This window comes from Nonomuraea sp. NPDC001831, assembly GCF_042892035.1.
Taxonomy (GTDB): Bacteria; Actinomycetota; Actinomycetes; order Streptosporangiales; family Streptosporangiaceae; genus Nonomuraea.
Map to the genome: position 1 here is coordinate 228449 of NZ_JBIATU010000002.1, position 54028 is coordinate 282476.

A 54028-nucleotide genomic window follows, 5' to 3' on the forward strand; every position below is an offset into this window, starting at 1 on the left:
GTGTGGGACTCCAACGGGATCTGGGTCGGTCACGTCGTCGACATCCGCGCCCACAAGCACAGGGGCGGGCTCCAGCAGAGCCAGACGGTCTACGGGCTGGTCGTCTCGGGACGGCGGGCGCCCGTCCTGCTCGGGCTCACCCGTGACCGCCAGGGCCGCTCCCCCTGGCTGTCCAAGACGCTGGCACGCACGGTGTACGCCGGGTGCACGTTCGTTCCCTGGGCCTGCGTGACGGACTGGACAGGCGGCGAAGTCCACCTCGATGTGCTGAAAAAAGAGCTGAACCGGGCCTAATCCCGACTTCAGCACATTGCAAGCGGCCATCTAGCAACATCAGCTACCTTCTCTGTGGTCAAAAGTCCACATTGTGAGTTGAGTGATGTCTGCGAATAATCCCCCACCTGGCCAGGATCCTGAGCGCACCACGGCGTACCGAGGAGGCTGGGACCAGCCGCAGGAGCAGCCGTACCAGCCGCAGCAGCCGTACCAGCAGCCCTATGGTCAGCAGGCCCCCCAGCCGGGGCAGGGGGCTTCGTACGGGCAGCCGGCTTACAGCCCTCAATCCGCCTACGGCCAGCAGCCCGCCTACGGCGCCCCGTACGGCGGCCAGGCCCAGCAGGGCTGGCAACAGCAACCACAGCAGCAGCAGCAGACCTGGCCGCCGCAGGACCCCTACGCCCAGCAGCACCAGCAGGGCTGGCAGCAGCAGGACCAGTACGCGCAGCAAGGTTGGCAGCAGCAGGGCCCCGAGGGATTCGGCCCGCCCCAACCGGCGAAGAAGGGCAGCCGCAAGGGCTGGCTGATCGCCGGCGCGGCGGCGCTCGCGGTGGTGCTGCTCGGCGGCGGCGCGGTGTGGGCCGTGGGCGCGATCGGCGGCGGCGGCACGCAGCCGAACGAGGTCCTGCCCGCCAACGCGATCGCCTACGCCCGCCTCGACCTCGACCCGGCCGCGAACCAGAAGCTGGCGCTGTTCCAGCTCGCCAGGAAGTTCACGGTCACCAAGGGCTCCTTCACCGGTGAGGACCCGCGCCAGGCCCTGTTCAACCTGGTCAACGAAACCGGCGAGAAGAAGGTCGACTTCGCCAAGGACGTGGACCCGTGGCTGGGCAGCAGGGTCGGCTTCGCCGCCGTGCCCTCCGGCCGGTCCGAGCCCGACTTCGCGGTCGCCGTGCAGGTCAAGGACGAGGCCCAGGCCAAGGCGGGCATCGCCAAGCTCATGAACGGCGACAAGTACGGCATCGCCTTCCGCGACGACTACGCGCTGCTGTCCTCGACCCAGGCGCTGGCCGACAAGTTCGCGAAGGGCGAGGCCACCCTCGCCGACAACAGCGAGTTCAACGACGACATGGGCGACGTCGGCGAGCAGGGCGTGTTGTCGTTCTGGGCGGACATGGGCGCGCTGGCCAAGCTCACCCCCATCCCCGCCGAGCAGGCCGCGAGCATCGAGCCCATCAAGGACGCCCGGTTCGCCGGCGCGCTGCGCTTCGACAGCGCCTACGTCGAGCTGGCCGGCCTGGTCAGGGGCGCCAAGGGCGTCACCGCGGACGACCTCCAGCCCGCCGCCCTGGGCACGCTGCCCGCCGGCACCGCCGGGGCCCTGTCGGTCTCCGGCCTGGACCAGATGATCACCAAGCAGTGGGCCCAGATCCAGAAGTCGGCCGCGGCCAGTGGCGGCGCCGAGGTCCAGCAGCTGCTCGACCAGGCCAAGACCAAGTTCGGCCTCGACCTGCCCGGCGACCTCGCCACGGTGCTCGGCAAGAACTTCACGGTCGCGGTGGACAGCCAGGGCCTGGACGGCGACCAGATCAAGGCGGGCGTGCGCGTGGTCACCGACCCGGCCAAGGCCCAGGCGGTCCTCGGCAAGATCGAGAAGGCGCTGGCGGACAGCGGGCAGCCCGCTCCGCAGCTCGCCAAGGTGCCCGGTGACGGCGTCTTCACGGCGGCGACGAGCGAGGAGTACGCCAAGAAGCTGGCCGAGGATGGCACGCTGGGCGACTCCGAGACGTTCCAGACCGCGATCCCCGACGCCGGCGAGGCCACCTTCGCGCTCTTCGTGGACCTCGACAAGGTCGAGCACCTGTACCTGCAGAGCATGGAGGGCGACGAGAAGGCCAACGTGCAGGTTCTGCGGGCCGTCGGGCTGAGCGGCAAGCAGAGCGCCACCGAGGCGGACTTCTCGCTGCGGGTGCTGTTCAACTGACCGTGAAAGAAGGGGGCGGCCGTTCCGGCCGCCCCCTTCGTCATGTCCTCAGGCCCAGAGCTGGCCTTCGAGGCGCTCTTCCGCCTCCTCCAGGGTGCCGTCGTAGGCGCCCGTGGACAGGTACTTCCAGCCGCCGTCGGCCACCACGAAGACGACGTCGGCCCGCTCGCCCGCCTTGACGGCCTTCGCGGCCACGCCCAGCGCGGCGTGCAGCGCGGCGCCGGTCGAGACGCCCGCGAAGATGCCCTCGGCGGCCAGCAGCTCGCGGGTGCGCCGCAGCGCGTCGGCCGAGCCGACGGAGAAGCGGGTGGTCAGCACCGACTCGTCGTACAGCTCGGGGATGAAGCCCTCGTCGACGTTGCGCAGGCCGTAGACCAGCTCGCCGTAGCGCGGCTCGGCGGCGACGATCTGCACGCCGGGCACCCGTTCCCGCAGGAACCGGCCGACGCCCATGAGCGTGCCCGTCGTGCCGAGCCCGGCCACGAAGTGGGTGACCGTGGGCAGGTCGGCCAGGATCTCCGGGCCGGTGGTCTCGTAGTGGGAGCGCCAGTTGGCCGGGTTTCCGTACTGGTAGAGCATCACCCAGGACGGGTTCTCCGCGGCCAGGCCCTTGGCCACGCGCACGGCCTCGTTGGAGCCGCCCGCGGCGGGCGAGGAGATGATCTCCGCGCCCCACATGCGCAGGAGCTGACGGCGTTCCTCGGAGGTGTTCTCCGGCATCACGCAGACCAGCCGGTAGCCCTTGAGCCTGGCCGACATCGCCAGCGAGATGCCGGTGTTGCCGCTGGTGGGCTCCAGGATCGTGCAGCCGGGCGTGAGCAGGCCGTCCTTCTCGGCCTGCTCGATCATCCACAGCGCGGGCCGGTCCTTGATCGACCCGGTCGGGTTGCGGTCTTCAAGCTTGGCCCAGACGCGCACCTCGGGCGAGGGCGACAGCCGGGGCAGCCCGACGAGCGGCGTGCGCCCGACCGAGTCGATCAGCGAGTCGAACCGCATGTCACCCGCCGGCGACGGCGGGCAGCACGGTCACGGTGTCGCCGTCGGACACCGGGGTGCCGAGGCCGCCGAGGAAGCGCACGTCTTCGTCGTTGAGGTAGACGTTGACGAAGCGGCGCAGGCTGCCCTGGTCGACCAGGCGGTCCTTGATGCCGGGGTGGCGCGACTCAAGGTTGCTGATCAGCTCGTCGAGGGTGGCGCCCTCGGCGTCGACGGCCTTGGCGCCGTCGGTGTAGTTGCGCAGGATGGTGGGAATGCGAACCTCGATGGCCATCGCGGTCATTCTCCTCTTATCTGGTCGTCGTCCCATCGGCGGCAACACCGATGGCTTGGTACGGATTCCAGATCAGCGACAGTCGTAGACGACGACGGCCGGGGTGTGCGCGAAGAGGTAGCTCTGCACCGGCCGGACCATCATGGGAGGAATCTTACCTCTTCCTCCTCGATCACTCCGTCGAGGATCCGGTAGGAGCGGAACTCGACCTCGTTCTCGTCCCTGGTCGAGACCAGGACGTAGTGGGCCTGCGGCTCGGAGGCGTAGGACACGTCGGTGCGCGACGGGTACGCCTCGGTGGCGGTGTGGGAGTGGTAGATCACGACGGGCTCCTCGTCGCGGTCGTCCATCTCCCGCCAGACGCGCAGTTGCTCCATGGAGTCGAACCGGTAGAAGGTGGGCGAACGCTCCGCGTTCTCCATCGGGACGAACCGCTCGGGCACGCCGTTGCGGCCGGCGATCACCCCGCACGCCTCGTCGGGATGGTCCGCCCGGGCGTGCGCGACGATCTTGTCCACCAGTTCCTGCGAGATCGTGAGCATGCCCGGAAGCTACCAGAGGGCGCGGACCAGGCTGTCTTGGAGGTAGGTCAGCCAGTCGTAGGTGACGTAGGCCGGATAGCGGGGGTCGTCCTCGGACATCATGGCGATCTCGTCGTGGATCTCCTCGGTCACGTCGAGCTTGGTGCCGAGCGTCAGACGCACGTCGTTGAGCGAGCGCAGCCACGCCTGGGCCTGCTCGGGCGTCAGCTCGGCGCCGCCCGGCCGGGCGGTGTCCAGGACGGTCTGGGCGTCGGCGCGCTTGCCGTCGCGCAGCGTGGCCTCGGTGTAGCGGCGGAACTCCGAGGCCTCCTGCTCGTCCTCGTAGGCCGAGGGGAACAGCCGGGCCAGCACCGGATCGGTGGGCGCCTGGGCCGCCCCGATGCCGAGCGCCCGCTCCAGCGGATCGTCGCTGGTCTCCCCCGGCGCGACCAGGCCGAGCAGCATCGAGACGAGCGAGCGCAGCAGCGAGACCTCCGCGGACTCGAACTGCGCGATGACCGAGCCGTCGCGCCCGGCCGAGAACCCCGAACTCACCGCCGCCGCCTCACTTGACCGAATCCGGCTGGACCGTCGCCCACAGGCCGTAGGAGTGAAGAATCTGCACATCGCGTTCCATCTCTTCGCGCGTGCCACTGGACACGACCGCCTTGCCCTTTTGGTGGACGTCCAGCATCAGTCTCTCCGCCTTCTCCTTGGTGTAGCCGAAGACGGTTTGGAAGACATAGGTCACGTAGGACATGAGGTTGACCGGGTCGTTCCAGACGATGGTCACCCATGGCAGATCGGGCCGGACGTCCGATGACGGACGCTCGACGGTGATTGGAGCGGTGCTACCCACATCCCCGAGTCTGCCCTATCTGGGTCGTAGTCTTCGAGTCGTGAGAATGACCATGAGCACTGCGTTGCTCACAGATCACTATGAGCTGACGATGCTCCAGGCGGCGCTGCGCAGCGGCGCGGCGCACCGGCGCGCGGTCTTCGAGGTGTTCGCCAGGCACCTGCCGGGCGGCCGCCGGTACGGGGTCGTGGCCGGCACCGGACGCGTCCTGGACGAGCTCGAACGCTTCCGTTTCGGTGACGAAGAACTCACCTTTCTCCGCGAGCAGGAGGTGGTCGACGAATCGACTCTGGCGTTTCTCGCCGATTACCGGTTTTCCGGGAACGTCTACGGCTACCGCGAGGGCGACCTGTACTTCCCCGCCTCCCCGATCATGATCGTCGAGGGCACCTTCGCCGAGGCCGTGCTGCTGGAGACGCTGACGCTGTCGATACTCAACCACGACTGCGCCATCGCCTCGGCCGCCTCCCGCATGACCAACGCCGCCGGCAACCGCCCGCTCATCGAGATGGGCTCGCGCCGCACGCACGAGTACGCCGCCGTCGCCGCCGCCCGCGCCGCCTACATCGCCGGGTTCGCCTCCACCTCCAACCTCATGGCCGGCCACGTGTACGGCGTCCCCACGGCGGGCACGGCCGCGCACGCCTTCACCCTGCTGCACGACTCCGAGCGGGACGCGTTCGAGGCCCAGATCGCCTCCCTCGGCGTGGGCACGACGCTGCTGGTGGACACCTACGACGTGGCGCAGGCGGTGCGCACGGCGGTCGAGCTGGCCGGCAACAAGCTGGGCGCGGTCCGCATCGACTCCGGCGACCTGGCCGCCGCCGCGCAGGAGGTGCGCGAGCTGCTCGACTCGCTCGGCGCCTTCGACACCCGCATCGTGGTCACCTCCGACCTCGACGAGTACGCCATCGCCGCGCTCGCCGCCGCCCCGGTGGACGGCTACGGCGTGGGCACCTCCCTGGTGACCGGGTCCGGCGTGCCCACGGCGGCCCTGGTGTACAAGCTGGTGGCGCGGGAGACGGGGGCGGGCCGCCTGGAGGCCGTGGCCAAGCGGTCGGTGGGCAAGCCGTCGCGCGGGGGGCGCAAGGAGGCGTACCGGCTGCTGGACGACGCCGGGCACGTCGAGACCGAGCTCATCACGACCGGCGGCGTCGTCCCCGACGGCGGCATCCCCCTGCTGCACGAGCTGGTGCGCGACGGCGAGGTCGTCGGCCGGGAGCCCCTGTCGGCCGCCCGTGACCGCCACGCCGCGGCCGTCGCGCTGCTCCCCCAGGAGGCGCTGCACCTCGGGAGGGGGTACGCGGCGATCCCCACGGAGTTCGTCTGACGTATCGTGCTCTTATGGGCACCGCGTTGATCATCGTCGATGTGCAGAACGACTTCTGCGAGGGTGGCAGCCTGGCCGTGGCAGGCGGCTCGGAGGTGGCCGCCGCGATCACCCGCCATCTCGGCGAGCACGGCTACGACCACGTCGTGGCCACCCGTGACCACCACGTCGACCCCGGCACCCACTTCTCGGACACCCCCGACTACGTCACGTCCTGGCCCGCCCACTGCGTGGCCGGCACCCCCGGCGCCGACTTCCACCCCTCCTTCGACGTGTCGGAGGTGGAGGAGGTCTTCAGCAAGGGCGCCCACGCGGCGGCCTACAGCGGCTTCGAGGGCGCCTCGGGCGACGGCGCGCCGCTGGCCGACTGGCTGCGCGAGCGCGGGGTGACCGAGGTCGACGTGGTGGGCATCGCCACCGACCACTGCGTGCGCGCGACGGCGCTCGACGCGGCGGCCAACGGCCTGGCCGTGCGGGTGCTGCTCGACCTCACCGCGGGCGTCTCCCCGGCCACCACGCAGTCGGCCATGGCCCAGATGGAGGCCGCGGGCGTCACGCTGGAGGGCACGCCCAAGGCGGGCTGACCGGCCCCGCCCGGGACGACCCGGGGATGCGCACGACCGGACCTGATCACGGATGGTACACAGTGCGCAACCCTGCGGTCATGTGATATTCAAGGATGACCTAACCTCTCCGCAGTCGAAGTAGTACGTAGAGTCATATCTCTTCATCCTGTGCGAGGTTCCTCATGCTTGCCATCTCCCTGGGCGTGGCCTGGCTGCTGCTCGCCCCTCTCGCCTTCTGGGTGCTCGTCAAGGGCCGTCCGGGGGCGCGGGTGGGGGCGGTCGTGACGCTGGCGTTGCTGGAGGTCGCGACGGTCGCGATGGGCGACGTGCCCTCCGGTCGCGGCCCCGCCGTCGTGGCCCACGACATGCCGCCGGTGCCCGCGCTGCCCGCCTGCGACGAGCGCACCCCGATCCCCCAGTGGGCCAGGGTGGGCCGGCAGCTCGTGCTGTCGTGGTCGGCGGCGCCGCGCGAGTGCGCGACGGCCAAGGTGATCGCCCGTCCCGAGGGCCGCCGGCTGCTGGTGTGGGTGCACGAGGGTCCGCTGAGCGGCGACCATCAGGGCGTGCGCACCCTTCCCGTCCGCGTCAAGGACGGCCAGGCCGCGCTGACCGTCCCGCTGCCGGGCAAGGAGCGCTACATCCCGGTGGACGGCCGCTCCGGCAGGAGGATCCCGGCCCCCGCCGGCCTCTAGAGCGCCCTAGAGGGTCGCCACGGCCAGCCGCAGGGCGTCGTCGAACCGGGCGAACACCTCGAACGCGTGCCGCAGCCCCGTGATCGACAACACCCGCGCCATCACCCCGTGCACCCCCGCGAGCAGCAGCCTGGTGCCCCTCGACTCGCACCGCTGCATGACCTCGACGAGCTCGTTCATGCCCATCGAGTCGCAGAAGGCGACCGCGCCGAGGTCGAGGATCAGGAACGGCTCGGCCGGAAGCTCCCACACGCGCCGCAGGTGCTCGCGCAGGATCGGGATCGCGTGGACGTCGAGCTCGCCTTCGAGCCGGATGATGACGGCGTTTCGGGAGAGGCCGGAAGCGACGGTGAGGGTCGGCCTGCCGGGGGCCTCAGACGACATGGGCGAGATCCTTCTTGTGTCCCAAGACGGCCAAGAGGGTTGTTGCCGTTCTGGCCGGCCTTCTAACGGAAGGTCACTGCTCTGTGTCCAAATGTGCAGGGTCCCCTGCCTGACCCGCGCCGGGCCCCTTCGCCGGTTCGCGGGGAACCGGCGAAGGGGGCGCGGCTAGCGCCGCTGGGTGGCCCAGCGGCGGATGGCGTCGATGCGCTCCTGGATCTGCTCGGCCGTGGCCTGCGCGATCGGCGGGCCGCCGCACGTGCGGCGCAGCTCGGCGTGGATGACGCCGTGGGGCTGGCCCGTGCGGTGGTTCCAGGCGCCGACCAGGCCGTTGAGCTCGCGCCTGAGCTCGGCGATCTGCTCGTGCGGGGCGAGCGTCTCCTTGGGCTGCTCGGCCGGCCCCTGCTTGCGCCTGGCGGCCTGCTGGTCGGACTGGCGCTTGCGGAGCAGGGTGGCCACCTGGTCGGGCTCCAGGAGGCCGGGCAGGCCGAGGAAGTCCTCCTCCTCGGCCGAGCCGATCTCCGCGCCGGTGCCGAACTCGCCGCCGTCGAAGAGCACGCGGTCGAAGGTGGCCGAGGTCTCCATCGTCTCGAACGGCAGCTCGTCGCCCAGGACGTCGGGGTTGTCCTTCTGCCGGTTGGCCTGCTCCAGCAGGCTGTCGTCGAGGCCGTCCTCCGGGGGCTTCTTGTTGAGCACGTGGTCGCGCTCGACCTCCATCTCGTTGGCCAGCCCCATGAGGGTGGGCACCGAGGGGAGGAAGACCGAGGCGGTCTCGCCGCGCTTGCGGGCGCGCACGAACCGGCCCACGGCCTGGGCGAAGAAGAGCGGGGTGGAGGTCGAGGTGGCGTAGACGCCCACGCACAGGCGCGGGATGTCGACCCCCTCGGAGACCATGCGGACGGCCACCAGCCACCGGTCGTGGGAGGCGGCGAACTGCTTGATCTTCTTGGACGCCCCCGGGTCGTCGGACAGGACCACCGTCGCGCCCTCGCCGGTGATGTTGCGCAGGTGGCGGGCGTAGGCGCGGGCGGTCTCGTGGTCGGTGGCGATCACCAGGCCGCCCGCGTCGGGCACGCCCCGGCGGACCTCGGTCAGGCGGCGGTCGGCGGCCTGCATGACCTGGCGGATCCAGTCGCCCTTGGGGTCGAGCGCGGCCCGCCACGCCTGGGACAGCTGATCCTTGGTGAGCGGGGTGCCGAGCGTCGCGGCGATCTCGTCGCCCGCGCGGGTGCGCCACTTCATCTCGCCCGAGTAGGCCAGGAAGATCACCGGACGGACGACGCCGTCGTCGAGCGCGGGGCCGTAGCCGTAGGAGAAGTCGGAGACGCTGCGCTTGACGCCCTCGGCGTCCTCCTCGTAGCCGACGAACGGGATCGGGTTGTCGTCGGACCTGAACGGCGTGCCGGTGAGCTGGAGCCGGCGGGTGGCGGGCTCGAACGCCTCGCGCACGCCGTCGCCCCACGACTTGGCGTCGCCCGCGTGGTGGATCTCGTCGAAGATGACCAGCGTCTTGCGGGCCTCGGTGCGCGCGCGGTGGAGCGCGGGGTGCATCGCGACCTGCGCGTAGGTCACCGCCACCCCGGTGTAGTCGCGCGAGGTGGTGCCCTGGCTGTTCTTGAACTCCGGGTCGATGCCGATGCCGACCCGGGCGGCGGCGTCGGCCCACTGGCGCTTGAGGTGCTCGGTGGGCGTGACGATGGTGACGGCCCTGATCACCCCGTTGGCCAGCAGCTCGCTGGCGATGCGCAGGGCGTAGGTCGTCTTGCCCGCGCCGGGGGTGGCCACGGTGAGGAAGTCACGCGGCTCGCGCCTGAAGTACAGGTCGAACGCCTGCTGCTGCCAGGCGCGCAGCTTGGGCGCGGTGCCCCACGCGGCGCGGTCTGGATAGGAAGGCGAAAGGTGGGACGCGGCGAAGGTGCTCACCGCATCACCTCTGGGGTTCGTGTGCTTCGCTCTCTCACAGTGACCCAAGAGTAATCGGGCTCACCGACAAGACGTGCCGTGCACCGAGGATTCTGGCCAAGGTCTTCCCTACGTGCTATGTGGCTTATCTGAAGCTCGTCATCACCGCGTCGAGCGCCTGTCTGCCGGTGGCCGCCTCGGGCTGGAGCAGGCCGACGAGCAGCACGGCGCGGCCCGCGCGAGTGAGAAGCATCACGCGCAGGAACGCGGGCCGGTTGACGACGTCCTGGTACTCGGCGCGCAGGGCACGGGTGTGTCCCTGCGGGATGTCGCGGTCGTCGACGACCGTGACCTTGTCGCCCTTGAGCAGCAGCCTGGAGTACAGCTCGGCGGCCTCCCCCGCGGCCTTCCTGGCGTTCGGCACGGGCTCGGCGACCCGCCTGGCCATGACCAGAGCGCCGTTGCCGTCCCTGGCGACCGAGGTGAAGCCGGTGACGGGCGGGACCGCCCCGGCGCTCCAGCCGGGCGGCAGCCGCAGCGTCACGCCGGCCACGGCGTCGCTCAGCCGGTCGGGCGCCGGCGGCGGCGCGCCGAGCCGGGACGCCACCGCGCTCACCCCGGCGACCAGCCCCGCCGCCGCCACCAGGGCGACCAGGACGCCCGCCGGACGCCGTCCGCGCCGCGGCGCCTGCTCCAGCGGCCCGGGGTCGGCGGGGGTGCCGTAGAGGCGGGCCGAGGGCGGCAGCGGCTCGGAGGGGGTGGCGTGGCGGCGGGCCGAGGGCGGCAGCGGATCGGCGGCCGGCGGGACGGGCGGGACGGTCCTGCGGATCCGCGGGTTCCACGCCGGCCGCTCGTACGGGTCGCGCCCCCGGCGCGGCGGCCAGGGGGCCTCCTCGTCGTCGGCGCTGCCGTCGTCGAGGTCGTCGTCGCTGTCGGAGTCGTCCGGGAAGTCCGCGTCCTGGGGAGGAGTGCGGCGGTGCCGGGGCCCGGAAGCGGGGGGCCAGACCCGGTGATCATCGTCCATGACACCTCCTCGTCCCGTTGTCCTATCACTCCTCGGGACGAAGATCTGGCGATCCGTGATCGTTGTGGCGGGAGGGGCAGAATCACACGATCAGCGGGTGCGGGCGGCCAGGAACGTGGCGGCCAGCCCGATGAGCGCCATGAGGATCGAGATCACCACGAACCCGGTGGCGATCTGCCCGGAGCCGTGCCCGATGAAGTTGATCACCGCGCCGCCCAGGCCCACGGTCAGGGCCGAGCCCAGCATGTCGGTGACCGACAGCGCGGCGGAGTTGGCGCCCTGCTCGCTGACCGGCGACTGCCTGAGCGCGGTGACGCTGACCGTGGTCATGCCGAGGCCCATGCCGAACCCGGCCGCGATCCAGGCCGGCACCGCGATCCAGCCGCTCACCGCGGGCAGCGCCGCGAACAGCGCGATCACGATCCCGGCCGTGACGCACACCGCCCCGAGCCTGATCCGCCGGTGCGGCTCGGCGGTCCGCCTGCTCTGCAGGAACGAGCCCGCCGACCAGCCGAGCGCGCCCGTGGTCAGCGCGATCCCGGCGGCCCTGGCGTCGAAGAGCTTGACCGACGTGAGCACCAGCGGGATGAAGGAGTTCACCCCGAAGAAGGCGGCCGAGAAGAACCCGCGCAGCAGCACGGTCGTGGGCAGACCGCGGCCGAACCGCAGCGCGCCCGGCGGCAGCAGCCGGTAGAGGCCGTAGACGAGGAAGCCCAGCCCGCCGAGCGTGGCGGCCGTGCCGATCACCGGCTGCTTGTGCAGCTCGTCCACGCCCCACAGCAGCACGCCCGCGCCGCCGGCGGCGGAGGTGGCGGCCAGCGTCATCGCCAGCGGCTGCGAACGCGGCCCGCGCGGGCTCTCGTCGGCCTCCCCCGGCGAGGCCATCCGGAGCGCGGGGACGAGCATCACCAGCGCGGGCACCACCAGCGGGATGATCCCGTAGAAGACGAAACGCCAGCCCCACTCCTTCGCGACGGCCCCCGCCACGGCCGGCCCGACCATCGAGGGCACGACCCAGGCGGCCGACAGCGCCGCGAAGACCTTGGGCCGCACGACCGCCGGGTAGACCCGCGCGATCATCACGTACAGCGCCACGATCGAGCAACCGGCCCCCAGCCCCTGGACGGCCCGCGCCACCAGAAACAGCTCCTTGGCGCCGGCCGCGCCGGCCAGCGCCATCCCGGCGACGAACAGCACCACCCCGACGAGGAACGGCAGCGGGTAGCCGCGCCGGTCCGACCAGAGCCCGGCGACCACGTTGGCGAACAGGCTGGCGATGAGGAAGGCCGAGAAGCTGATGCCGTAGAGGTTGAGCGCGTCGAGGTCCTGCGAGACCGCCGGCATGACGACGCCGACCGACATGCCCTCGAAGGCGATCAGGGTGACCACCAGAAGGATCCCCAAGGTGGCGGTGCGGTACTGGGGGCCGAGGATCGGAGGTGAGGTGTCGGGAGCGTCAACTGCCTTCGGTGCTGTCACCTGCACATCGTAATTGGCCCCAAACTACGCATCCGCGCTGCGTCGGTAGGCCGTCCACATCTCGTGCATGCGGTCGGCCTGGCCGCGGGTGAACTCCGACATGCAGCGGTCGTGGGTGTAGTCCATGTAGTTGCGCATCGGGTCCGAGCCGGCGTGGGGGCAGGTGTCCTTGCCCTCGGGGCAGCCCTCGGTCGCGCGGGCCTCGGGGGCGGTGTCGGCGATGCCGTCGCCGGGCTCGTCGCAGCCGTTCTCGAAGGTGTGGAACAGGCCGAGCCAGTGGCCGATCTCGTGGACGCCGGTGTAGCCCTTGTCGTAGTTGGTCATCGGGCCGCCGGGCAGGCTGCGCCAGTCGATCACGACGCCGTCGAGGGCGGGGGCGCCGGCGTACCAGTAGGGGTAGCTGGCGAAGCCCAGCATGAGCTCGCTGAGCTGGGCGATGTAGAGGTTGAGCGTCTGGGCGCCGCCCTGGTGCAGGCGGGTCTTCATGTCCTTCTCGGCGCCGACGGGGTCGGTGAACCAGCCGGCGTTCTCCTTGACGGAGACGGACTCCAGCCTGAAGCGCACGCCGGTGTCGACGCCTCCGTTGCGGCCGGCGTAGGCGGCGTTGAGCACGTCGATCTGGGCCTTGACCGCCTGCTCGGAGACCTTGCGGCGGCCGTCGGTGAGGACGACCACCCGGGTCGGCACGGTGATGCGCGCGGGCACGGTCACCCCGCGCAGCCGGACCTTCAGCTCGGCCATGACCTTGGCGACGTCCTCGGGGAGCGGCGAGCGCGGGCCGGTCGCCCTCGGCTCGCCCGGGGACAGGCCAGGTGTCGAATCAGGGGCCGGGCGCGCGGTCAGGCCCAGGGCCGGGCGCGCGGTCAGACGCGGGGCCGGACGCTCGGTCAGGCGCGCGGCCGACGACGGGCAGCGCGACGTCGGCGTGGCGTCGAGCGGGGGCGGCGGGACGAGCCCGGCCGCCAGCAGGCATGCCAACGAGACGGCGGTCGCGCGCCGGGCCATGCAATCCCCCCGTGACGGTATGGGCTGGTCAGATTACCGACCGTAGCCTTACCCGAGGGGATTGGGCTTCAGCAACACTCACTGCTTCTTGTCGTCGCCCCCGTCGCCGCCCGACGGGAGACCTTCGTAGATCTCCTTGCACTCCGGGCAGACCGGGTATTTCTTCGGGTCCCGGCTGGGCACCCAGATCTTGCCGCACAGGGCGCGGATGGGTGTGCCCGTCACCATGCTCTCGGTGATCTTGTGCTTGTCCGCGTAGTGGGCGAAGCGCTCGTGGTCGCCGTCACCGTGCGAGGTGCGCGGCGTGGTCTCCTGCTCTGGGAGGATCTTCGTGCTCACCCCATCGAGTTTATGCCCGCCGGCGAGCGGTCCCGCGTTCCGCGCCGGCGTGGCAGGGCGGCGAGCCCGGGGAGCCAGCCGAGCACGATTCCCCAGATCAGCCCCACGGCCAGGCCGCCGCCGAGATAGCCCAGATAGGCGCCGATCCCGGCCTGCGCGACCGTGGCGAGCAGCGCCGCGCGCAGCAAATTCACCGCGACCGCGGCGACGAGGAACCTGCCCCAGGTGCGCCAGAAGCCGCCGCGCGTGGCCGCGACCGCGCCGACCAGGGCGAGCGCCAGGACCGTGTCGGCGAGCGTGAGCAGCCACGTCGTCTCGCCGAGGGGGACGACGCGCAGGCCCGGCAGCGCGTACGGGGCCCCGACCGCGGACGGCACGGCCAGGTAGCCGACCCTCGTGACCAGGGTCGCGCCGAACAGACCGAACCCCAGGACGATCAAGAAGGCGACGATCGCCGGCAGGCTATTGCGAACAAGGCTCATGTTCGGCAGGCTAGCCGCGTCCATGATTCTGATGGAAGACCCCATTTCCCGGCATCCGCGGAGATCAGATGAAGCGTGCCAGGTTGCTCGCGACGGCAGCCGTGCTCGTCCTGCTGGCCGGAGGCGCCGTCGCCGCCGCGACCAGGGACGCTCCCCCCTCCACGCCCCGCTACGTCACCGACGACCGGGGACGGGCGCTGATCCTGCACGGCTTCAACACGGCGGGCAGCGCCAAGGGCGCCCCCGACGCCCTGCCCGAGCTGACCCCGGACGACATCGACCGCGAGTACCGGGACATGGGCACGAACTTCGTGCGGTTCCTCATCCAGTGGCGGGGCGTGGAGCCCTCCCCCGGCACCTATGACACGAAATATCTGGACAAGGTGGCTGAGCGGGTGCGGTGGTACTCCGACCGCGGCTACCAGGTCATGCTCGACATGCACCAGGACCTGTGGGGCAACGGCATCACCCCCACCGGCGTCGCCGGCAACGGCGCGCCCGGCTGGGCCACCCACACCGACGGCCTGCCGGTGGCCACCGACCACTTCACCTGGGAGATGTACTACCTGGAGCCCGGCGTCATCCGGGCCTTCGACCACTTCTGGAACACCACCGGCGAGCACCCCGAGCTGATGGACCACTACGCCAGGGCGTGGGCGGCGGTCGCGGCCCGCTTCAAGGACGTGCCGGGCGTCCTCGGGTACGACCTGATGAACGAGCCGTGGGGCGGCTCGGTCCAGGGCGCGGCGTTCGAGACCGGCCCCCTGGCGACCCTCTACCGCAAGAGCATCGACCGGATCAGGGCGGTCGACCAGGACAGCTGGATCTTCCTGGAGCCGCAGGCCGTGGGCGTCAACTGGGGGCTGCCGTCGTCGCTGCCGCACTTCGACGACCCGCGCGGCGGGCCGCCGCGCATCGCCTTCGCCCCGCACGTCTACCCGCTGCCGCTGGACCTCGGGGACGACTACGCCGCGGGCTCCAAGGAGTGGACCGACCGCACGCTGGGCTGGTGGCGTGACAACATCGCGCGGACGGCCGAGCGCATGAAGGCGCCCGTCCTGCTGGGCGAGTTCGGGCTGGACATGACCCGGCCCGGCGCGTCCGACCTGGTGCGGAAGGTCCAGGGGGTGAGCGACGAGGTGGGCACCGGCATGGCCTACTGGTCGCGGGACGCCGACGCGTGGGGGCCGTACGACGTGAAGGGCAAGGCCACCGCGTTGCCGGGCGCGTACGTCCGGGCGTACCCGAGGGCGATCGGCGGCGTGCCGGTCAGCGTCACCTACGGCGAGAACCGCCTCCAGGTGGTCTTCGACGCCAACGAGACCGGCCCGACCGAGATCTACCTGCCCGAGCGCGGCTTCCCGAACGGCGCCCGGGTGGACGGCGGCACCGCCGCCTGGAACGCCGCCCGGCGCATCCTGACGGTCACCACCAAGACCTCGGGCCGCGTCGTCCTGACCGTCACCCCCGCGTAGGCGGCTCCGGACGACCGTCACCCCCGCGCAGGCGGGCCCCGACGACCGTCACCCCCGCGCAGGCGGCCCCGGACAGCGGAACGGCCCTCGCCACGCAGGCGGAGGCCGTTCCGGCGGGACGCGGTCAGCCCATGTGGACCGGCGCGCCCTCGCTCTTCCGCCCGGCCTTGACGAACAGCGTCAGCAGGGCCGTCAGCACCGCGACACCGGTGCTGACCAGGAAGGCGAGGTGCATGCCGTCCATGAACGAGTGGTGCACGGCGTCGGTGACCACCTGCGGCAGCCCGGGAGGCGCCGCGCCGAACGCGGCGGCCTTCTCCAGCAGCGGGAGCTGCGCGGGCGGGATCGCCTGCGCCGCCGGGCCGAGGTAGCCGGGCAGGGTGTCGGCGATCTCGCCGGCCATCACGGCGCCCAGGATCGCGGTGCCGAGCGCGCCGCCGACCTGCATGGCCGACTGCTGCACGCCACCCGCGACGCCGCTCAGCTCGACCGGCGCGTTGCCCACGATGATCTCGGTCGCGCCGACGAACACCGGCGAGAGACCGAAGGCCAGCAGCACGAACGGCAGGCCGCTCTCGATGAACGAGGCGTCGATGCTGAGACGCGACATGAGGAACATCGAGCACGCGGTGATCAGCAGACCGGCGGCCATCGTGATCTTCGGCCCGAGCTTGCCGATCGCCATGCCGGCCAGCGGCGAGGCCACGATCATGCCCGCGCTCATCGGCAACATGCGCAGACCGGCCTCCAGCGGGGTCAGGCCGTGCACGCCCTGGAAGAAGAAGCCCAGGAAGAACATCGCGCCGAACATGGCGAACGCGACCATCATCATCAGCAGGGTGCCGATCGAGATCGAGGCGTTCTTGAACAGCGACAGCGGCACGAGCGGCTGCTTGGCCCTGCTCTGCCAGAAGATGAACCCGGCGATGAGCACCACGAACGCGCCGATGAAGGTCAGCGTCGTCGAGTCGCCCCAGCCCCACTCGGGGGCCTTGATGATCGTCCAGACCAGCGAGAACATCGCGCCGGACAGCAGCAGCACGCCGAGCCAGTCGATCCTGGCGAACGTCTGGACGCGGTTCTCCTTGATCAGGAAGATGCCCATGATCAGCGCGACGATGCCCACCGGGGCGTTGATGAAGAAGACCGACTCCCAGCTCACCTTCTCCACCAGCACGCCGCCCACGATCGGGCCGGCGGCGCTGGACAGGCCGATGATCGCACCCCAGGCCCCCATGGCCTGGTTCAGCTTCTCACCGGGGAAGGCGCCACGCAGCAGGGCCAGGGCGGCCGGCTGGAGCAGCGCGCCGAAGAGGCCCTGCAGCACCCGAAGGCCGATCAGCGCGCCGACCGGCGAAATGCCGGGAACGATGTCGGCCAGTTCCTGGCTGAGACCGATGCCGACCGAGGACAGAGCGAAGCCGGTCACGCCGATCAGGAAGACGCGCTTGTGCCCGAACAGGTCGCCGAGCTTGCCCGCCGTGATCAGGAACACCGCCAGCGCGAGCAGGTAACCGCTGGTCACCCACTGCAGGTCGGACAGCGACGCCTTCAACTCCACCTGGATGACGGGGTTGGCGATGCCCACCACCGTGCCGTCCAGCATCACCATGATGACGCCGAGGCTGACCGCCAGCAGCACCAGCCACGGGTTTCCGCCACCTGTCCCCGTCTTACCGAGGCCGGGCGACGACGGTTCGACGACCGCCTTCGCGTTAGCCATAAGGTCCCCCTCAGTCACATACCGCTCAACTGCGGCATAGGTCTCGTAAGCCTCAGGTAGGGTATGTCAGGCGATGACTTATGACAAACGATTTTAAAAAGACGCCGCATGACTTCTGGCACACTGTGACAGAAAGGTGGCGAAGGGGTGTCCGCTGTGGGTCTACGGGAACGCAAGAAGGAGAAGACGCGCCTCGCGCTCCTCGACGCGGCGCTCGACCTATTCCTCGAACAAGGGTATGAGTCCACCACGATCGAGCAGATAGCGGGGGTCGTCGAAGTCTCTCCCCGCACCTTCTTCCGCTACTTCACCAGCAAGGACCATCTCGTTCTGTGGTTCCACGACCACGGCGAGGAGATCCTGCTGGAGGAGTTCGCCGCTCGTCCGGCGGACGAGCCCCCGTTCACGTCGCTCATGCACGGCCTGCGGGCCATGGTGGACGACATGCAGGGGTCAACGCCGGAGGACACCGAGAGGTTCCTGAAGCTGCGGCAACTATTCGATAAATATCCACATCTGGTGGGACAGTCGGTGGCCCGTGGCGCCATGACGGAGGCCCGGCTGGCCGAGGCCGTCGCCGCCCGCAGGGGCGTCGCCCCCGAGGACGATCAGCTGACGTACCTGATCGTGGCATTCGCGATGTCCACCATGCGCATCGGCTTCGAGTGCCCCCGCAGGGAGACCACCATGCCGGAGATCGTCTCGCGCATCTCCGAGGCGGTCGCGCTGGCCGAGGCGTCGCTGCGGCCGGGCTGGGACACCCGCCCGGCGGCCTAGTTCATCGTGGGGTCGTCGGGGCAGGTCGCCACGAAGGCCAGCTCGCCCGGCTGGCGGCGCAGCACGTGCCGCCAGAGCGAGCCGGGGTCGCCGTGGAAGGTGTCGCCCGCCTCGGAGTCGACGACGTACCAGGCGCCTTCGGCGATCTCGCTCTCCAGCTGGCCGGAGGTCCAGCCGGCGTATCCGGCGAAGATCCGCATCTGCGCGATCTCGCCCTGGAGGATCTCGGGGGGCGCGTCGAGGTCGACCGTGCCCAGGCGGGAGACGGCCGGGGTGCCCGCGTGCAGCCTGCGCCAGCCGAGCGGCTCCTCCCCGCTCGGCACCGCCGCGAGGGCGAGGGCGCTGTCGGTCTGCACGGGGCCGCCCTCGAACAGCACCGGCGGCCCGGTCACCAGCGGGTCCCAGACCGGCAGCACCTGCGTGACCGAGATGTCGCTCGGCCGGTTGAGCACCACGCCGAGCGTGCCGCCGTCGTGGTCGTGTTCCAGGATCAGCACGACGCTACGCCGGAAGTTGGGGTCGTCGAGAAGCGGCGTCGCCACCAACAAACCGCCGACGTAGATCGCTTCCGCCATACCTCCATCATGAGGGGTGTGACGGGCTTCCGCTCCCCCGGCTCGGTCATGTTACTTTCTGTGCGCTTATGGGCACGATCTGTGGCAAAGATCACGCTTGCGGGGCTCGGGAGGAGCACATGCGCATCGGTACACGCCTCGTCCTGGCCGCCCTTCCCGTGGGGGCGGCCCTGCTGCTTCCGTCGTCCGCGCAGGCGTGGCCGCTGCCCGACCGCGGTGATCCGTTCACGATGACGACCGACCGGCTCGCGTGCGGGTCGGGGTCCGTACGGGTCACGCTGCGCAACCAGACGCCCCAGCTCGCCCGGTTCGACCTGCGGGTGGACGCGAGGAGCGTGGCGACCGGCTCGATCCCGGCCCGCAAGCAGGTGGTCAGGACGGTCCGCATCGACCGGGGCACCACCCGCGAGATCGAGGCGTTCTCGGTCACCGACACCCATCCCGACACGCTGATCGACTCTACCCGGGTGCGCAACGACTGCACCTGGGGGCGGGAGCGGCGGCACGGCCGCCTGCCGTACACCGGGCCGCCGTCCGACCTGTGGGGCAAGCTGGCCACGGCGGCCGGGCTCGTGGTGATGGGCGGGATCATGTGGTGGTACGGCTCCGTCTGGCCCCGTTCGGTGCCCGACGGCCCGCTGTGACCCCGCCCGTGACCCCGCCCGTGACCCCGCCCGTGACCCCGCCCGTGAGCCCGCCCGTGACCCCGCCCGTGCGGGAGGCCCCGTCGTGCCGCGTCAGGCCTCCCGCGCGACGAACGCGCCCGCCCGCGCCGCGGCCAGCGTGCGCAGCGCCGCGTCGCGGGCGACCGCCAGGTCCACCGGTTCCTTGGTGACCAGCAGGCGGTAGTAGAGCGGCGCGGAGATCGCCCGGATCACCTCCATGCCGTCGGTGCCCTCGGGCAGCTCACCCCGTTTCACCGCGAGGTCGACGACCTTGGCCCACTCCTCGATGCGCCGCAGGTAGAACGCCCGCAACGCCTGGACGGCCTGCGCGTCGGAGGTGCCCGCCGCGATCACCGCCTGGAACGTGGCCCCGAGCCGGTGGTCGGTGACCGCGCCCACGACGGCCACGGCGTTGGCCAGCAGGTCGCCCTCGATGGATCCCGTGTCGGCGTGCGGTGACGACTGCTCGGCCAGCTCGGTCATCAGGTCCGTCACCAGCCCGGCCCTGCTGCCCCAGCGCCGGTAGACCGTGGTCTTGCCCACGCCGGCCCTGGCCGCCACCTGGTCCATGGTCAGCCCATGGAAACCGTGCTCGACCAGCTCGTCCTGAGTGGCCTCCAGCACGGCCGCGCGCACGCGCGCGGTGCGGCCCCCTGGCCGCACAGTCCCCGCCAAACGGGACTCTTGTTCCATTAATGCCCCTCTCGTGCTATCGTCGTGCCGCATCTTAACGGAACTAGTGTCCCATTAGGGGGATGGCATGACCGTGCTCGCCGATCGGCCCCGATCCGATCGCATGACGTCCGCGCAGCGGCTGGTTCTGGTGCTCCTGCTGGGGTCCCAGTTCATGCTCGCCGTGGACTTCTCCATTCTGAACGTGGCGCTGCCGGTGATCGGTTCAGGTCTCGGCTTCGCGCTGTCCGACCTCCAGTGGGTGGCCACGGCGTTCGCGCTGGCCGCCGCCGGGTTCACGTTGCTGTTCGGCAGGGTCGCCGACCTGTTCGGGCGGCGCCGGCTGTTCCTGGCCGGCATGGTGCTGCTCGGCGTCTCCTCGCTGGCCGGCGGCCTGGCCGTCTCACCGGGCATGCTGCTGGTCGCCCGGGTCGCCCAGGGCTTGGCCACGGCCGTCGTCACGCCCGCCGGGCTCGCGCTGCTGACCACGTCGTTCCCCGAGGGGCCGCTGCGGGCCAGGGCGCTCGGCCTGAACGGCGCGCTGATGTCGGCCGGGTTCACCTCGGGCGCGATCCTGGGCGGGCTGCTGACCGAGCTGCTGAGCTGGCGGTGGGCGTTCTTCGTCAACGTGCCCGTCGCGCTGGCCGTGGTCGTCGCCGCGCCCGTGGTGCTGAAGGAGAGCCGTCCCGCCGAGCGGCCCAGGATGGACCTGCCCGGCGCGGTGACCGTGACCGCCGGCCTGCTCGCGCTGGTCTTCGGCCTGACCAGGGCCGGCGAGCACGGCTTCGCCGACGCCCTCGGCCTCGGCGCGCCGGCCGTCGGCGGCGCCCTGCTCGTCGCCTTCTGGTACGTCGAGCGCCGCGCCGCCGCGCCCCTGGTGCCCGTCTCGATCCTGGCCAGGCCCAACGTCACGTGGGGCAACCTGGCCGGGCTGATCGCCTTCGCCACGGAGACGTCCCTCGTCTTCCTCATGACCCTCTACCTGCAGAAGGTGCTCGGCTACTCGGCCCTGGCGACCGGGCTGGCGTTCGGGGTGCTGGGGCTCGGCACCGTGCTCGGCGGCGTGCTCGCGCCCCGGGTCCTCGGCCGGCTCGGCAGGGGCCGGGCGCTGGCGGCCGGGTTCGGGCTCCAGGCCGTCGCGACGGCGTCGCTGGCGCTGCTCGGCACCGGGCCCGGCTGGATCTGGCTGCTGCTGGCGGCCACGTTCGCGGGCGGGATCGGGAACATGGTGGCGATCGTCGGGTTCATGGTGACGGCCACGTCCGGCCTGCCGGACTCCGAGCAGGGCCTGGCCACCGGCCTGGCGACGATGACGCAGCAGGTCGGCATCACCATGGGCATCCCGGTCATGAGCGCCGTGGCCACGGCCGCGATGGGCACCGTGCTCCAGGGCGTGATCGTGGCGGTGCTCGTCAACGCCGCACTCACGGTCGGCGGAGTGCTGATTTCCCGCAAGCGTTCGGCAATGTCGAACTGATCTGCGCTAGGGTGGCCGCCGTGGGAGAGACGATTCAATCGGTGGAACGGGCGGCCGCGATCCTGCGGCTGCTCGCATCCGGCCCCCGCCAGCTCGGCGTGGCAGAGCTGGCCAGGGCGCTGGGCCTGCCCAAGGGCACGCTCCACGGCATCCTGCGCACGCTGGTCCGGGTCGGCTTCGTCGAGCAGGACGCCGCCACCGGCAAGTACCGGCTCGGGGCCACGCTGCTCCACCTGGGCAGCAGCTACCTCGACGTCAACGAGCTGCGCACCCGCTCGATCAACTGGGCCGACGCCCTGGCCGGGCGGAGCAGGGAGAGCGCCTGGATCGGCACCCTGCACGAGGGGCACGTGCTGGTGATCCACCACGTGTTCCGCCCCGACGACAGCATGCAGACCCTCCAGGTCGGCACCTACCTGCCGACGCACGCCAGCGCGCTGGGCAAGGTGCTGCTCGCCTACGACCCGTACGGGGAGTCGCTCGCGGCCCCGCCGCTGCCGGCCTACACCGACCGCACGCTGGTCGACGCCGCCAAGCTGGAGGAGGAGCTGGAGCAGGTCCGGGCCAGGGGGTGGGCGGCCGAGATGGAGGAGCTCACCGAGGGCGAGGTCGCCATCGCCGCCCCGATCAAGGACCCGCGCGGCCTCGTGGTGGGCGCCATCGGCATCCGGGGCGCGGTCGAACGCCTGACCGCCGACGGCGCCCTGACCATGGAGTTCGTCTCCTACGTCCGCGACGCCGCCCGCGCGATCACCCGCGATCTGGCCAGATGACCGGTTGAACAACACCGGGGCGAACACGTAACATCGCTCACATCGTTCGACAATGTCGAACCCCGACTCCCAAGCGAGGAACCTCGTGCCTCGACCGCACTACATCGCCGCCATCGACCAGGGCACCACGTCCAGCCGGTGCATCGTCTTCGACCAGGCCGGCAACATCGTCACCGTCGCCCAGCGCGAGCACCGCCAGATCTTCCCCAAGCCCGGCTGGGTCGAGCACGACGCCGATGAGATCTGGCAGTCGGTCCGGACCGTCATGGCCGAGGCCACCGAGGGGCTCGACATCGCCGCGCTGGGCATCACCAACCAGCGCGAGACCACCGTCCTGTGGGACCGGGAGACCGGGCGTCCCGTCTGCCCCGCGGTCGTGTGGCAGGACACCAGGACCGACGCGCTCACCCGCGCGCTCGCCGAGCACGAGGGGCTGTTCAAGGAGAAGGCCGGCCTGCCGCTGACCACGTACTTCTCCGGGCCGAAGATCCGCTGGCTGCTCGACGCGTACGGCCTGCACGAGCGGGCCGAGCGCGGCGAGGTGCTGTTCGGCACGATGGACAGCTGGCTGCTGTGGAACCTGACCGGCCGCCACCTGACCGACGTGACGAACGCCAGCCGCACGATGCTGATGAACATCCACACGCTGAGCTGGGACGACGACCTGCTCGCCGCCCTCGGCGTGCCGCGCGCGATGCTGCCGGAGATCCGCCCGTCCGCCGAGGTCTACGGCCACACCGCGGCCGGCGTGCCGGTGGCCTCCGCGCTCGGCGACCAGCAGGCCGCGCTGTTCGGCCAGACCTGCTTCGAGCCCGGCGAGACCAAGAGCACCTACGGCTCGGGCAGCTTCCTGCTGATGAACACCGGCCAGGAGCCCGTCGTCTCCCGGCACGGCCTGCTGACCACCGTCGGCTACCAGATCGGCGACGGCCCGGCCACGTACGCCCTGGAAGGCGCGATCGCCGTCACCGGCTCGCTGGTGCAGTGGCTGCGCGACAACCTGGGCCTGATCTCCAGCGCCGCCGAGATCGAGACGCTGGCCAAGACCGTCGACGACAACGGCGGCTGCTACTTCGTCCCGGCCTTCTCGGGGCTGTTCGCGCCCCACTGGCGTTCCGACGCCCGCGGCGTGATCGCCGGGCTGACCGGGTTCGTCACCAAGGGCCACATTGCGCGGGCCGTCCTGGAGGCCACCGCCTGGCAGACCCGCGAGGTCGTCGACGCGATGAACGCCGACTCCGGCCTCGACCTGACCACGCTGCGCGCCGACGGCGGCATGACCGCCGACAACCTGCTCATGCAGACGCTGGCCGACGTGCTGGCCGTCCCCGTGATCAGGCCGATGGTCGCCGAGACCACCGCGCTCGGCGCCGCGTACGCCGCCGGCCTGGCCACCGGCTACTGGCCCGACCTCGACAGCCTGCGCGCCAACTGGCACAAGGCGTCGGAGTGGCGGCCGGAGATCGACGAACAGGTCCGCGCGCGGGAGTACCGCAATTGGAAGAAGGCCGTGGCCCGCACCCTCGACTGGGTCGAACAGTAGGACTGGAGCACGTCATGAACATCGCCATCGGCGCCGACCGGGCCGAGGTCCGGCACGAGCTCTCGCGCGCCACGTACGACCTGCTGGTGATCGGCGGCGGCATCCTCGGCACCTCCGTCACCTGGATGGCCGCGCAGGCCGGGCTGCGGGTGGCGATGGTCGAGGCGGGCGACTTCGCCGGGGCCACCTCCAGCGCGTCCTCCAAGCTGGTCCACGGCGGCCTGCGCTACCTGCAGACCGGCAACGTCAAGCTGGTCGCCGAGAACCACCGCGAACGCCGCGCCCTGGCCGCCGACATCGCGCCCCACCTGGTCAAGCCGCTCAGCTTCCTGGTGCCGATCTACAAGGGCGGCCCGCACGGCGCTGCCAAGCTCGGCGCCGGCGTCTTCCTGTACTCCGCGCTGTCGGTGTTCGGCGACGGCATGGGCAAGGTCATCACGCCGCACCAGGCCATGACCCGCGTCCCCGCGCTGCGCAGCGAGGGCCTGCGCGCCGCCGCCGTCTACGGCGACCACCAGATGAACGACAGCCGCGTGGCCGTCATGACCGTGCGCGCGGCCGTCGACGCGGGGGCGGTCGTGCTCAACCACGCCGAGGTCGTCGGACTGCGCAAATCGGGCGCCAACGTGACCGGGGCTGAGCTGCGCGACCGCCTCGACGGCACCGAGTTCGGGGTGGACGCCCGGCTCGTCCTCAACGCCACCGGCCCGTGGGTGGACCACCTGCGCCGGATGGAGGACCCGCACGCCGCACCCAGCATCAGGCTCTCCAAGGGCGCCCACCTGGTCATGCGCCGCCACGACCCGTGGAAGGCCGCGCTCACCACGCCGATCGACAAGTACCGGGTCTCCTTCGCCATCCCGTGGGAGGACCACCTGCTGCTCGGCACCACCGACGAGGCCTACGAGGGCGACCCGGCCGACGTGCGCGCCACCGACGCCGACATCGCCCAGATCCTCGACGAGGCCGGCCACGCCGTACGCGACTGCCAGCTCCGCCGCGAGGACATCACCTACGCCTTCGCCGGGCTGCGCGTGCTGCCCGGCGGCCCCGGGCAGGTGTCGGCCGCCAAGCGGGAGACCGTGGTGACCAGGGGCGCGGGCGGCATGTTGTCGGTCGCGGGCGGCAAGTGGACCACCTACCGGCACATCGGCAGGCACGTCCTGGAGACCCTCTCCCGCCTGCCGGGCCGGCCGCTCGGCGACGACCTGGCCGACATCCTGCCCGCCGTGCCGCTGCCGGGCCTGGCCAGCCCGGACGCCGTCGCCATGCGCCTGTGGACCGAACGCGAGCCGGGCGCCCGCATGGACCCGCTGGTCGCCCGCAACCTGGCCACCCACTACGGCACGATCGCCTTCGACGTGGCCCGGCTCATCCGCGACGACCCCTCGCTCGGCGAGCGCATCCACCCCGACGGGCCCGACATCTGGGCCCAGGCCGTCTACGCCCGCGACCACGAGTGGGCGGCCACCGTCGACGACGTCGTGCGCCGCCGTACCACGCTCACCGTGCGCGGCCTCGACACGCCCGACGTCCGCACCCGCATCGAGCAGCTCCTCGCCTGATCGTCAACCGGGCCGCGGCGGCACCCCGCCGCCGCGGCTGCGACGAACGTCACCGCAGATCACAGGTTCGAAGCGGCCGGTACGGGGAATCCGAGATGTCGCATCTGTCGCCGCGGCCCCCCGGGCCACACCGACGGCGTCGGAGCGCCTACCGGCCGAACCCTCTTCTGCCGCCCCATGGAGGTGACGTCATGTCCACCAAGTCCCGGCTGCACATCGCGATGGTGGCTCCCCCGAGGTTCGAGAACCCGCCCCGCTCGTACGGCGGTGTCAAGGTCATGATGGACGACCTCGCGCGGGCCCTGCTCAGACTGGGCCACCAGGTCACCCTGATCGGCGCGGGCCGGTCGGGCACTTCCCCCCACGTCCTGGCCGCCTACACCCAGCCCCCCTCCCATCCGCTGGACGAACCCGCCCCTGGGGCGGCGGTCCCCGACGTCCGGCCGGAGGACCTGGACGTGGACGTCGTCCACGACCACTCCCCGGCGGGCTCGGTGACCGCCCTGAACCCCCGGATCCCGACGGTGACCACCGTCCACGGCCCGGCCTCGGGCGAGCAGGCCGAGCGCTACCGCCGGCTCGGCGACTCCGTCGGCCTGGTGTCCACCTCGACGTTCCAGCGCATGCAGGCCCCCGACCTCAACTGGCTGGGCACCGTGCACAACGGCGTGGACCTGAAGAGCTTCCCCTTCCGCGAGCGCAAGGAGGACTACGCGCTCTTCCTCGGCCGGTTCAGCCCGGACAAGGGCGCCCACCTGGCCATCGACGCCGCCCGGCGGGCCGGCCGGCGCATCGTGCTGGCCGGCCGGCTGACCGAGCCGTCCGAGCGCGAGTACTTCGACCGCCACATCCGCCCCCGGCTCGGCGACGACGCCGTCTATGTCGGCGAGGCCGACGGACCGCGCAAGCGCGAGCTGCTGGCCGACGCCCACTGCCTGCTCTTCCCCAGCCGCCGGGAGGAGGCGTTCGGCATGGTCATGATCGAGGCCATGGCGAGCGGCACCCCGGTGGTCGCGCTGCGCGGCGGCGCCGTGGGCGAGGTCCTCGTCGACGGCATCACCGGCTACGTCTGCGACGACCCCGCCGACCTGGCCGAGGCGGTCGAAGCCGCGGGCGGCCTGAACCCGGCCGACTGCCGCATGCACGTCAAGCGCAACTTCGACGCGCTCGGCATGGCCATGGGCTACGAGAAGATCTACGAACTGAGCATCCGCGACCGGCGTCCGGCGCCGTTCGCCGCCTGACCCGCGCGTCCCCGTGCGGCGGATCGCCGCCGCACGGGGTGTCGCCCCCGTCCCGGGGGAAGGGGGTAGGCATGCGCACTGCCATGAACGAGGCTCTGATCAGGCATTTCACCGACCTGCGCGACGGCGTCCACGGCGGCGTCACCGCGCGGGAGGACAAGGAACGCCTGTTCGCCACGGCGGTCGAGCTGCTCGACCCGGTGGCGCGGGCGACGCTGGACGAGTTCAACGCCGACCTGCTCCTCGGCACGGGGCAGGTGGTGGCCAGCGGGCTCACCAGGTCTCAGGAGGGCGGGCTCAACGCCATGTGGTCGCTCACCTGGCCGGAGCAGCGCGACAAGGACATCCTGCCGATCGCGATCGTGGCCCACTACGGCGCCGACTTCCACCACCCGCACCTGCGCGGCAACACGGTCGGCGACTGGCCGCTGAACGTCTTCGACCACTCGGACGCGGCGGGCCAGCTCACCACCCTGCGCGCCATCGCCGCCGCCGACGCCCACAACCTGGTCTTCCAGGAAAGCTACCGCCTCATCCCCGCCGTCACCCGGTAGCCGTCCCCGCCCTCACGGACTCCGAGCCTTGACCCTTCACCGGCGCGCCGCCGTGACGGTGCGCTCTGTGGGCCGCCTGGGTCCGGGGGCCGAGCCTGTCTGGAGCGGCCCCCGCGCCATCACGCCTCGGTGAAGCCGCGGGCCCGGCCGCCGGCGCTCTCGCGGACCGCGGCGGCCACCGCCGTCGCCACATCGGGGTGGAAGACGCTCGGCACGATGTAGTTGGGGCCCAGCTCCTCCGGGGTCACCACGGCCGCCAGCGCGCCGGCCGCAGCCAGCAGCATCTCCTGCGTCACCCCGCCGGCCTGCGCGTCGAGCAGCCCGCGGAACACGCCGGGGAAGGCCAGCACGTTGTTGATCTGGTTGGGGTAGTCGGAGCGGCCGGTCGCCACCACGGCGGCGTGCTCGCGCGCGTCGTCGGGCGAGACCTCGGGCTCGGGGTTGGCCAGCGCGAACACCACGGAGTCCTTGGCCATCGTCGCGATGTCGTCGCCGGTCAGGATGCCGGGCGCGGACACGCCCACGAACACGTCGGCGTCCTTGACCGCGCCGCGCAGGTCGCCCGCGTAGCCGTCGGCGTTGGTGTGCTCGGCGATCCAGCGCAGCGAGTCGTCGAGGTCGTCGCGGCCCTTGTGCACGGCGCCCAGGTAGTCGCAGACGACCACGTTGCGGGCGCCGGCGGCCAGCAGCAGCCGCAGCACCGCGTTCCCGGCCGCGCCGGCGCCGGCCATCGTGATCCTGACGTTCTCGATGGACTTGTTCACCACGCGCAGCGCGTTGGTCAGCGCCGCCAGCACGCAGATCGCCGTGCCGTGCTGGTCGTCGTGGAAGACCGGGATGTCCAGCAGCTCGCGCAGCCGGCGCTCGACCTCGAAGCAGCGCGGCGCGCCGATGTCCTCCAGGTTGATGCCGCCGAACCCGGGCGCGATCAGCTGCACGGTGCGGACGATCTCGTCGACGTCCTGGGTGTCGAGGCAGATCGGCCAGGCGTCGATGCCCGCGAACCGCTTGAACAGGGCCGCCTTGCCCTCCATGACCGGCAGCGCGGCCTCCGGCCCGATGTTGCCCAGCCCCAGCACCGCCGACCCGTCGGTGACCACGGCCACCGAGTTGCGCTTGATCGTCAGGCGCCGCGCGTCCTCCTTGTTCCTGGCGATGGCCATCGACACGCGCGCCACGCCCGGGGTGTAGGCCATGGACAGCTCGTCGCGGTTGCGCAGCGGCACCTTCGACTTCATCTCGATCTTGCCGCCGAGGTGCATGAGGAACGTGCGGTCGGAGACCTTGTGGATGACGACACCCTCGACCGCCTCCAGCTGGTCGACGATGGCCTGCGCGTGGTCGGTGTCACGCGCGGCGCAGGTGACGTCGATGCGGAGCTTCTCGTGGCCCGCGTTGGTGACGTCGAGGGCGGTCACCACGCCGCCGGCCGACTCTACGGCGTGGGTGAGCTGGCTCACGGCCTTGCCGCCTGCGGGCACCTCGAGACGCACGGTTATGGAGTACGACACACTCGGGACGGTCGCCACGTCAATCGCTCCTTCGGGACTGACCAAGAAGTCATCCAAGGATAGGGGGCATCAGGTCAACCCAGTGCCGTCGCTGCGGTGACGATGAGATCGACACACGCGGGGACGGGAATCGTCGTGCTGTCGAGCACAAGGTGATAGTGGCACGGATCACCCGGATCCGCCCGGTAGAAGTGGCGGACGTAGGCCGTCCTGGCCCGGTCGTTGTCCTCGACGACGGCCCGCGCCTCCCGCTCGCTCGTGCCGCTCAGCGTGGCCGTCTGGCGGACCCGGCGCTGCAGCGGCGCGTCGAGCCTGACGTGCAGGGCGCCCGGATGGTCGGCCAGCACCAGGGCGCCGGCACGGCCCAGGAAGACGCCTCCCCGGGCCAGGGCCGTCTCCTTCATCATGCGCTCGGTGCGCCGGACGAACTCCTCGGGCGGCAGCGGCATCGCGCCGGGGACGTACATGTCCACGCCGCCGAAGGTGACCGTGGGCAGCCGGATGGCGCCCGACAACAACCAGCCGAGGCCGTGTTCGGCGCGGTCGTCGTGGGCCAGCGCCTCCTCCAGCGTGCAGCCGAGCTCCTTGGCCACGGCGCTGGGGATGGCACGGTCGACGAAGGGCACGCCGAGCCGTTCGGCGACGGCCGGGCCGATGTGGCTGCCGGCCGTGCCGTAGGCCGCGGAGATCGTGACGACCCGCATACCCCCAGGTTAGAACAGGGCGCTCGCCAATGCTCTACGCGCTTTCGCCAAAGATGGGTCGTCCGACGGCAACGCGTCGAAAAGCCCGAGCAAGTGCTTCCTGGCCCGGTCGCGGTCGTCGCCCGACGTGCGCTTGACCACGGCCACCACGCGCTCGAACGCCTCGTCGACCGCGCCGGAGAGCATCTCCAGGTCGGCGGCCAGCAGCTGCGCCTCGATGTCGGACGGGTCCTGGGCGCGCCGCTGCACGTCGGCCGGGTCGGCCGCGGAGGTGCGCTTGATCAGGCCGACGCCCGCCAGCCCCATCTTGGCGTCCTCGTCGCCGGGGACGCGGGCCAGCAGGCGCTGGTAGGCCGCCTCGGCCGCGTCGAGGTCGCCGGCGTCGATGGCCTGCTCGGCCGCCACCAGGTCGGGGTCGGCGGGCGGCCCCTCGGGCGCCGGCGGCCCCTCCTCGGCCGCCGGCGGCCGGGCGTCGGGGTTGGCCTGGTAGAACTGCTCGACCGCGCCCATCAGCTCGTCGAGCCAGCGGCGCACCTCCTGCTCGGGCAGCACCTGCTGGAAGCCGGTGACGGCCTGCCCCTGGAAGATGGCCAGCACGGTCGGCACGGCCTGCACCCGCAGCGCCTGCGCGATCTGGGGGCTGGCATCGACGTTGACCTTGGCCAGCACTGCCCGGCCGCCCAGGTCGCCGATCACCTTCTCCAGCACCGGGCTGAGCTGGGCGCTGCCGGGCGCCCTCGGCGACCACAGGTCGAGCACCACCGGCACGGTCATCGACCGGTCGATGACGTCCGTCGTGAAGGTCTCCTCGGTCACGTCGACGACCGAGGCCGAGGTGGCCCCCTGGGGACCGGCGGCCTCCCGCCGGGCCTGGGCCTCCAGTGCCTGTTTGCGCGCGCCCAGGTCCACAGCTCCGTAGAGCGACCCGGGCCTAGAGAAGTCCGCCATGCTCCTCATCTTGCCGCATGGACGGGCCCGCGAAGTCACCCGCCGCCACCCTCAGCGTGCGGAGCTGGTCGAAGATCTGGCGGAGTTCGTCCTCGGCGTACATCGTGAGGCCGAACTCGGCGGCCATCAGGTCGTCGGTGGCCCGGCGCACGACCTCCCTGCCCTTGCCGGTGATCTCGGCCAGCACGCCGCGGCCGTCGCGGGGGTTGGGCAGGCGGCGAACGAACCCGGACTTCTCCAGCCTGTCCACCGTGTTCGTGACGCTGGTGGGGTGGACCATGAGCCGTTCGCCGATCTTCCACAGCGGCAGCGAGCCGGTGTGGCTGAAGGTCAGCAGGACCAGGGCCTCGTAGCGGGCGAAGGTGAGGTCGTGGGGCTTGAGCAGGGAGTCGAGCTGCGACAGCAGGATCTGCTGCGCTCTCATGATCGAGGTGACCGCGGCCATCGCGGAGGAAGGCCCGAAGCGGGCACGCCAGCTCTCCGCGGCGCGGTCGATGGGATCGAACGGCAGATTGAGCGGCTTCGGCTGGGACACAGCGCTACGGTAGCGTGCCTCTCGTCCCGGTTTCGTCGGGCTACCTGGAGCGACAGGCTTCACCGCTTGACCAAGAATCCGACCGTCAATCATCACGCTCCGTTATGGTTCTCTCACGTAAGGTGACGCGGAAGCCAAGTCCATCTGCCGTGGGGACGGGTCTGGGCTGGCATTCTTCCGCTTTGCCGAGGGCACGGGGGGTGCTTGGTGAACATCAACGGGATACAGGGTGCGTGAGCACGCGGGCGTTACACGCGAGGAGCTGAAGCACAGCGCGGCCGTGACAGTGGCGGTGCTGCTCGCTCTCGGCCTGGTCGCGGCGTGGAACGTCCTGATACCCGGCGTCGACGCGTGGGAGAACATCCTGGCCGCGGTCATCGGCTCGTTGCGGATGACCGGGCCGGTGGCGGCCGCGTTCGCCGCGTGGGTGGCGTTGCGCAAGCGGCGCGCCCTGCGCGGGCGGTCGCTCACGACGTGGCGGGCGCTCAAGGCGCCGCTGGCGATCGTGGTGGTGGTGCTGGGCTCGTTCGGCGCGACGGTGCTGGTGCTGGCGGTCAAGACCGTGCTCACCGACCAGGCGGGGCGGCTCAGCCTGTCCGGCCTGGGCATGGGCATGGCGGGCCTGGCCCTCTACGCGGTGATCGGGTGGGTGGCCGGCTGGGTCGTGCCCAAGGCGCTCACGCCGCCGATCACGGGGCTGGCCTGCTACGTCGCCTTCTCCTGGCTGGCCGACGACCGGGGGCTGGCCGACCGGCTGGTGCCGGGCACGGGCGAGCCGTACGACCTGTTCCAGGGGCTGGGCGGGGCGCCGTTCTTCGACCAGACGATCTGGCTGCTCGGCATCACCTGCGCGCTGCTGCTCGGCTGGGCGGCGCTGGTGACCAGGCAGGCCCTGGTGCTGGCGTGCGCGCTGCTGGCCGTGCTGGCGGCGGGCATGGGCGTGTCGCGGATGCTGGCCCATCCCAAGCCGGCCGCGGCCGAGGACATCGCCTACGCCTGCCAGGAATGGCCGATCACGGTCTGCCTGCACCCCGGGATGCGGGCCGGGCAGACCGAGCTGGGCGCGGTGTTCACGCAGATCGCCTCGCGCCTGGCCGGCACGCCGGCCGCGTTCACGCGGGTGGAGCAGCGGCCGCTGGACGAGCCGCTGAAGCCCTCCAACGGCCTGGCGCCGATCCACGTGCCCGACCTGTCGGCGGGGTTCGCCGAGGAGGCGGCCTATGAGTACATCGACGCGCTGGCCGCCCGCTGCCCCGGCACGCCGGCCGACGGCTACCGGGAGATCGTGATGGCCTGGCTGCGCGGCGAGCCGCTGCCCGGCGGCCCGCTGCCCGAGCACCAGTACGCCGCGTCCTGGTTCTCCGGTCTCGACGAGCACCAGCGCAGGGAGTGGCTGCGCATGTTCTACAGCGACTTCCAGGCGTGCCGCCTGTCCAGCACGCACTTCGGCGGCGGTCCGGCCCCCACCGCCGTCATCACGCCCCCCACCGGCGCCACGCCCGAGAGCAGCCACGTCTACCCGGTCTATCCCGACCCCGGCACGGCGGGCACCACCAGCTGAGGACGAAGATGTCACCCCGCGGCTGGCACTGATGATCGCCGAGCGGGTAGTCATGCCCCATGACGACTTCCCAGACGACGCCGCCGGACCTGGCTCCCCGGCGGCGGCGCAGGTGGCGATATGCGGCCGGGTTCCTCGTCCTGGCGGTCCTGCTCGTGGTGGGCGGCCGGCTGGCCTGGACCTGGCTCAACCCGTTCGGAGAGCAGACCGTCGACCGCAGCCAGCCGGTGCTGCTGCAGTCCATCAAGGACCTCAGCCGGTTCGAGGCGGCCACGGGCACCTTCCAGGTCGTCGTCGACCTGGAGAAGGACGCCAAATTCCTGCCCGACGCGGTCAAGGGCACCCGCACGCTGTTCGTGGGCGCGGGCGGCGTCGACGCATACGTCGACTTCTCGGCCATGGGGGCGGGCGCGGTGACCGTGAACAAGGAGCGCACCGAGGCCACCGTCCGCCTGCCGCGCGCCCAGCTGGAGAAACCCAATCTGGACAACAGCCGCTCGTACGTGTTCGCCCAGCAGCGGGGCCTGCTCGACCGCGTCCAGGACTTCCTGTCGGGCTCGCCGGGCGACCAGCGTGAGCTCTACCTGCTGGCGGAGAAGAAGATCACCGAGGCGGCGGTGGCCAGCGACCTGCGGGCGCGGGCCGACGCCAACACCAGGTCGATGCTCACCGGCATGCTCAAGTCGCTCGGGTTCGCCAAGGTGACCGTGAAGTTCGCCGACGAGCCCTGACGGGCGTCCTTACCTGCCCGCGGGCCGCCCCACCCGAGGTGGAGCGGCCCGTCCGCGTTCCCGCCTAGGTATGCCGGGACGTCCTTAGTCCATGGGCACGGCTGCCTAAGTACCTCCCTACCTGCCCGAACCCCGGCAGATAGGACATCCGCCCGATGTGGCGGGAGGGGCCTTAGGAGGAGTCTTAAGAGTGCAGGGAACAAGGAACACGAACAGCAGGAGCATCGGATGAACGCCGAACTCGAGTACTCCGTCATGCAGCACCACGCCGCCGAACTCCGTCGGGCCGCCGCCGAGCAGCGGCGCGTACGGGAGGCGCTGAAGGGACAGCGTTCCGAGCGTCGTCACCGCTCGGTCTTCGCCAAGTTCCTGGCTTCATGACCGTCCACAAGCAGCCCGGCCGCAGCCTCCCTCGCGGCCGGGCTGAGATGCCCCCTTAGGGGGGCGCGCCGGTGCCGGATTCCTGGCCGGCCCGCGCGCAGCGTCACCGACACCCCGGTCCCGTTCCTGGTCGGACCGGGGTTTCGCGCGTTCACGCCGTACGTCGCGGGGGCTCGTACGGCGTGAACAGGACACTGACGGAAGATGTCAGTGATCGGCGCATACCGTCCGGGCATGGACAACAGCTTCGACTTCTTCGTCGGCACCTGGACCTCACGGCAGCGGCGGCTGCGCAAGGCGCTGGCCGGCAGCGACGAATGGTACGAGTTCTCCGGCCGCACCAGGTGCTGGAGCGTCCTGGACGGCGCGGGCAACATCGACGAGGTCACCTTCCCCAGCGAGGGCTCCGGCGGGGTGACCTTGCGCCTGTACGACAAGGCGGCCGGCACGTGGTCGCTCTACTGGGCCGGCAGCGCCACCGGCATGTCCCTGCCGCCCGTCGTGGGCCGCTTCGACGATACTGGCGTCGGCCTGTTCACCTGCGACGACGTGTACGACGGCAGGCCGATCAAGGTGGCCTACATCTGGTCGGACATCACCGCCGAGTCGTGCCGCTGGGAGCAGCGTTTCTCCCCCGACGGCGGGACGACCTGGGAGACGAACTGGATAGCCGACTTCACCCGCGCCTCCTGAATCCTTTTCGGCGGTCGGTGCCTCTCATGTCCGTACAACGAAACGAGACAATGGGAGCCCATCATGGTGATCGCCATCGCGGCCGGCGCTGCGGCCGTACTCATCTGCACGTGCGTGGTCGTCCTGCGGCGAAGGAGCAAGGAACGTGGCTGACCCGCGGCGCCTCGGCACGGCGGCCGGGCCCGGCGCCCCGGCGCCGGAGCCGGCCGGCGGCGGGCGCGCCTGGTCGGACGAGCAGCTGATCAACGCGGCCCGGGCCGGCGACGCCGACTCGATCGCCGCGCTGGTGTCCGGCGCCCACCCGCACGTGCGGCGCTTCGCCCACACGCTGTGCGCCACGCCGGAGGACGCCGAGGACGCCGCCCAGGAGGCGCTGATCGTCCTGTACCGCAAGATCGGCACCCTGCGCGCGTCCGGAGCGCTGGCCTCGTGGATGTTCCGGATCATCCGCAACGAATGCATCAGGCGGGCCCGCCTGATGCTGCGTCCCGGGCCGCCCGCGCCCTCCTCGGCCGCCGTGCGGTCGGCCGAGGAGGAGATGTTCGAACGGCTGGAGGCCGCGCGGGTGGCCGAGGCCATCGCGGCACTCCCCGCCGACCAGCGGCGGGTGCTCATCATGCGGGACGTGCAGGGGCTGAGCGGCCGCATGGTCGCCGACGCCCTCGGGCTGAGCGTCCCGGCGATGAAGTCCCGCCTGCACCGCGCCCGTGCGACCGTGCACGGCCTGCTGTCCCAAGGAGCCGTCCATGACTGAGCCCACCGCGGGGACGTCACTGCCCCGTCACCTGGCCCGCGGCGCGCTGGGCTTCGGCGCGCTGATCGCCTCGGTCGCGCTGATCCCGTGGACCGGGCCGGTCAGCCTGGTGCTCGCCATCCCCGGCGCGATCGCCCTGCGCGGCTGCCCGGCGTGCTGGGTGATGGCGCTGGTGCAGCTCGTCTCCATGGGACGCATGCAGCGCCGGTGCACCGACGGCGTGTGCGAGCTGGTCCCGGCGGGCGGGCGGCACACGGGCAAGGGCGCGGCCCATTGACCGCGCCCTGACCGGCGACCGGCCGCAGGGGCAGCGGACAGGCCCACCCGACGACAGCGACCGGGTGGGCCAGGACGGGTCAGGGCACGCGGATGATGAGCGCGTCGCCCTGCCCGCCGCCGCCGCACAGGCCGGCCGCCCCGAGGCCGCCGCCCCGCCGCTTCAGCTCGTACGCCAGCGTCAGCACGATCCGCGCCCCCGAGGCCCCGATCGGGTGTCCCAGGGCGATGCCGCCGCCGTTGACGTTCACCTTGTCCAGCGGCACGCCGAGCTCTTTGGCCGACTGCAGGACCACGCTCGCGAACGCCTCGTTGATCTCGATCAGGTCGAGGTCGTCCGCGGTCAGGCCCTGCTTGGACAGGGCGTGCTTGATGGCGTTGGCCGGCTGCGACTGCAGGGACGCGTCGGGCCCGGCCACGTTGCCGTGCCGGCCGATCTCCGCCAGCCACGGCAGCCCGAGCTCCTCCGCCTTGGCCTTCGACATGACCACCACGGCGCACGCGCCGTCGGAGATCTGCGAGGCCGACCCGGCGGTGATGGTGCCGTCGGCGGCGAAGGCCGGGCGCAGCTTGGCCAGCGTCTCGGCGGTGGTGTCGCCGCGGATGCCCTCGTCCTCGCGGACGACCACCGGCTCGCCGCGGCGCTGCGGGATCTCGACCGGGACGATCTCCTCCTCGAAGACGCCGTTCTTGGTGGCGGCGGCGGCGAGCTGGTGGGAGCGGGCCGACAGGGCGTCCTGCTCGTCGCGGGCGATGCCGAGCCGGGCGTTGTGCCGCTCGGTCGACTCGCCCATCGCGCACTGGTCGAAGGCGCAGAACAGGCCGTCGTGGGCCATGGAGTCGACGACGTCGGAGCCGCCGTACTTGACGCCCTTGCGCAGCCCCGGCAGCAGGTGGGGTGCGTTGGTCATGGACTCCATGCCGCCCGCGACCACGATGTCGAACTCGCCGGCGCGGATGAGCTGGTCGGCCAGGGCGATGGCGTCGAGGCCCGACAGGCAGACCTTGTTGACGGTCAACGAGGGCACGGTCATCGGGATGCCGGCCTTGACGGCGGCCTGGCGGGAGGGGATCTGGCCGGCGCCCGCCTGGAGCACCTGGCCCATGATCACGTACTCGACGGCCTCCGGGGCCACCCCGGCACGTTCCAGGGCGGCCTTGATGGCGATGCCACCCAGCTCCACGCCGGACAGCCCGGACAGGGCGCCGAGCAACTTGCCGATGGGGGTACGAGCTCCGGCGACGATGACGGAACTGGACATTGGCGGCGGCCTCCTGTGCTCACGAGGGGTTCTTTGACACCATACCCACGAGTAGGAGCTCGCCCGCTATGGAGGTAGGCCACACAATGTTCATGCGCATCGACCACATCGGGATCGCCTGCCACGACCTGGAGGAGAAGATCGCGTTCTTCTCGGAGACGTTCGAGCTGACCGTCGTGGCCCGCGAGGTCAACGAGGCGCAGGGCGTCAAGGAGGCGATGCTGCACATCGCCGACGGCGAGGGCGGGGGCTCCTACATCCAGCTCCTGGAACCGCTCTCCGACGACTCGCCGGTGGGGAAATTCCTCGCCAAACGGGGCGAAGGTGTCCACCATGTGGCATTTGGGGTTTCCGACGTCGCCGAGGCCATGACTAAGATCAACGAGAAGGGCGTGAGGGTGCTGGACGAACGTCCGCGGCACGGTTCGATGGGGTCGCAGATCGCGTTCCTGCACCCCAAAGATGTGGGAGGAATGCTCACCGAGTTGGTCCAAGCGGCCTCGCGCTAGCAAACGGAAATTTCGTACATAAGTAACTAGTCACGCAGAAAGCTGGACGGGGCCCGAAGGTGGCACCAGCGGAGTACGCTGGCTTCCCACCGGACAGGGAGCCTGCCGCGAGGCACAGGCTCCTGGCTCGGCTGCCCCGAACCCCCCGTCCGGCCCGTGTAGCCGTCTCGACAACCCAGGATCGAGCCTCCATGCAGTCCGACATCGACGCCCAGCTCAACAACTTCTTCGAGGACGCCCCGGCACGCGAGTTCGACGTCGTGCTCAGGGGCTACGACCGGCACCAGGTGCACGACCACCTCAAGCAGCTCGACCTGGAGCTACGCCAGTCCAGGGAGCAGGTCGCCAACCTGCAGCGCGATCTGTCCGACTCCCAGCGCCAGCTGCAGGAGCAGGAGCGTCCGACGTACTCCGGTCTCGGCGCCCGCATCGAGCAGTTGCTGCGCCTGGCCGAGGAGCAGGCCACCGAGCTCGTGCAGGCCGCCCGGACCGAGGCCAACGAGATCAAGGCCGCCGCCAAGGTGGAGGCCGCCGACCTGCGGGCCGCCGCCGAGGCCGAGGCCGCCGAGAAGCGGGCCCAGGCCACGCGGGAGAGCGACGACATGCGCTCCACCGCCGAGCGGGACGCCGAGGAGATCCGCTCCACCGCCCGCCGCGAGGCCGACGAGCTGACCAACACCACCGAGCGCGAGGCCGCCAAGCTGCGCGCCACCGCCGACCACGAGGTGGCCGAGAAGCGGGCCGACGCCGAGCGCGAGATCGCCAAGCTCCGCACCACCACCGAGCGCGAGGTGGCGCAGCTGCGCGCCTCGACCAAGCGCGAGCGCGACGAGGTGCTGACCACCGCCAAGCGGCAGGCCGACGAGATGCGCGCGCAGGCTCAGCGGGTGCTGGAGGAGTCGGAGGCCAAGCGGGCCCAGGACGAGGCCGAGTTCGAGATCCAGCTCGCCTCCCGCCGGGAGGAGGCCGAGCGCCAGGAGGCCGAGCGCCACGCCACCGCCCAGGCCAACACGCAGAAGATGGTCGCCGAGGCCGAGCAGCGGGCCGCCACGGCCGAGTCGCGCGCCACGAAGGCCACCCAGCAGGCCGAGCAGACGCGCCGCGAGGCCGACCTGCACGCCAAGCAGCTCGTCGCCAACGCCCGCAAGAGCGCCGAGACGATCATGTCGGAGGCCAAGAGCAGCGCCGAGACGATCGTCACCGAGGCGAAGAACGACGCCGAGCGCACCCGCACCACGATGCAGCGCCAGGTCGACGAGCTGACCAGGCAGCGCGACAGCATCACCAGCCACCTGGCCCAGCTGCGCCAGCTGCTCGGCGGCGCCGCCCTGCCGGGCCTGGAGCCGGAGCCCGCGGTCGCCGCGGCCCCGGCCAAGCCGGCCATCGCCGCACCGGCCGCCGAGCCGATCGCGCCGCCCACGACGCCCGCTCCCAAGGTCGAGGCCAAGAGCGAGGACGACGCGGAGTGGTGGCAGGAGTGACGGCGGGCTAGCACGGGAGACCGCACACGGGGGCAGCGAACGGTTGGGAAGAGAGCCTGGTGACCTTGGGTCGCTAGGCTCTCTTTCTGTTTCACCGACACCTCCCGTCCCCCTAGGAGCCCCCCGTGTCCGCAGAAACCGAGCCCAGGACCGCCGAGGAGGCCGAGGCGCCCCAGGAGTCCGGGCCCACCAAGGAGTCCGGGCCCACCGAGGAGCCGGGGCCCGCCGAGGAGCCGGCGCCGTACGGGCTGCCCGGCAAGCCGTTCGCCCGCGGGCCGTTCCTGTTCGGGCTGGTGGGCGGGCTGGGCGTGCTGACCGCCATCGCGCTCGCGCAGATGATCGAGAAGTCGCTCAGCACGATCATCCTCATCGTCGTGGCGATGTTCCTGGCCGTGGGCCTCAACCCGGCGGTCGAGGCGTTGCAGCGGCGCGGCCTGGGCAGGCGGCCGGCGATCTCGATCGTGTTCACCGGGGTGGTCGTGGCGTTCGCGCTGTTCGGCCTGGCCGTGGTGCCGCCGGTCAGCCAGCAGTTGTCGGAGTTCATCGCGGCCGTGCCCGGCTACATCACCGACCTGAGCAACCATCCGACGGTCCGCCAGATCGAGGCCGAGTACCACGTGCTGGCGCAGGTGCGCCAGTTCGTGACCAGCACGCTCGGGCCCGCGCTGGCCAGCGGCATCATGGGCGCGGGGCTGGTGGTGCTCAACGGCGTGTTCACCACGGTGACGCTGCTGGTGCTCATGCTGTACTTCCTCGGCTCGCTGCACACGATCAAGGAGTACCTGCTCAAGCTCGTCCCGGCCTCGCGCCGGCCGCGTACGTCGGCCATCACCGAGCAGATCCTCACCGGCATCGGCGGGTACGTGGCGGGCAACGTGCTCATCTCGGTCATCGCGGGCGTGCTGACCTGGATCTTCCTGTCGATCGCCGGGGTGCAGTACGCGCTCGCGCTCGCCCTCGTCGTGGCCCTGACCGACCTGATCCCGCTGGTGGGCGCCACGATCGGAGCGGTGCTGGTCACCGGGGTCGCGCTGCTGCAGTCGCTGCCCGCCGGCATCGCCTGCGCCATCTTCTTCGTGGTCTACCAGCAGATCGAGAACTACTTCATCTATCCCAGGGTGATGAAGCGCTCGGTGGACGTGACGCCCGCGGTGACGGTGATCGCGGCGCTGTTCGGCGGCGCCCTGCTCGGCATCGTCGGAGCGTTGCTGGCGATCCCGGTGGCCGCCGCCATCGCGCTGATCATCCGGGAGATCGTGCTGCCCCGCCAAGCTCGGTCCTGAGGAACTCGGTCACCGTCGCGTTGAACGCCTCCGGCTGCTCGACCGCGCTCAGGTGACCGGCCTTGGGGATGACCTCCAGCCTGCCCTCGGGCGCGGCCCGCGCCATGGCCTCGGCGTCGGCGGGCGGTGACAGCTCGTCCTCCTCCCCCACGACGATCAGCAGGGGCACCTTGAGCTCGCCCAGCGTGCCGAAGGAGTCGGGGCGCGCGGCCATGGCCCGTTGCGCCCAGGCCACGGCACCCGGCGGGGCCGACTGCACCAGGCCCTTGACCCGGCCGAAGACCATGGCCCTGCGTTCCTTGGTCGTGGGCCCGATGAGCGCCGGCAGCACCTCGCTGACCAGCACCTCGCTCCCCTCGTCCAGCACGGCGCGGGCGATGCGTTCCCGGTTCTCCCTGGCGGCGGGCGGGTCGGGGCTGGCCTTGGTGTCGGCCAGGACCACGCCCAGCACCCGGTCGGGATGCCGGCGGCAGAACGCCATGGTCACGTAGCCGCCCATCGACAACCCGCCGACCACCGCCCGGTCGATGCCCTCGTCGTCGAGCAGCCTGGCGACGTCGTCGGCCATCAGGTCGAGGGAGGGCTCGTCGTCGCCCAGCCGGGAGCCGCCGAACCCGCGCAGGTCGGGGGTGATGACCCGGCAGACCGTCGACAGCCCTTCGCGCTGGGCCAGCCACATCGCCGACGACAGCGGGAACGCGTGGAGCAACACCACCGGGAGTCCGCTCCCGGCCGATCTCGTGTAGAGCTGCACGGACCACACGGTAGCCCGGTTCACGGAGACATTCACTTATTGACCTATGCCGGTATACCGCGATAAGCCCGACCGCTGCCGGATTTGCCGTGCGGTGGTCGCGCACCGAGCACGCGGGCTCAGCCGATCGCGGTGGCCCCGCCGTCGACGAACAGCACCTGTCCCGTCATGTACGCCGACGCCTCCCCGGCCAGGAACACGGCCGGCTGGGCCATCTCCTCCGGCGTGCCCCAGCGCCGCATGGGCACGCCCGCGACCGTGGCCGCGGCGGCCGCCTCGTCCTGCCACAGGTTGCGGTTGAGGTCGGTGGCCGTCCAGCCGGGGCACAGGGCGTTGACCCGGACGCCCGCCGGCGCCCACTCGGCCGCGAGCGTCTTGGTCAGGGCCACCAGCCCGGCCTTGGCGGCGGCGTACGGGGCGAGCAGCGGAGCGCCGCGCGCCGCCACCGAGGCCACGTTGATCACCGAGCCGGAGCCGCGGTCCAGCAGGTGGGGCGCGACGGCGTGGCAGACGGCCATGGCGGAGTCGAGGTTGAGCCGCATCAGCTTGTCCCAGCCGGACAGGCGCAGGTCCTTGAACTCGACCAGGAAGTTCGAGCCGCCGGCGTTGTTGACGACCACGTCGAGGTGCCCGAGCCCGTCGATCGAGGCGGCGACGGCCGCGGCGGCCGCCTCGCGGTCGGTGAGGTCGGCCGGGATCACGACGGCCCGCCTGCCGAGCGCCTGCACCTCCTTGGCCACCTCGGCGAGGGGCTCGGCCGACCTGCTGACCAGGGCGACGTCGGCGCCCGCCGCGGCGTAGGCGAGCGCGATGGCCCGCCCGATGCCCTTCGACGCCCCGGTGACCAGAGCCGTCCTGCCGGACAGGTCGAACGCGCCCACACTGCCTCCTCGCTCGGAACCGAACAAGATTCTACAAATCTTGCCCGGCCAGCGCTATGCCCATACCACCCCGAATCACGACAGGACGGGCGCCGCGGGCGCGGCCGGAGCCTGCGGTGCGGCCGGCAGCCTCGCCCCTCGCGGCAGCAGCGACTCGCACGCCCTGACCGCCGCCCCGTACGTCGCCGACAGGGCGTCCACCCGCTCGCCGCCGATGCTGAGGTTGATCAGGCCGTCCGCGGAGACGGTGACCCCGGGGAAGCCCGGCAGCCCGTGGGCGCGCAGGCAGGCGGTGAACGCCTTCCCGCCGTCGCCCGGCCCGCTCTCCCCGTACGACGCCGCCGCCCCGCCCGCCACGGCGGCGAAGACCAGGGCGGCCAGGGCCACCCGCCTGATGGTCGAACCTTTCATGATGACTCCTCCGTCTCGTCCGACGCTCCCAGCGAACCCCGCCCCCGGTTACCGCCCGGGAACGACGGCGGTTACCCCGCTGTAACCCCGCTCTGGGCATGCTGGGCGGATCATGAGGGTGCTGATCGTCGAAGACCACGAGGAGCTCGCCCACACCGTGGCCGCCGGCCTGCGCCGCGAGGGCATGGCCGTCGACGTGGCGCTGGACGGGCCCGCCGGGCTGGAACGCGCGTCCGTCAACGACTACGACGTGGTCGTGCTCGACCGCGACCTGCCCGGCCTGCACGGCGACGACGTGTGCCGCAGCCTGGCCGCCGGCGGCCATCCGGCGCGCGTCCTGATGCTCACCGCCGCCGGGACCATCGACGACCGGGTGAGCGGACTGGGCATCGGCGCCGACGACTACCTGCCCAAGCCGTTCGCGTTCGCCGAGCTGGTGGCCAGGATCCGGGCGCTGGCCAGGCGGGCGCGTCCGGCATTGCCCGCGGTGCTGGTCCACGGCGGGTTGCGGCTCGACCCGGCCACCCGGGTGGCCACCCGCGACGGACGCCGGCTGCCGCTCAGCCCGAAGGAGTTCGCGGTGCTGGAGCTGCTGCTGTCGGCGGGCGGCGCGGTGGTCTCGGCCGAGCAGCTGCTCGAACGCGGGTGGGACGAGTTCGCCGACCCGTTCACCCAGACGGTGAAGGTCACGGTCAGCCGGTTGCGCCGCAAGCTCGGCGACCCGCCGCTGATCGAGACCGTGCCGCAGGCCGGGTACCGGATGGCCGGCCCCGCGCGAGCACCGGACTCGGACGGAGGTGCCCCGGCGTGCGCCGGACCGTACGGCTGCGGCTGACGCTGCTCTACAGCGGCCTGTTCCTGGCCGCCGGGCTGCTACTGGTCGCCCTGATCTACCTGCTGGCCGCGCACTCGCCGTTCCCGGCCGCGCCGGCCGCGCCCGCCCTGCCCGGCGGGCCCGGCCAGGTGGTGCCGCCGCCGCGGGTGGACGCGGCGTACCTGGCCGAGCAGCAGGCGGCCGGGCTGCGCAGGCTGCTGGTCAACTCGGTGATCGCCCTGGTCGTCATGGCGTTCGCGTCGGTGCTGCTGGGCCGGTTGACGGCCGGGCGGGTGCTGCGCCCGTTGCAGGACATGACGGCGACCGTCCGGCGCATCACGGCCGACCGGCTCGACCGGCGGCTGGCCGCCTCCGGCCCGGACGACGAGCTGAAGGAGCTGGCCGACACCTTCGACGACCTGCTCGACCGGCTGGAGGCCGCCTTCACCGCGCAACGCCGCTTCGTGGCCAACGCCTCCCACGAGCTGCGCACCCCGCTGACCCTGCAACGCGCCATGGCCGAGGTCGCGCTGGCCGACCCGGACGCCGGCGCCGCCGAGCTGCGCCGCGTCCTCGACCGTCTGCTGGCGGCCGGCCGGCACCAGGAACGGCTCATCGAGGCGCTGCTCGTCCTGGCCAGGAGCCAGCAGGGGCTGGACCACCGGGAGCCGCTGGACCTGGCCGCCGTCACCCGGCAGGCGCTCGACCGGCGGCCGGACTCACCGCTGCGGGTCGAGGCGACGCTGCGGCCCGCGCCCGCCTCCGGTGACCGCGCCCTGCTGGAACGCCTGGTCGTGAACCTGCTGGACAACGCGGCGCGGCACAACGTGCCGGACGGCTGGATCACGGTGACCACCGGCGTGCGGTCGGGCCTGGCCACGCTCGGCGTCGCCAACAGCGGCCCGGTGATCCCGCCCGACCGGGTCACGACGCTGCTCCAGCCGTTCCAGCGGCTGGCGGGCGGCCGCCGGGCGGTCGGCGACGGGCTGGGGCTCGGGCTGTCGATCGTCGCCGCCGTCGTCCAAGCCCATCACGGCACGCTGGAGGTGGTCGCGCGGCCGCAGGGCGGGCTGGAGGTGACCGTCAGATGTCCGTCGGCAGCGGGTACGCCCCCGGATTGACCCGCCGGACGATCTCGTTCAGCACGATCCGGACGTAGGGCTCGCCCACCCACAGGTGCTTGGCCCCGTCGACCCCGATGACCTCGGCCTGCGGCACCCTGGCGAAGCGCCGCCGGGCCTCCTCCGGACGCAGGTAGTCGTCGAACTCGGGCACCATCGCCACCAGCGGCCGGCCGAACCGGGCCCAGGCGTCGAGGTCGTCGTCGGTGGCCCTGTGCAGCGGCGGCGAGAGCAGGATCGCCCCCTCGACCAGGGGGTCGTGGGCCCACTTCAGGGTCAGCTCGGTGCCGAAGGACCAGCCCACCACCCACACCCGCGGCAGGTCGTTGAACTCGGCGTACTCCAGCGCCGCCGCCACGTCGAACCGCTCGCCCTCGCCGCCGTCGAAGGCGCCCCCGGAGGTGCCGCGCTCGGAGCTGGTACCGCGCGTGTTGAAGCGCAGCACGGCGAGGTCAGCGAGCGCGGGCAGCCGGTTGGCGGCCTTCTTGTAGACGTGGCTGTCCATGAACCCGCCGTGGGTGGGCAGCGGGTGCAGGGTCACCAGGGTCGCCACGGGCGGCCGGTCGAGGGGCTGGGCCAGCTCGCCGACCAGGGTCAGGCCGTCGGCCGTCTGCAGCTCGATCGGTTCACGCCTGGCGGGCAGCACGGTGGCCGCGCGAATCTCCACGGGGGTCCTCCTAGTAGCGGCTGCGGCCGGGGCCGCGGTCGAGTCTCTTGCGCCAGCAGGCCGGATGCCAGTGGCGGCGCTCCTGGTCGCCGCCCGGCCAGTCGGGCCAGGCGACCAGGTGCGGCCTGCCGCCCAGGATCTCCTGGTCGCAGCCGGGGCAGCGGTAGGTCTTGGTCGAGGACGCGCCCGTGAGCATGCGCACCTTCCAGTCGCCGTCCGGCCATTCCTCCACCTTGTCGTTGCCGGTGGGCAGGCCGAGAGGGCGGGAGTCGTCCCTCCGGCGGGCGCGGCGGGGGCTCATGAGCGGGGGAACTCGCTCACACCGGCCGTGACGAGCTGGTCGAGCAGGGGGGCGGGGGCGAAGGCGGGCTCGCGGTACTCGGCGTACAGGGCCCGCAGGCCGTCGCGGACCCTGGCCAGGCCGAGGTAGCCCAGCATCTCGAACGGGCCGGCCGGGTAGCCGCAGCCCAGCCGCATGGCGGCGTCGATGTCGGCGATGGAGGCGTAGCCGGCGTCGTACATGCGGACGGCGTCGTTGAGGTAGGGGAACAGCAGGGCGTCGGCCACGAACCCGGCCCGGTCCTTGCACGAGACGGGCACCAGACCGGCGACCCGCATCAGGTCGCGCGCCGCCTTGGCGGCCGCGGGCGAGGTGAGCGCGGTGCCGGCCAGCTCGGCCACCTTGTCGCCGACGACGTGCACGCCGACCATCCTGGTGGGGTCGGACAGGCGTACGGCGTGCTCGATCACCGGACGGTCGGTGCAGCGCAGCACGGTGTCGGGCGCGTCGGACGGCCCGAACCCGGAGGCCCGCAACCGCTCGCCGAGCCCGTGCACGTCGGGCCCGTCGATGCCGAACGTGATGACCGTGGACTTCTCCGGCTCCTTGGCCGGCTCCTGCGGCCCGTAGAAGCCGTGGCCGCTCTTGCGGCCGAGCCGCCCGGCGGTGACCAGCTCGCGCAGCAGCGGCGAGGGCGCGTGCCGGCGGTCGCGCGTCTCGTCGAACAGCACCTCCATCACCTCGTACGCGGTGTCGAGCCCGATCAGGTCGAGCAGCGCGAACGGCCCCATCGGCAGCCCCACGCCCAGCCGCATGGCGTCGTCGATGCCGTCGCGCGTGGCGATGCCCAGCTCCAGCAGGACGGCGGCGTGGTTCAGATAGGGCAGCAGCAGCCGGTTGACCACGAACCCGGCCCGGTCGCCCGCCGGTACGGCGGTCTTGCTCAGCCGCCCGGCCAGCTCGCAGATCTCCGCGACCACGCCGGGCGCGGTCACCACCGTGCCCACCACCTCGACCAGCCGCATCACCGGCGCCGGGTTGAAGAAGTGCATGCCGACCACGCGCCCGGGCCGGCCCGTGGCGGCGGCGACGGCGGTGACCGGCAGCGAGGAGGTGTTGGTGGCCAGCACCGTCTCGGGCTTGCAGATCCGGTCGAGGTCCTGGAACAGCGAGATCTTCAGGTCGAGCACCTCGGGGATCGCCTCGATCACGAGGTCGGCCTCGCGCAGGTCCTCGCGCGAGGTGGTCAGCGTGATCCGCCCCAGGATCTCGGCCCGCTGCGCGGCCGTCAGCTTGCCCCGGTCGGCCGCCCTGGCCGTGGAGCGCTCGACGTGCCCGCGCCCTCTGGCCAGCGCCTCGACGTCGGCCTCGACGCCGATCACCCGGAGCCCGGCACGCGCGAAGACCTCGGCGATCCCGGCGCCCATCGTGCCGAGCCCGACAACTCCCACCGTTTCAAACGCCATGCGACCAGTTTTCCAGAGCCGCTAAGGTGGACCGTCATGCGGCTGGTCATCGCGCGGTGCAGCGTGGATTACATCGGACGGCTCACGGCGCATCTGCCGATGGCGCCGAGGCTCGTCCTCATCAAGGCGGACGGGAGCGTCAGCATCCACGCCGACGACCGCGCCTTCAAACCGCTCAACTGGATGAACCCTCCGTGCAAGCTCAAGGAGGACGGCGAGACCTGGACGGTCACCCACGGCAAGACCGGCGAGAAGCTGGTCCTGACCATGGCGGAGATCATCCACGACTCCAGCCACGAGCTGGGCGTCGACCCCGGCCTGATCAAGGACGGCGTGGAGGCCCACCTCCAGGAGCTGCTGGCCGAGCACATCACGACCCTGGGCGAGGGCTACTCGCTGATCCGCCGCGAGTACATGACGGCCATCGGGCCGGTCGACATCCTGTGCCGCGACGCGCAGGGCGCGACGGTGGCCATCGAGATCAAGCGGCGCGGCGAGATCGACGGCGTCGAGCAGCTCACCCGCTACCTGGAGCTGCTCAACCGCGATCCGCTGCTCGCGCCGGTGCGCGGGGTGTTCGCGGCACAGGAGATCAAACCGCAGGCGCGCGTGCTGGCCACCGACCGGGGCATCGACTGCGTCACCCTCGACTACGCCGCCCTGCGCGGCATCGAGCCGGAGAACCCGACCCTGTTCTAGCCCTCCCGGCCTCGCAGCGGGCCGGGATTTCCCATGGCCTGACATTCCTGTGTTGACACGTCTCTCCTGGACGTTCTAGTTTCGACATATCGAGATTGGAGTGTTCATGGACGTTCCCGCGTATCTCAGCGGCGACCTGGCGCCCGTCCCCGACGAGATCGAGGCGCACGACCTGAAGGTCACGGGCGCGCTGCCCGCCGAGCTGACCGGGCGCTACTTCCGCAACGGGCCCAACCCCCGGCCGGGCGAGGATCCCGGCCACTGGTTCGCCGGGCACGGCATGCTGCACGGCGTCCGGCTGCGGGACGGGCGGGCCGAGTGGTACCGCAACCGCTGGGTGCGGACCAGCAAGTTCACCGACGACGCGCCGTTCGTCACCGACACCGGCGTCGACCGCGCCGCCGTGACGGCCAACACGCACGTCGTCCGGCACGCCGGGCGCATCCTGGCGCTGGTGGAGAACGGCCTGCCGCACGAGGTGACGCCCGAGCTGGCCACCGTGGGCCCGTGCGACTTCGGCGGACGGCTGACCACCGCGATGACCGCCCACCCCAAGCACGACCCGCTCACCGGCGAGCTGCACTTCTTCGGCTACGGGTACTTCCCGCCGTTCCTCACCTACCACCGGCTCTCGGCCGCCGGCGAGCTGGTGGAGAGCAGGGAGATCGAGGTGCCGGGCCCGACGATGATGCACGACTTCGCCGTCACCGAGCACCACCTGCTCTGGCTGGACCTGCCGGTGGTTTTCGACCTGAACCGCCGCGGCATGCCGTACGCCTGGGAGGACGACTACGGCGCCAGGATCGGCGTCACCCCCCGGACGGGCGGCCCGACCCGCTGGTTCGACGTCGATCCCTGCTACGTGTTCCACGTCGGCAACGCCTGGGAGGACGAGCGGGGGCGCGTCGTCCTGAACGCCGCCCGCTACTCCCCCGGCGCGTGGTCCGCCGTCTGGAAGCAGATCGGCGGCGCCGCCGACCCGGCCCGGCACGCGGGCGCCGCCGGCGCGGCCGCCCTGCACCGCTGGATCCTCGACCCGGCCACCGGCACGGCCACGGAGGAGGCGCTGGACGACCGCGGCGTGGAGTTCCCCACGTTCAACGAGGACCTGCTCGGCCGGCCCAGCCGCCACCTCTACACGGTGGGCGCCGACGCCGTGGTCAAGTACGACGTGCGCGACGGCTCCGCCCAGGTCAGGAAGACCGGCGGCGCCACCGGCGAGGCCGTGTTCGTGCCGGCCGAGGGGGCCACGGGCGAGGACGAGGGGTGGCTGCTGTCGATCGTCACCTCCGGGGAGTCGTCCGAGCTGCTGGTGCTGGACGCGAGCGACCTGTCCGACGTCGCCTCGGTGCGGCTGCCCAGGCGGGTGCCGGCGGGCTTCCACGGCTCGTGGTTCGCGGAGGGCTGACCGGTGGAGATCAGGGCGGCCGACGACTTCGACGCCGCCGGCGGCGCGCTGGCCAGGGCCTTCCATGACGATCCGGTGGTCGGGTGGCTGCTGCCCGGCGGCCGCGGCGCGGCGGGGATGTTCGCCACGATCGCCCGTCACCTGCACGCGTTCACCGACACGGCGCTCAGCGGGGGCGGCGCCGTGGCGGGGGTCGCGCTGTGGGACCCGCCGGGCCACCGGCCCGACGCGGAGGCGGCCGTGCCCGGCCTGCTGGCGGCCATGGGCGACCGGGTGCGCCAGGGCCTGCTGCTGGAGGAGGAGTTCGCCCGGCACAAGCCCGGCGGCCCCTACTGGTACCTGGCCCAGCTCGGCACCGTGCCCGAGCTCCAGGGCACCGGCGTGGGCGGCGCGCTGCTGCGCGCGGGCCTGGCCAGGTGCGGCGGGCTGCCCGTCTACCTGGAGAGCAGCAAGGAGTCGAACGTGCCCTTCTACGAGCGGTTCGGGTTCGCGGTCACCGAGCGGTTCACCCTGCCGGACGGGCCGCCGGTGTGGGGCATGCTGCGCCCGCCCCGGAGCTAGTAAGCGACGGCTTACCGGTTTATCGTGACGCCATGACGACGCTGACGTTCGACTCACTGAACCCGGCTACCGGCGAGGTCGTCGGCAGTCATCCCAAGAACGACGCCCAGGCCGTGCACGAGGCCGTGGCCAGGGCCGAGACGGCCGCGGAGTGGTGGGCGGCGCTGCCCGCGGGCGAGCGCAGGCGCCGCCTGCTCGACTACAAGGCGGTCATCACGCGTCGCCTGCGGGAGCTGGCCGCGCTGGTGCACGAGGAGACCGGCAAGCCCGTCGGCGACGCCACGCTGGAGATCGTGCTGGCCGTCACGCACCTCGACTGGGCGGCCCGCAACGCCGCCAAGGTGCTGGGCCGCCGCCGCGTGGCGACCGGCATGCTGGGGCTCAACCTGGCCGCCACCCTGGAGTACCTGCCGCTCGGCGTGGTCGGCGTGATCGGCCCGTGGAACTACCCGGTGTTCACCCCCATGGGGTCCATCGCGTACGCGCTGGCCGCCGGCAACGCGGTCGTGTTCAAGCCCAGCGAGCTCACCCCCGGCGTGGGCGTGCGGCTGGCGGAGCTGTTCGCCGAGTCGGTGCCCGAGCAGCCGGTGCTGCAGACGGTGACCGGGCTCGGCGAGACCGGCGCGGCGCTGGCCGCCGACCCCCGGGTGCGGAAGGTGGCCTTCACCGGCTCGACCGCCACCGCCAAGCGGGTCATGGCGGCGTGCGCGGAGAACCTCACGCCCATCGTGGCCGAGTGCGGCGGCAAGGACGCCTTCATCGTGGACGCCGACGCCGACCTGCCCGCCGCGGCCGACGCCTGCCTGTGGGGCGCGATGTCGAACGCGGGCCAGACCTGCGCCGGCGTCGAACGGGTCTACGTGGTGGACGCCGTGTACGAGCCGTTCATGCGGGAGCTGTCGGAGCGGGCCGCCCAGGTCAAGGCCGGCCAGGACTACGGCCCGATCACCATGCCGGCCCAGATCGACATCATCCGGCGGCACATCGACGACGCCACCAAGTCCGGAAAAGTGGTGACCGGCGGCCCCGACTCGGTACGGGCGCCGTTCGTCGACCCGGTCATCGTGGCGGACGTGCCCGAGGACTCCCCGGCCGTGCGCGAGGAGACGTTCGGGCCGACGATCACCGTCCGGCGCACCCGCGACGCGCAGGAGGCGCTGGAGCTGGCCAACGCCTCGGCGTACGGGTTGGCGGGCACGATCTTCTCGCGGGACGCGCGCCGGGCGACGCAGCTCGCGCGCGCGATGCGGACCGGGATGACCGCCGTCAACTCGGTCATCTCCTTCGCCGGGGTGCCCGCGCTGCCGTTCGGCGGGGTCGGCGACTCGGGGTTCGGCCGCATCCACGGAGCCGACGGCCTGCGCGAGTTCACCAGGCCGAAGGCGGTCTCCCGCCAGCGCTTCGCCCTGCCCGGCATGAACCTGACCTCCTTCAGGAGGGGGCCCGACGAGCTTGAGCGACTGATCAGGCTTGTCACGTTCTTGCACGGACGACGTAAAAGATAATCATCGCGCTCTTTCCCAAATCCGATCATCCGTCCATAATTGTGTGCTCTGGGGGCCACGATCATGTTGGACGGGTGGAATGTGAACCGGTCTTACCGGGGAATGTCGGCTGAGCAAAGGCTGGCGGACAGACGCGAGCGGCTGATGACGGCCGCCTACACGCTATACGCGAAACCAGGTTTCGCGGCGACGACCATCGAAAGATTGTGCTCGGAGGCGCGGATCTCCAACCGCGCCTTCTACGAATGTTTCGGCGGCCGCGAGGAGTTGCTCCAGGCGCTGCACGAGCGGTGCGTGGAGGAAAGCCTCGCAGTTGTGGCCAAAGCGTTACAGGAGGCGCCGGGCACGCTTGACGGAAGAGTCAAGGCGGGGATTCGCGCCTATATCGAGTTCGCCGCCGCCGACTGGCGGCGGGCCCGCATCATGCACCTGGAGGTACGCAGGTCGGGCGACGTCCTGACAGCCTCGCGTCAGCGGGCGGTGGACTCCTTCGCCCGGCTCGTGGAGGAGGCGTCGGCGGATTTCCCGCAGACCCGCTCGCTGAATCGGCGCCTGGTGGCGCTTGGCGTAATTGGCGCGCTGCAAGAGCTGCTGATCGAATGGATACTGGCCGACCAGCAGCCGACCATCGACGATCTGGTCGAGGTGGCGGTGCACATCTTCATCCGCAGCCTCAGTCCGTCGTGACCCGCCGATTACCCGCAGTGATGGGGTCACAGAATAATCACTTTCACAGTTCTTTGCGAGTGCCCACACCCGTGATAGCGGGCCGGCCGAAATCTACATTCCCTCTATATTCGGCTCGTGAAAGGGCACGGGCGACGGCTGATCGGCGCCCGGCCCCGATATGTGACCTCAGGCCACCGCGGCCGCGGGAACCTCGACGTGCAGGACCCGATTCAGCCGGGTCACCGCCAGGATCCGCATGATCCGCGGGGGCACCCCCCGAAGAACGAGGCGGCGTTGCACGCTGATCGCGCGCCGATGCGCTCCGACCAGCACCCCGAGCCCGGTGGCGTCGATCATCTCCAGCTTGGAGAGGTCGAGGATGAGGTCGCCCTCGCCGGCGTCGAGCGCTGTGTGCAGCCGCTCGCGCACGCCGGCCGACGTGCCGGCGTCGAGCCGGGCGCCGATCCGTACCGTCTGGCCTCGTGGATTACGCCGGACGCGCATGCCACCTCCTCAATCACGCACACGGCGTGTGGTCGCCGGGATCGAGACCCCCGCTCTCCTCCCCTACCCATCTATCGGGAGTGACACGACAGCCGTCAGCAGGAACTGCCCGTCGCCGGTGGGACGGGCCGTCATGCGGCCGCCCACTGCGGCCATCCGCTCGCCCATGCCGGACAGCCCGCTGCCCAGGTCGTCGGCCTGCCTGCGGGCCACGCCGTCGTTGCGCACCGCCAGTTCCGCCTCCTGGTCGGTGAACCGCAGCGTGATGTCGCAGAAGGTCGCGGCGCTGTGCTTCAGCACGTTCGTGACCGCCTCACGCACCGCGTAGGCGAACACCGGCGCGACGCCCTGCGGCAGCTCGCGGTGCGGCAGGCGCACCTCGCAGCGGACGCCGGCCGCTTCGAGCACTCCCTTCACGCTATTCAGCTCAGCGGTCAAGTCAAGTTCGCGGTAGCCGCGCACGGCCTGGCGCAGCTCACGCAGGGCCTTGCGGGTCAGCGTGTTCACCGCCGCCATCTCGTCCTTCGCGGCCTTGCCGTCGGCGTCGGCCAGGCGTACGGCCAGCTCGGTCTTGACGGCGATGGCCGAGAGCTGGTGGCCGACGAGGTCGTGCAGGTCCCTGGCGAAACGCAGCCGCTCCTCGGCCAGCGCCAGCCGGGTGTGCGCCTCGCGGCCGTCGTGGGCCTGCACGGCCAGCGACCAGATCCAGGCCCACATCCTGTTGGTGCAGGGCAGCGCCGTGGCCCACACGACGTCGAGGGCGGCGATGACGAGCAAGGACACGAGGAAGGAGTCACCGCTCAGCGCCAGCAGGCCCGTCCCGCCCAGCACGGACAGCGCGCCGAGCCCGACGCAGGCCGCGCACGTCGCCGCGCCCAGCGCCAGCGCCCGGCGCGCGGGCAGCCCGATCACCACCACGGACAGCCAGACCATGGGCACGAACCCCCAGCCCATCGGGTCGGCCCCGCCGAGCAGCGCCGCCAGGAACGCCAGAGCGCCGGTCCACACGACCTCCCTCGTGGGATACCGGCGCTCCATGACCGCGGCGACGACGCGTACGTAGAGCGAGGTGAAGGCGAGCGCCGCGATCGTCGCGAGCGCCAGGCGCGGCCAGCCGGCCGCGCCCGAGCCGAGGCTGAACACGGTCGACGCGATCAGGAAGATCCACATGATCACGAGCGTCGAGTTCAGCATCCGGCGGGCCAGCCGGCGCGCCCGCGTGATCGCGTCCATCTAGCCGGCGCGCAGCACGTCGCCGAGCTTCAGCCGGGCGCCCGTGCGCAGCACCGCCCGCTCGTAGACCTTGGCGCCGAACGACAACACCGCCAGCACGGCCACGGCCATCGCCGCCATGGACGCCGCCACCTGCCACATCGGCACGTCGGCCGCCGCCATCCGGACCGGCATGATCATCGACGAGAACGGCGGGATGTAGGACATCACCGTGGCCAGCGTGCCCGTGGGGTCGTTGGTGGCGTAGAAGGCCACGAAGTACGTGACCATGATGAGCATGGTCAGCGGCGACATCACGCTGCTCACCTCCTCCTGGCGGGAGACCAGCGAGGCGAAGGCGGCCGCGAGCGTGGCGAAGAACGCGTACCCGAGCACGAACCAGACCAGGACGGCGACCACCAGCCCCGGCACACCCGGCGGGAAGTCGGCGGCGAACCCCGACACCGACGTGGCGACCAGGCCGACGGCGAGGATGGTGAGCAGGTTGATCAGCCCGAGCACGCCCAGCCCGACGATCTTGCCGCCGAGCAGCTGCCACGGGCGCACCGCCGCGAGCAGGATCTCCACGATCCTGCTGCCCTTCTCCTCCACGACGCCCATGGCCACCATCATGACCTGGCCCATGAGCAGCATGAAGAGGACGAGCACCAGCACCACGGCGATGCCGGTCTTGGCCGCCTGGTAGCGGGTGTCCACGCCCACGGAGACCATCTGCAGCGGCGGGATCGTCACCCCGGCCGCGCCGAGCCGCATCTCCCGGTTGGTGCTCTGCATGAGCACGCCGAGCTTGCTGTCGATCTCGCCGTCGGTGAGCACCTTGTCGCCGTTGACCAGCACCGCGTCCACGTCGCCGGCCAGCACGGCCTTCTTGGCCGCGGCCTCGTCGGGGAAGGAGCGCCACTCGAACTCGGCGTCCGGCGCGGCGGCCTTCAGCGGGAGCTGCTGGGAGTTGACCGTGCCCAGCGTGTACGAGTCGTTCCCGCCCATGATCTTCGGCGCGAAGGAGACCGCCGCCACCAGCAGCGCGGTCACCAGCAGGCCGACCAGGAACGTCTTCGTGCGCACCTGCGTGACGATCTCGCGGCGGGCGACCAGCATCAGTCCGTTCACGCCACGGCCTCCTTGAAGATCTCGGTGAGGGTCGGCTGCTCGACCCCGAAGTGCTCGACGCGGCCCGCCTTCATGGCGCGGCGCAGGATCTCCTGGTCGTCGCCCTCGGCCGTCCGCAGGGTGTGCAGGCCGCCGTGGACGGTCACCGTGCCCGGCAGGCCGTCGGCCCAGCCCGGGGCGGGGTCGCGGACCTCCACGCGCAACGTGTCGCCCTCGGCGGCGC

The 54028-nt window shown here is 71.7% G+C and carries 59 protein-coding genes and 1 pseudogene (2 of these 60 cut by a window edge); 30 read left to right on the forward strand and 30 right to left on the reverse strand.

Translation table 11 applies throughout. The features are described from left to right. Together ACFYYW_RS06600 and ACFYYW_RS06605 are read left to right on the forward strand one after the other, a co-directional pair. On the forward strand, positions 1-294 hold the 3' portion of the coding sequence (locus tag ACFYYW_RS06600; protein ID WP_352326193.1) for a hypothetical protein. The gene continues 33 nt to the left of window position 1, outside the view; 294 of the gene's 327 nt are visible here — the last part of the coding sequence; the start codon falls outside the window, past its left edge; the stop codon is at positions 292-294. Positions 295-379: 85 nt separating this feature from the next. Next, positions 380-2200: a DUF3352 domain-containing protein gene (locus tag ACFYYW_RS06605; protein WP_387645875.1), complete on the forward strand. Its 1821-nt coding sequence runs from the start codon at positions 380-382 to the stop codon at positions 2198-2200. Between the two features lie 48 nt (positions 2201-2248). Here the strand turns inward: ACFYYW_RS06605 and ACFYYW_RS06610 are convergent, their stop codons facing one another. From ACFYYW_RS06610 to clpS, 5 genes are all read right to left on the reverse strand, one after another. Continuing rightward, a complete protein-coding gene (locus tag ACFYYW_RS06610; RefSeq protein WP_352327706.1) occupies positions 2249-3196 on the reverse strand; it encodes a cysteine synthase in 948 nt (315 codons plus the stop codon). A 1-nt stretch (position 3197) separates the two neighbouring features. Further along, positions 3198-3470: a MoaD/ThiS family protein gene (locus ACFYYW_RS06615; RefSeq protein ID WP_352327705.1), complete on the reverse strand. Its 273-nt coding sequence runs from the start codon at positions 3468-3470 to the stop codon at positions 3198-3200. 140 nt (positions 3471-3610) lie between these two features. Beyond that, the gene (locus tag ACFYYW_RS06620) at positions 3611-4012 is read right to left on the reverse strand and encodes a M67 family metallopeptidase (RefSeq protein WP_357995265.1); all 402 of its coding nucleotides are present in this window, start codon (positions 4010-4012) and stop codon (positions 3611-3613) included. A gap of 9 nt (positions 4013-4021) precedes the next feature. After that, the gene (locus ACFYYW_RS06625) at positions 4022-4546 is read right to left on the reverse strand and encodes a DUF2017 domain-containing protein (RefSeq protein WP_387645880.1); all 525 of its coding nucleotides are present in this window, start codon (positions 4544-4546) and stop codon (positions 4022-4024) included. A gap of 10 nt (positions 4547-4556) precedes the next feature. After that, a complete protein-coding gene (gene clpS / locus ACFYYW_RS06630) occupies positions 4557-4850 on the reverse strand; it encodes an ATP-dependent Clp protease adapter ClpS (RefSeq protein WP_352327702.1) in 294 nt (97 codons plus the stop codon). 46 nt (positions 4851-4896) lie between these two features. On the opposite strand from clpS, the gene ACFYYW_RS06635 reads away from it, so the two are divergent. From ACFYYW_RS06635 to ACFYYW_RS06645, 3 genes are all read left to right on the forward strand, one after another. Beyond that, positions 4897-6180 carry a nicotinate phosphoribosyltransferase gene (locus tag ACFYYW_RS06635; protein ID WP_352327701.1) on the forward strand — a complete coding sequence of 428 codons (1284 nt, stop codon included), beginning with the start codon at positions 4897-4899 and terminating at the stop codon, positions 6178-6180. A 14-nt stretch (positions 6181-6194) separates the two neighbouring features. Beyond that, positions 6195-6764, forward strand: a complete 570-nt coding sequence (locus tag ACFYYW_RS06640) for a nicotinamidase (protein ID WP_352327700.1) — start codon at positions 6195-6197, stop codon at positions 6762-6764. A 164-nt stretch (positions 6765-6928) separates the two neighbouring features. Next, positions 6929-7438 carry a hypothetical protein gene (locus ACFYYW_RS06645; RefSeq protein ID WP_387645884.1) on the forward strand — a complete coding sequence of 170 codons (510 nt, stop codon included), beginning with the start codon at positions 6929-6931 and terminating at the stop codon, positions 7436-7438. 6 nt (positions 7439-7444) lie between these two features. Here the strand turns inward: ACFYYW_RS06645 and ACFYYW_RS06650 are convergent, their stop codons facing one another. The 7 genes from ACFYYW_RS06650 to ACFYYW_RS06680 form a co-directional block, all read right to left on the reverse strand. Beyond that, a complete protein-coding gene (locus ACFYYW_RS06650) occupies positions 7445-7822 on the reverse strand; it encodes an STAS domain-containing protein (protein WP_387645887.1) in 378 nt (125 codons plus the stop codon). 165 nt (positions 7823-7987) lie between these two features. Next, positions 7988-9742: a DEAD/DEAH box helicase gene (locus ACFYYW_RS06655; protein ID WP_352327697.1), complete on the reverse strand. Its 1755-nt coding sequence runs from the start codon at positions 9740-9742 to the stop codon at positions 7988-7990. 124 nt (positions 9743-9866) lie between these two features. Continuing rightward, entirely contained in the window at positions 9867-10745 is an 879-nt protein-coding gene (locus tag ACFYYW_RS06660; protein ID WP_387645891.1) for a hypothetical protein, read from the reverse strand. 90 nt (positions 10746-10835) lie between these two features. Then, a complete protein-coding gene (locus tag ACFYYW_RS06665; protein WP_387645894.1) occupies positions 10836-12224 on the reverse strand; it encodes an MFS transporter in 1389 nt (462 codons plus the stop codon). A gap of 24 nt (positions 12225-12248) precedes the next feature. Beyond that, positions 12249-13229 (reverse strand): M43 family zinc metalloprotease, encoded by a 981-nt coding sequence (locus tag ACFYYW_RS06670; RefSeq protein ID WP_387645897.1) that lies wholly within the window; start codon positions 13227-13229, stop codon positions 12249-12251. Positions 13230-13307: 78 nt separating this feature from the next. Further along, positions 13308-13568 carry a DUF3039 domain-containing protein gene (locus tag ACFYYW_RS06675; RefSeq protein WP_352326135.1) on the reverse strand — a complete coding sequence of 87 codons (261 nt, stop codon included), beginning with the start codon at positions 13566-13568 and terminating at the stop codon, positions 13308-13310. After that, positions 13565-14050: a hypothetical protein gene (locus ACFYYW_RS06680; RefSeq protein ID WP_387645899.1), complete on the reverse strand. Its 486-nt coding sequence runs from the start codon at positions 14048-14050 to the stop codon at positions 13565-13567. Before ACFYYW_RS06680 ends, ACFYYW_RS06675 begins: the two co-directional genes overlap by 4 nt. 68 nt (positions 14051-14118) lie before the next feature. Here ACFYYW_RS06680 and ACFYYW_RS06685 point away from each other — a divergent pair, with 68 nt between their 5' ends. Continuing rightward, positions 14119-15525 (forward strand): cellulase family glycosylhydrolase, encoded by a 1407-nt coding sequence (locus ACFYYW_RS06685; RefSeq protein ID WP_387645901.1) that lies wholly within the window; start codon positions 14119-14121, stop codon positions 15523-15525. Between the two features lie 124 nt (positions 15526-15649). On the opposite strand, the gene ACFYYW_RS06690 is transcribed toward ACFYYW_RS06685, so the two are convergent. Then, positions 15650-17248, reverse strand: a complete 1599-nt coding sequence (locus ACFYYW_RS06690; RefSeq protein ID WP_352326139.1) for an MFS transporter — start codon at positions 17246-17248, stop codon at positions 15650-15652. A 147-nt stretch (positions 17249-17395) separates the two neighbouring features. On the opposite strand from ACFYYW_RS06690, the gene ACFYYW_RS06695 reads away from it, so the two are divergent. Further along, positions 17396-18025: a TetR family transcriptional regulator gene (locus ACFYYW_RS06695; protein WP_387645903.1), complete on the forward strand. Its 630-nt coding sequence runs from the start codon at positions 17396-17398 to the stop codon at positions 18023-18025. Here the strand turns inward: ACFYYW_RS06695 and ACFYYW_RS06700 are convergent. Then, positions 18022-18600, reverse strand: coding sequence for a YqgE/AlgH family protein (locus tag ACFYYW_RS06700; protein ID WP_352326141.1), 579 nt, complete (start codon positions 18598-18600; stop codon positions 18022-18024). The genes ACFYYW_RS06695 and ACFYYW_RS06700 overlap by 4 nt on opposite strands. 119 nt (positions 18601-18719) lie before the next feature. Here ACFYYW_RS06700 and ACFYYW_RS06705 point away from each other — a divergent pair, with 119 nt between their 5' ends. Further along, positions 18720-19244 carry a hypothetical protein gene (locus tag ACFYYW_RS06705; RefSeq protein WP_387645906.1) on the forward strand — a complete coding sequence of 175 codons (525 nt, stop codon included), beginning with the start codon at positions 18720-18722 and terminating at the stop codon, positions 19242-19244. Between the two features lie 93 nt (positions 19245-19337). On the opposite strand, the gene ACFYYW_RS06710 is transcribed toward ACFYYW_RS06705, so the two are convergent. After that, positions 19338-19958, reverse strand: coding sequence for a TetR/AcrR family transcriptional regulator (locus ACFYYW_RS06710; RefSeq protein ID WP_352326144.1), 621 nt, complete (start codon positions 19956-19958; stop codon positions 19338-19340). A 103-nt stretch (positions 19959-20061) separates the two neighbouring features. Between ACFYYW_RS06710 and ACFYYW_RS06715 the strand changes: the two genes are divergently transcribed. The 6 genes from ACFYYW_RS06715 to ACFYYW_RS06740 all read left to right on the forward strand — a co-directional run bounded on the left by ACFYYW_RS06715 (position 20062) and on the right by ACFYYW_RS06740 (position 27093). After that, a complete protein-coding gene (locus ACFYYW_RS06715) occupies positions 20062-21414 on the forward strand; it encodes an MFS transporter (RefSeq protein WP_387645910.1) in 1353 nt (450 codons plus the stop codon). A 20-nt stretch (positions 21415-21434) separates the two neighbouring features. Beyond that, positions 21435-22187, forward strand: a complete 753-nt coding sequence (locus ACFYYW_RS06720) for an IclR family transcriptional regulator (RefSeq protein WP_387645913.1) — start codon at positions 21435-21437, stop codon at positions 22185-22187. An 85-nt stretch (positions 22188-22272) separates the two neighbouring features. Next, positions 22273-23730, forward strand: a complete 1458-nt coding sequence (gene glpK, locus ACFYYW_RS06725) for a glycerol kinase GlpK (RefSeq protein ID WP_387645915.1) — start codon at positions 22273-22275, stop codon at positions 23728-23730. A gap of 14 nt (positions 23731-23744) precedes the next feature. Beyond that, positions 23745-25295, forward strand: a complete 1551-nt coding sequence (locus ACFYYW_RS06730) for a glycerol-3-phosphate dehydrogenase/oxidase (protein ID WP_352326150.1) — start codon at positions 23745-23747, stop codon at positions 25293-25295. Between the two features lie 191 nt (positions 25296-25486). Then, positions 25487-26539, forward strand: coding sequence for a glycosyltransferase family 4 protein (locus ACFYYW_RS06735; RefSeq protein WP_387645919.1), 1053 nt, complete (start codon positions 25487-25489; stop codon positions 26537-26539). 71 nt (positions 26540-26610) lie between these two features. Next, a complete protein-coding gene (locus tag ACFYYW_RS06740; protein WP_352326153.1) occupies positions 26611-27093 on the forward strand; it encodes a hypothetical protein in 483 nt (160 codons plus the stop codon). Positions 27094-27212: 119 nt separating this feature from the next. Here the strand turns inward: ACFYYW_RS06740 and ACFYYW_RS06745 are convergent, their stop codons facing one another. Genes ACFYYW_RS06745 through ACFYYW_RS06760 form a run of 4 tightly spaced genes read right to left on the reverse strand, consistent with a single transcriptional unit; the run spans position 27213 to position 30791 of the window. Continuing rightward, positions 27213-28622: an NAD-dependent malic enzyme gene (locus ACFYYW_RS06745; protein WP_352326154.1), complete on the reverse strand. Its 1410-nt coding sequence runs from the start codon at positions 28620-28622 to the stop codon at positions 27213-27215. 56 nt (positions 28623-28678) lie between these two features. Beyond that, entirely contained in the window at positions 28679-29308 is a 630-nt protein-coding gene (locus ACFYYW_RS06750; RefSeq protein ID WP_352326155.1) for a cytidylate kinase-like family protein, read from the reverse strand. Positions 29309-29317: 9 nt separating this feature from the next. Further along, on the reverse strand, positions 29318-30256 hold the full coding sequence (locus ACFYYW_RS06755; RefSeq protein ID WP_387645923.1) for a tetratricopeptide repeat protein: 939 nt from the start codon (positions 30254-30256) through the stop codon (positions 29318-29320). Next, a complete protein-coding gene (locus ACFYYW_RS06760; RefSeq protein ID WP_357991535.1) occupies positions 30240-30791 on the reverse strand; it encodes a MarR family transcriptional regulator in 552 nt (183 codons plus the stop codon). The genes ACFYYW_RS06755 and ACFYYW_RS06760 overlap by 17 nt, the downstream gene beginning before the upstream one ends. Before the next feature lie 229 nt (positions 30792-31020). Between ACFYYW_RS06760 and ACFYYW_RS06765 the strand changes: the two genes are divergently transcribed. From ACFYYW_RS06765 to ACFYYW_RS06790, 6 genes are all read left to right on the forward strand, one after another. Further along, complete coding sequence (locus tag ACFYYW_RS06765; protein WP_352324305.1) at positions 31021-32352, forward strand: hypothetical protein; 1332 nt, start codon at positions 31021-31023, stop codon at positions 32350-32352. Positions 32353-32411: 59 nt separating this feature from the next. Beyond that, complete coding sequence (locus tag ACFYYW_RS06770) at positions 32412-33083, forward strand: DUF4230 domain-containing protein (protein WP_387645927.1); 672 nt, start codon at positions 32412-32414, stop codon at positions 33081-33083. A gap of 228 nt (positions 33084-33311) precedes the next feature. Beyond that, complete coding sequence (locus ACFYYW_RS06775; protein ID WP_352324303.1) at positions 33312-33464, forward strand: hypothetical protein; 153 nt, start codon at positions 33312-33314, stop codon at positions 33462-33464. Positions 33465-33698: 234 nt separating this feature from the next. After that, positions 33699-34157, forward strand: a complete 459-nt coding sequence (locus ACFYYW_RS06780; RefSeq protein WP_387645930.1) for a hypothetical protein — start codon at positions 33699-33701, stop codon at positions 34155-34157. A gap of 145 nt (positions 34158-34302) precedes the next feature. Then, on the forward strand, positions 34303-34911 hold the full coding sequence (locus ACFYYW_RS06785) for a sigma-70 family RNA polymerase sigma factor (protein WP_364416309.1): 609 nt from the start codon (positions 34303-34305) through the stop codon (positions 34909-34911). Then, positions 34904-35188, forward strand: a complete 285-nt coding sequence (locus ACFYYW_RS06790) for a hypothetical protein (protein ID WP_387645933.1) — start codon at positions 34904-34906, stop codon at positions 35186-35188. Before ACFYYW_RS06785 ends, ACFYYW_RS06790 begins: the two co-directional genes overlap by 8 nt. 79 nt (positions 35189-35267) lie before the next feature. Here ACFYYW_RS06790 and ACFYYW_RS06795 read toward each other — a convergent pair whose 3' ends face one another. Next, positions 35268-36449, reverse strand: a complete 1182-nt coding sequence (locus ACFYYW_RS06795; protein WP_364416302.1) for an acetyl-CoA C-acetyltransferase — start codon at positions 36447-36449, stop codon at positions 35268-35270. An 86-nt stretch (positions 36450-36535) separates the two neighbouring features. Here ACFYYW_RS06795 and mce point away from each other — a divergent pair, with 86 nt between their 5' ends. The 3 genes from mce to ACFYYW_RS06810 all read left to right on the forward strand — a co-directional run bounded on the left by mce (position 36536) and on the right by ACFYYW_RS06810 (position 39722). Continuing rightward, entirely contained in the window at positions 36536-36958 is a 423-nt protein-coding gene (gene mce, locus ACFYYW_RS06800; RefSeq protein ID WP_352350044.1) for a methylmalonyl-CoA epimerase, read from the forward strand. A 191-nt stretch (positions 36959-37149) separates the two neighbouring features. Beyond that, on the forward strand, positions 37150-38439 hold the full coding sequence (locus ACFYYW_RS06805) for a DivIVA domain-containing protein (protein WP_387645938.1): 1290 nt from the start codon (positions 37150-37152) through the stop codon (positions 38437-38439). 125 nt (positions 38440-38564) lie between these two features. Then, positions 38565-39722, forward strand: coding sequence for an AI-2E family transporter (locus ACFYYW_RS06810; protein ID WP_387645941.1), 1158 nt, complete (start codon positions 38565-38567; stop codon positions 39720-39722). Here the strand turns inward: ACFYYW_RS06810 and ACFYYW_RS06815 are convergent. The 3 genes from ACFYYW_RS06815 to ACFYYW_RS06825 all read right to left on the reverse strand — a co-directional run bounded on the left by ACFYYW_RS06815 (position 39682) and on the right by ACFYYW_RS06825 (position 41768). Next, a complete protein-coding gene (locus tag ACFYYW_RS06815) occupies positions 39682-40476 on the reverse strand; it encodes an alpha/beta fold hydrolase (RefSeq protein WP_352324294.1) in 795 nt (264 codons plus the stop codon). The genes ACFYYW_RS06810 and ACFYYW_RS06815 overlap by 41 nt on opposite strands. Positions 40477-40595: 119 nt before the next feature. After that, the gene (locus ACFYYW_RS06820) at positions 40596-41357 is read right to left on the reverse strand and encodes an SDR family NAD(P)-dependent oxidoreductase (protein WP_387645945.1); all 762 of its coding nucleotides are present in this window, start codon (positions 41355-41357) and stop codon (positions 40596-40598) included. 75 nt (positions 41358-41432) lie between these two features. Next, positions 41433-41768, reverse strand: a complete 336-nt coding sequence (locus ACFYYW_RS06825) for a hypothetical protein (protein WP_387645948.1) — start codon at positions 41766-41768, stop codon at positions 41433-41435. A 112-nt stretch (positions 41769-41880) separates the two neighbouring features. Between ACFYYW_RS06825 and ACFYYW_RS06830 the strand changes: the two are divergent. Next, a pseudogene (locus ACFYYW_RS06830) lies at positions 41881-42531 on the forward strand (response regulator transcription factor); the annotation flags it as partial. Positions 42532-42575: 44 nt separating this feature from the next. Further along, complete coding sequence (locus ACFYYW_RS06835) at positions 42576-43703, forward strand: sensor histidine kinase (RefSeq protein WP_387645951.1); 1128 nt, start codon at positions 42576-42578, stop codon at positions 43701-43703. On the opposite strand, the gene ACFYYW_RS06840 is transcribed toward ACFYYW_RS06835, so the two are convergent. From ACFYYW_RS06840 to ACFYYW_RS06850, 3 genes are read right to left on the reverse strand one after another with little or no spacing between them, the layout of a single operon-like run. Further along, positions 43666-44370 carry an alpha/beta hydrolase gene (locus ACFYYW_RS06840; protein WP_364416292.1) on the reverse strand — a complete coding sequence of 235 codons (705 nt, stop codon included), beginning with the start codon at positions 44368-44370 and terminating at the stop codon, positions 43666-43668. The two genes, ACFYYW_RS06835 and ACFYYW_RS06840, sit on opposite strands and share 38 nt — an antisense overlap. A 10-nt stretch (positions 44371-44380) precedes the next feature. Further along, positions 44381-44671 (reverse strand): ATP/GTP-binding protein, encoded by a 291-nt coding sequence (locus ACFYYW_RS06845; protein ID WP_352324289.1) that lies wholly within the window; start codon positions 44669-44671, stop codon positions 44381-44383. Beyond that, entirely contained in the window at positions 44668-46116 is a 1449-nt protein-coding gene (locus tag ACFYYW_RS06850) for a 3-hydroxyacyl-CoA dehydrogenase family protein (protein WP_387645955.1), read from the reverse strand. The genes ACFYYW_RS06845 and ACFYYW_RS06850 overlap by 4 nt, the downstream gene beginning before the upstream one ends. Before the next feature lie 36 nt (positions 46117-46152). Between ACFYYW_RS06850 and nucS the strand changes: the two genes are divergently transcribed. From nucS to ACFYYW_RS06875, 5 genes are all read left to right on the forward strand, one after another. Next, a complete protein-coding gene (nucS, locus tag ACFYYW_RS06855; protein WP_352324287.1) occupies positions 46153-46815 on the forward strand; it encodes an endonuclease NucS in 663 nt (220 codons plus the stop codon). Between the two features lie 106 nt (positions 46816-46921). Then, positions 46922-48223 carry a carotenoid oxygenase family protein gene (locus tag ACFYYW_RS06860; RefSeq protein WP_387645959.1) on the forward strand — a complete coding sequence of 434 codons (1302 nt, stop codon included), beginning with the start codon at positions 46922-46924 and terminating at the stop codon, positions 48221-48223. A gap of 3 nt (positions 48224-48226) precedes the next feature. Then, positions 48227-48784 (forward strand): GNAT family N-acetyltransferase, encoded by a 558-nt coding sequence (locus ACFYYW_RS06865; protein ID WP_387645962.1) that lies wholly within the window; start codon positions 48227-48229, stop codon positions 48782-48784. Between the two features lie 32 nt (positions 48785-48816). After that, positions 48817-50289, forward strand: coding sequence for an aldehyde dehydrogenase family protein (locus ACFYYW_RS06870; protein WP_387645965.1), 1473 nt, complete (start codon positions 48817-48819; stop codon positions 50287-50289). 144 nt (positions 50290-50433) lie between these two features. Then, positions 50434-50976: a TetR/AcrR family transcriptional regulator gene (locus ACFYYW_RS06875; RefSeq protein WP_387645968.1), complete on the forward strand. Its 543-nt coding sequence runs from the start codon at positions 50434-50436 to the stop codon at positions 50974-50976. Between the two features lie 168 nt (positions 50977-51144). Here ACFYYW_RS06875 and ACFYYW_RS06880 read toward each other — a convergent pair whose 3' ends face one another. From ACFYYW_RS06880 to ACFYYW_RS06895, 4 genes are all read right to left on the reverse strand, one after another. Further along, the gene (locus ACFYYW_RS06880; RefSeq protein ID WP_387645971.1) at positions 51145-51462 is read right to left on the reverse strand and encodes an STAS domain-containing protein; all 318 of its coding nucleotides are present in this window, start codon (positions 51460-51462) and stop codon (positions 51145-51147) included. 63 nt (positions 51463-51525) lie between these two features. Then, a complete protein-coding gene (locus tag ACFYYW_RS06885; RefSeq protein ID WP_387645974.1) occupies positions 51526-52695 on the reverse strand; it encodes a sensor histidine kinase in 1170 nt (389 codons plus the stop codon). Further along, positions 52696-53805 (reverse strand): ABC transporter permease, encoded by a 1110-nt coding sequence (locus ACFYYW_RS06890; RefSeq protein ID WP_352324280.1) that lies wholly within the window; start codon positions 53803-53805, stop codon positions 52696-52698. Further along, positions 53802-54028: the end of an ATP-binding cassette domain-containing protein gene (locus tag ACFYYW_RS06895; RefSeq protein ID WP_352324279.1), read on the reverse strand. Its footprint extends 670 nt past the window's final position; 227 of the gene's 897 nt are visible here — the last part of the coding sequence; its start codon lies off the right edge, out of view; it ends in the stop codon at positions 53802-53804. Before ACFYYW_RS06895 ends, ACFYYW_RS06890 begins: the two co-directional genes overlap by 4 nt.

Bases quoted from the DNA above. Each gene is read 5' to 3' on its own strand.
- ACFYYW_RS06635 (WP_352327701.1), top strand. From the start codon at position 4,897: ATGACCATGAGCACTGCGTTGCTCACAGATCACTATGAGCTGACGATG.
- ACFYYW_RS06650 (WP_387645887.1), bottom strand. From the start codon at position 7,822: ATGTCGTCTGAGGCCCCCGGCAGGCCGACCCTCACCGTCGCTTCCGGC.
- ACFYYW_RS06775 (WP_352324303.1), top strand. From the start codon at position 33,312: ATGAACGCCGAACTCGAGTACTCCGTCATGCAGCACCACGCCGCCGAA.
- ACFYYW_RS06780 (WP_387645930.1), top strand. From the start codon at position 33,699: ATGGACAACAGCTTCGACTTCTTCGTCGGCACCTGGACCTCACGGCAG.
- ACFYYW_RS06870 (WP_387645965.1), top strand. From the start codon at position 48,817: ATGACGACGCTGACGTTCGACTCACTGAACCCGGCTACCGGCGAGGTC.
- ACFYYW_RS06880 (WP_387645971.1), bottom strand. From the start codon at position 51,462: ATGCGCGTCCGGCGTAATCCACGAGGCCAGACGGTACGGATCGGCGCC.
- ACFYYW_RS06620 (WP_357995265.1), bottom strand. From the start codon at position 4,012: ATGCTCACGATCTCGCAGGAACTGGTGGACAAGATCGTCGCGCACGCC.
- ACFYYW_RS06885 (WP_387645974.1), bottom strand. From the start codon at position 52,695: ATGGACGCGATCACGCGGGCGCGCCGGCTGGCCCGCCGGATGCTGAAC.
- ACFYYW_RS06805 (WP_387645938.1), top strand. From the start codon at position 37,150: ATGCAGTCCGACATCGACGCCCAGCTCAACAACTTCTTCGAGGACGCC.
- ACFYYW_RS06790 (WP_387645933.1), top strand. From the start codon at position 34,904: ATGACTGAGCCCACCGCGGGGACGTCACTGCCCCGTCACCTGGCCCGC.
- ACFYYW_RS06645 (WP_387645884.1), top strand. From the start codon at position 6,929: ATGCTTGCCATCTCCCTGGGCGTGGCCTGGCTGCTGCTCGCCCCTCTC.
- ACFYYW_RS06715 (WP_387645910.1), top strand. From the start codon at position 20,062: ATGACGTCCGCGCAGCGGCTGGTTCTGGTGCTCCTGCTGGGGTCCCAG.
- ACFYYW_RS06700 (WP_352326141.1), bottom strand. From the start codon at position 18,600: ATGGCGGAAGCGATCTACGTCGGCGGTTTGTTGGTGGCGACGCCGCTT.
- ACFYYW_RS06710 (WP_352326144.1), bottom strand. From the start codon at position 19,958: ATGGAACAAGAGTCCCGTTTGGCGGGGACTGTGCGGCCAGGGGGCCGC.
- ACFYYW_RS06615 (WP_352327705.1), bottom strand. From the start codon at position 3,470: ATGGCCATCGAGGTTCGCATTCCCACCATCCTGCGCAACTACACCGAC.
- ACFYYW_RS06875 (WP_387645968.1), top strand. From the start codon at position 50,434: ATGACGGCCGCCTACACGCTATACGCGAAACCAGGTTTCGCGGCGACG.
- mce (WP_352350044.1), top strand. From the start codon at position 36,536: ATGTTCATGCGCATCGACCACATCGGGATCGCCTGCCACGACCTGGAG.
- ACFYYW_RS06610 (WP_352327706.1), bottom strand. From the start codon at position 3,196: ATGCGGTTCGACTCGCTGATCGACTCGGTCGGGCGCACGCCGCTCGTC.
- ACFYYW_RS06640 (WP_352327700.1), top strand. From the start codon at position 6,195: ATGGGCACCGCGTTGATCATCGTCGATGTGCAGAACGACTTCTGCGAG.
- ACFYYW_RS06825 (WP_387645948.1), bottom strand. From the start codon at position 41,768: ATGAAAGGTTCGACCATCAGGCGGGTGGCCCTGGCCGCCCTGGTCTTC.
- ACFYYW_RS06670 (WP_387645897.1), bottom strand. From the start codon at position 13,229: ATGGCCCGGCGCGCGACCGCCGTCTCGTTGGCATGCCTGCTGGCGGCC.
- ACFYYW_RS06795 (WP_364416302.1), bottom strand. From the start codon at position 36,449: ATGTCCAGTTCCGTCATCGTCGCCGGAGCTCGTACCCCCATCGGCAAG.
- ACFYYW_RS06660 (WP_387645891.1), bottom strand. From the start codon at position 10,745: ATGGACGATGATCACCGGGTCTGGCCCCCCGCTTCCGGGCCCCGGCAC.
- nucS (WP_352324287.1), top strand. From the start codon at position 46,153: ATGCGGCTGGTCATCGCGCGGTGCAGCGTGGATTACATCGGACGGCTC.
- ACFYYW_RS06740 (WP_352326153.1), top strand. From the start codon at position 26,611: ATGCGCACTGCCATGAACGAGGCTCTGATCAGGCATTTCACCGACCTG.
- ACFYYW_RS06755 (WP_387645923.1), bottom strand. From the start codon at position 30,256: ATGGCGGACTTCTCTAGGCCCGGGTCGCTCTACGGAGCTGTGGACCTG.
- ACFYYW_RS06770 (WP_387645927.1), top strand. From the start codon at position 32,412: ATGACGACTTCCCAGACGACGCCGCCGGACCTGGCTCCCCGGCGGCGG.
- ACFYYW_RS06730 (WP_352326150.1), top strand. From the start codon at position 23,745: ATGAACATCGCCATCGGCGCCGACCGGGCCGAGGTCCGGCACGAGCTC.
- ACFYYW_RS06860 (WP_387645959.1), top strand. From the start codon at position 46,922: ATGGACGTTCCCGCGTATCTCAGCGGCGACCTGGCGCCCGTCCCCGAC.
- ACFYYW_RS06850 (WP_387645955.1), bottom strand. From the start codon at position 46,116: ATGGCGTTTGAAACGGTGGGAGTTGTCGGGCTCGGCACGATGGGCGCC.
- ACFYYW_RS06680 (WP_387645899.1), bottom strand. From the start codon at position 14,050: ATGAGCCTTGTTCGCAATAGCCTGCCGGCGATCGTCGCCTTCTTGATC.
- ACFYYW_RS06845 (WP_352324289.1), bottom strand. From the start codon at position 44,671: ATGAGCCCCCGCCGCGCCCGCCGGAGGGACGACTCCCGCCCTCTCGGC.
- ACFYYW_RS06685 (WP_387645901.1), top strand. From the start codon at position 14,119: ATGAAGCGTGCCAGGTTGCTCGCGACGGCAGCCGTGCTCGTCCTGCTG.
- ACFYYW_RS06705 (WP_387645906.1), top strand. From the start codon at position 18,720: ATGCGCATCGGTACACGCCTCGTCCTGGCCGCCCTTCCCGTGGGGGCG.
- ACFYYW_RS06735 (WP_387645919.1), top strand. From the start codon at position 25,487: ATGTCCACCAAGTCCCGGCTGCACATCGCGATGGTGGCTCCCCCGAGG.
- ACFYYW_RS06690 (WP_352326139.1), bottom strand. From the start codon at position 17,248: ATGGCTAACGCGAAGGCGGTCGTCGAACCGTCGTCGCCCGGCCTCGGT.
- ACFYYW_RS06605 (WP_387645875.1), top strand. From the start codon at position 380: ATGTCTGCGAATAATCCCCCACCTGGCCAGGATCCTGAGCGCACCACG.
- ACFYYW_RS06750 (WP_352326155.1), bottom strand. From the start codon at position 29,308: ATGCGGGTCGTCACGATCTCCGCGGCCTACGGCACGGCCGGCAGCCAC.